59 protein-coding genes and 1 other RNA gene (2 of these 60 running past the window's edge) are annotated in these 56,617 nt (G+C 43.3%); 39 read left to right on the top strand and 21 right to left on the bottom strand.

Going from position 1 to position 56,617, the window contains the following annotated elements; translation table 11 throughout:
* Positions 1–1,520, bottom strand: the beginning of a protein-coding gene (locus C1X04_RS14430) for an NAD-glutamate dehydrogenase (protein ID WP_110577282.1). It extends 3,298 nt beyond the left edge of the window; the window shows 1,520 of its 4,818 coding nt (coding positions 1–1,520); the start codon lies at positions 1,518–1,520; its stop codon lies off the left edge, out of view.
* Between the two features lie 295 nt (positions 1,521–1,815).
* Between C1X04_RS14430 and C1X04_RS14425 the strand changes: the two genes are divergently transcribed.
* The 5 genes from C1X04_RS14425 to C1X04_RS14405 all read left to right on the top strand — a co-directional run bounded on the left by C1X04_RS14425 (position 1,816) and on the right by C1X04_RS14405 (position 6,128).
* A complete protein-coding gene (locus C1X04_RS14425) occupies positions 1,816–2,835 on the top strand; it encodes a GlxA family transcriptional regulator (RefSeq protein WP_110577283.1) in 1,020 nt (339 codons plus the stop codon).
* Between the two features lie 153 nt (positions 2,836–2,988).
* A complete protein-coding gene (locus C1X04_RS14420; RefSeq protein WP_110577284.1) occupies positions 2,989–3,756 on the top strand; it encodes an ABC transporter ATP-binding protein in 768 nt (255 codons plus the stop codon).
* 78 nt (positions 3,757–3,834) lie between these two features.
* Entirely contained in the window at positions 3,835–4,593 is a 759-nt protein-coding gene (locus tag C1X04_RS14415) for a transporter substrate-binding domain-containing protein (RefSeq protein ID WP_110577285.1), read from the top strand.
* Positions 4,594–4,724: 131 nt separating this feature from the next.
* Complete coding sequence (locus C1X04_RS14410) at positions 4,725–5,414, top strand: ABC transporter permease (RefSeq protein WP_110577286.1); 690 nt, start codon at positions 4,725–4,727, stop codon at positions 5,412–5,414.
* 3 nt (positions 5,415–5,417) lie between these two features.
* Positions 5,418–6,128 (top strand): ABC transporter permease, encoded by a 711-nt coding sequence (locus tag C1X04_RS14405; RefSeq protein ID WP_110577287.1) that lies wholly within the window; start codon positions 5,418–5,420, stop codon positions 6,126–6,128.
* 60 nt (positions 6,129–6,188) lie between these two features.
* Here the strand turns inward: C1X04_RS14405 and C1X04_RS14400 are convergent, their stop codons facing one another.
* Positions 6,189–6,527 (bottom strand): P-II family nitrogen regulator, encoded by a 339-nt coding sequence (locus tag C1X04_RS14400; protein WP_110577288.1) that lies wholly within the window; start codon positions 6,525–6,527, stop codon positions 6,189–6,191.
* Between the two features lie 128 nt (positions 6,528–6,655).
* Here C1X04_RS14400 and C1X04_RS14395 point away from each other — a divergent pair, with 128 nt between their 5' ends.
* On the top strand, positions 6,656–7,024 hold the full coding sequence (locus C1X04_RS14395) for a hypothetical protein (protein WP_137170312.1): 369 nt from the start codon (positions 6,656–6,658) through the stop codon (positions 7,022–7,024).
* Positions 7,025–7,066: 42 nt separating this feature from the next.
* Here the strand turns inward: C1X04_RS14395 and hemE are convergent, their stop codons facing one another.
* The 3 genes from hemE to C1X04_RS14380 form a co-directional block, all read right to left on the bottom strand.
* A complete protein-coding gene (gene hemE, locus C1X04_RS14390; protein ID WP_110577290.1) occupies positions 7,067–8,167 on the bottom strand; it encodes a uroporphyrinogen decarboxylase in 1,101 nt (366 codons plus the stop codon).
* Positions 8,168–8,332: 165 nt separating this feature from the next.
* Positions 8,333–9,115: a DUF2927 domain-containing protein gene (locus tag C1X04_RS14385; protein WP_110577291.1), complete on the bottom strand. Its 783-nt coding sequence runs from the start codon at positions 9,113–9,115 to the stop codon at positions 8,333–8,335.
* Positions 9,102–9,638, bottom strand: coding sequence for an NUDIX hydrolase (locus tag C1X04_RS14380; RefSeq protein WP_110577292.1), 537 nt, complete (start codon positions 9,636–9,638; stop codon positions 9,102–9,104). The genes C1X04_RS14385 and C1X04_RS14380 overlap by 14 nt, the downstream gene beginning before the upstream one ends.
* 250 nt (positions 9,639–9,888) lie before the next feature.
* On the opposite strand from C1X04_RS14380, the gene astE reads away from it, so the two are divergent.
* The 8 genes from astE (at position 9,889) to traF (C1X04_RS14340) (ending at position 18,355) form a co-directional block, all read left to right on the top strand.
* Positions 9,889–10,905, top strand: a complete 1,017-nt coding sequence (astE, locus tag C1X04_RS14375; protein WP_137170311.1) for a succinylglutamate desuccinylase — start codon at positions 9,889–9,891, stop codon at positions 10,903–10,905.
* A gap of 105 nt (positions 10,906–11,010) precedes the next feature.
* Positions 11,011–12,117: a zinc ABC transporter substrate-binding protein gene (locus C1X04_RS14370; protein ID WP_137170310.1), complete on the top strand. Its 1,107-nt coding sequence runs from the start codon at positions 11,011–11,013 to the stop codon at positions 12,115–12,117.
* A gap of 116 nt (positions 12,118–12,233) precedes the next feature.
* The gene (locus C1X04_RS14365) at positions 12,234–13,220 is read left to right on the top strand and encodes an SIS domain-containing protein (protein ID WP_110577295.1); all 987 of its coding nucleotides are present in this window, start codon (positions 12,234–12,236) and stop codon (positions 13,218–13,220) included.
* Between the two features lie 66 nt (positions 13,221–13,286).
* A complete protein-coding gene (gene kdsA / locus C1X04_RS14360; protein WP_110577296.1) occupies positions 13,287–14,144 on the top strand; it encodes a 3-deoxy-8-phosphooctulonate synthase in 858 nt (285 codons plus the stop codon).
* 2 nt (positions 14,145–14,146) lie between these two features.
* Complete coding sequence (locus C1X04_RS14355; RefSeq protein WP_110577297.1) at positions 14,147–14,728, top strand: HAD family hydrolase; 582 nt, start codon at positions 14,147–14,149, stop codon at positions 14,726–14,728.
* Positions 14,728–15,522 carry a 3-deoxy-manno-octulosonate cytidylyltransferase gene (gene kdsB / locus C1X04_RS14350; RefSeq protein WP_110577298.1) on the top strand — a complete coding sequence of 265 codons (795 nt, stop codon included), beginning with the start codon at positions 14,728–14,730 and terminating at the stop codon, positions 15,520–15,522. The genes C1X04_RS14355 and kdsB overlap by 1 nt, the downstream gene beginning before the upstream one ends.
* A 203-nt stretch (positions 15,523–15,725) precedes the next feature.
* Positions 15,726–16,973 carry a conjugal transfer protein TraF gene (gene traF, locus C1X04_RS14345; protein WP_110577299.1) on the top strand — a complete coding sequence of 416 codons (1,248 nt, stop codon included), beginning with the start codon at positions 15,726–15,728 and terminating at the stop codon, positions 16,971–16,973.
* 107 nt (positions 16,974–17,080) lie between these two features.
* Positions 17,081–18,355, top strand: a complete 1,275-nt coding sequence (gene traF / locus C1X04_RS14340) for a conjugal transfer protein TraF (protein ID WP_175404956.1) — start codon at positions 17,081–17,083, stop codon at positions 18,353–18,355.
* An 11-nt stretch (positions 18,356–18,366) separates the two neighbouring features.
* Here the strand turns inward: traF (C1X04_RS14340) and C1X04_RS14335 are convergent, their stop codons facing one another.
* From C1X04_RS14335 to C1X04_RS14325, 3 genes are all read right to left on the bottom strand, one after another.
* Entirely contained in the window at positions 18,367–18,951 is a 585-nt protein-coding gene (locus tag C1X04_RS14335; protein WP_110577301.1) for a 5-formyltetrahydrofolate cyclo-ligase, read from the bottom strand.
* Positions 18,952–18,955: 4 nt separating this feature from the next.
* A non-coding RNA gene (gene ssrS, locus C1X04_RS14330) (6S RNA) lies at positions 18,956–19,133 on the bottom strand.
* Positions 19,134–19,262: 129 nt separating this feature from the next.
* Positions 19,263–19,562 (bottom strand): cell division protein ZapA, encoded by a 300-nt coding sequence (locus C1X04_RS14325; protein WP_110577302.1) that lies wholly within the window; start codon positions 19,560–19,562, stop codon positions 19,263–19,265.
* 144 nt (positions 19,563–19,706) lie between these two features.
* On the opposite strand from C1X04_RS14325, the gene prfB reads away from it, so the two are divergent.
* The 8 genes from prfB (at position 19,707) to C1X04_RS14285 (ending at position 26,371) form a co-directional block, all read left to right on the top strand.
* A protein-coding gene (gene prfB / locus C1X04_RS14320; protein ID WP_110577303.1) for a peptide chain release factor 2 occupies positions 19,707–20,802 on the top strand; the annotation gives its coding sequence in 2 pieces (ribosomal slippage) (positions 19,707–19,778 and positions 19,780–20,802; 1,095 coding nt in all).
* A 48-nt stretch (positions 20,803–20,850) separates the two neighbouring features.
* Positions 20,851–22,353 (top strand): lysine--tRNA ligase, encoded by a 1,503-nt coding sequence (lysS, locus tag C1X04_RS14315; RefSeq protein WP_110577304.1) that lies wholly within the window; start codon positions 20,851–20,853, stop codon positions 22,351–22,353.
* A gap of 176 nt (positions 22,354–22,529) precedes the next feature.
* Positions 22,530–23,591 carry a histidinol-phosphate transaminase gene (gene hisC, locus C1X04_RS14310; RefSeq protein ID WP_110577305.1) on the top strand — a complete coding sequence of 354 codons (1,062 nt, stop codon included), beginning with the start codon at positions 22,530–22,532 and terminating at the stop codon, positions 23,589–23,591.
* 236 nt (positions 23,592–23,827) lie between these two features.
* Positions 23,828–24,397, top strand: coding sequence for a sigma-70 family RNA polymerase sigma factor (locus C1X04_RS14305; protein WP_110577306.1), 570 nt, complete (start codon positions 23,828–23,830; stop codon positions 24,395–24,397).
* Entirely contained in the window at positions 24,394–25,158 is a 765-nt protein-coding gene (locus C1X04_RS14300) for an anti-sigma factor (RefSeq protein WP_110577307.1), read from the top strand. The genes C1X04_RS14305 and C1X04_RS14300 overlap by 4 nt, the downstream gene beginning before the upstream one ends.
* 187 nt (positions 25,159–25,345) lie before the next feature.
* Positions 25,346–25,771, top strand: coding sequence for a hypothetical protein (locus tag C1X04_RS14295; protein ID WP_110577308.1), 426 nt, complete (start codon positions 25,346–25,348; stop codon positions 25,769–25,771).
* A gap of 101 nt (positions 25,772–25,872) precedes the next feature.
* The gene (locus C1X04_RS18800) at positions 25,873–26,013 is read left to right on the top strand and encodes a GNAT family N-acetyltransferase (RefSeq protein ID WP_368073959.1); all 141 of its coding nucleotides are present in this window, start codon (positions 25,873–25,875) and stop codon (positions 26,011–26,013) included.
* Between the two features lie 25 nt (positions 26,014–26,038).
* On the top strand, positions 26,039–26,371 hold the full coding sequence (locus C1X04_RS14285) for a YnfA family protein (RefSeq protein ID WP_110577309.1): 333 nt from the start codon (positions 26,039–26,041) through the stop codon (positions 26,369–26,371).
* 36 nt (positions 26,372–26,407) lie between these two features.
* On the opposite strand, the gene dxs is transcribed toward C1X04_RS14285, so the two are convergent.
* Genes dxs through C1X04_RS14270 form a run of 3 tightly spaced genes read right to left on the bottom strand, consistent with a single transcriptional unit; the run spans position 26,408 to position 29,456 of the window.
* Positions 26,408–28,285, bottom strand: a complete 1,878-nt coding sequence (gene dxs / locus C1X04_RS14280) for a 1-deoxy-D-xylulose-5-phosphate synthase (RefSeq protein WP_137170782.1) — start codon at positions 28,283–28,285, stop codon at positions 26,408–26,410.
* Positions 28,286–28,335: 50 nt separating this feature from the next.
* Entirely contained in the window at positions 28,336–29,217 is an 882-nt protein-coding gene (gene ispA, locus C1X04_RS14275; protein ID WP_137170308.1) for a (2E,6E)-farnesyl diphosphate synthase, read from the bottom strand.
* 5 nt (positions 29,218–29,222) lie between these two features.
* Entirely contained in the window at positions 29,223–29,456 is a 234-nt protein-coding gene (locus tag C1X04_RS14270; protein ID WP_110577311.1) for an exodeoxyribonuclease VII small subunit, read from the bottom strand.
* Positions 29,457–29,630: 174 nt separating this feature from the next.
* Here C1X04_RS14270 and pomA point away from each other — a divergent pair, with 174 nt between their 5' ends.
* The 3 genes from pomA to dapB all read left to right on the top strand — a co-directional run bounded on the left by pomA (position 29,631) and on the right by dapB (position 32,358).
* Positions 29,631–30,386: a flagellar motor protein PomA gene (gene pomA / locus C1X04_RS14265; protein WP_110577312.1), complete on the top strand. Its 756-nt coding sequence runs from the start codon at positions 29,631–29,633 to the stop codon at positions 30,384–30,386.
* A 27-nt stretch (positions 30,387–30,413) separates the two neighbouring features.
* Positions 30,414–31,406: a flagellar motor protein MotB gene (locus tag C1X04_RS14260; protein WP_137170307.1), complete on the top strand. Its 993-nt coding sequence runs from the start codon at positions 30,414–30,416 to the stop codon at positions 31,404–31,406.
* A 151-nt stretch (positions 31,407–31,557) separates the two neighbouring features.
* Positions 31,558–32,358 carry a 4-hydroxy-tetrahydrodipicolinate reductase gene (gene dapB, locus C1X04_RS14255; RefSeq protein WP_137170306.1) on the top strand — a complete coding sequence of 267 codons (801 nt, stop codon included), beginning with the start codon at positions 31,558–31,560 and terminating at the stop codon, positions 32,356–32,358.
* A gap of 93 nt (positions 32,359–32,451) precedes the next feature.
* On the opposite strand, the gene C1X04_RS14250 is transcribed toward dapB, so the two are convergent.
* The 4 genes from C1X04_RS14250 to C1X04_RS14235 form a co-directional block, all read right to left on the bottom strand.
* Entirely contained in the window at positions 32,452–32,934 is a 483-nt protein-coding gene (locus C1X04_RS14250) for a MarR family winged helix-turn-helix transcriptional regulator (protein WP_110577315.1), read from the bottom strand.
* A 147-nt stretch (positions 32,935–33,081) separates the two neighbouring features.
* Positions 33,082–34,494 (bottom strand): deoxyribodipyrimidine photo-lyase, encoded by a 1,413-nt coding sequence (phrB, locus tag C1X04_RS14245; protein ID WP_137170305.1) that lies wholly within the window; start codon positions 34,492–34,494, stop codon positions 33,082–33,084.
* Between the two features lie 14 nt (positions 34,495–34,508).
* On the bottom strand, positions 34,509–35,489 hold the full coding sequence (locus C1X04_RS14240) for a DUF523 and DUF1722 domain-containing protein (protein ID WP_137170304.1): 981 nt from the start codon (positions 35,487–35,489) through the stop codon (positions 34,509–34,511).
* Positions 35,490–35,519: 30 nt separating this feature from the next.
* Complete coding sequence (locus C1X04_RS14235; protein ID WP_137170303.1) at positions 35,520–36,533, bottom strand: NAD(P)/FAD-dependent oxidoreductase; 1,014 nt, start codon at positions 36,531–36,533, stop codon at positions 35,520–35,522.
* A 169-nt stretch (positions 36,534–36,702) separates the two neighbouring features.
* On the opposite strand from C1X04_RS14235, the gene C1X04_RS14230 reads away from it, so the two are divergent.
* Both C1X04_RS14230 and C1X04_RS14225 read left to right on the top strand, forming a co-directional pair.
* A complete protein-coding gene (locus C1X04_RS14230; protein WP_175404955.1) occupies positions 36,703–37,653 on the top strand; it encodes a MerR family transcriptional regulator in 951 nt (316 codons plus the stop codon).
* Between the two features lie 94 nt (positions 37,654–37,747).
* Positions 37,748–37,987, top strand: coding sequence for a DUF2061 domain-containing protein (locus C1X04_RS14225; protein ID WP_110577319.1), 240 nt, complete (start codon positions 37,748–37,750; stop codon positions 37,985–37,987).
* 74 nt (positions 37,988–38,061) lie between these two features.
* Here C1X04_RS14225 and C1X04_RS14220 read toward each other — a convergent pair whose 3' ends face one another.
* The gene (locus C1X04_RS14220; protein WP_110577320.1) at positions 38,062–39,420 is read right to left on the bottom strand and encodes a sodium-dependent transporter; all 1,359 of its coding nucleotides are present in this window, start codon (positions 39,418–39,420) and stop codon (positions 38,062–38,064) included.
* Positions 39,421–39,845: 425 nt separating this feature from the next.
* On the opposite strand from C1X04_RS14220, the gene ectA reads away from it, so the two are divergent.
* From ectA to C1X04_RS14200, 4 genes are all read left to right on the top strand, one after another.
* Complete coding sequence (gene ectA, locus C1X04_RS14215; RefSeq protein ID WP_245927092.1) at positions 39,846–40,343, top strand: diaminobutyrate acetyltransferase; 498 nt, start codon at positions 39,846–39,848, stop codon at positions 40,341–40,343.
* Positions 40,344–40,431: 88 nt separating this feature from the next.
* Positions 40,432–41,745 carry a diaminobutyrate--2-oxoglutarate transaminase gene (ectB, locus tag C1X04_RS14210; protein ID WP_137170302.1) on the top strand — a complete coding sequence of 438 codons (1,314 nt, stop codon included), beginning with the start codon at positions 40,432–40,434 and terminating at the stop codon, positions 41,743–41,745.
* A 165-nt stretch (positions 41,746–41,910) separates the two neighbouring features.
* Positions 41,911–42,300, top strand: coding sequence for an ectoine synthase (locus tag C1X04_RS14205; RefSeq protein ID WP_067013657.1), 390 nt, complete (start codon positions 41,911–41,913; stop codon positions 42,298–42,300).
* 317 nt (positions 42,301–42,617) lie between these two features.
* Positions 42,618–44,060, top strand: coding sequence for an aspartate kinase (locus C1X04_RS14200; RefSeq protein ID WP_110577323.1), 1,443 nt, complete (start codon positions 42,618–42,620; stop codon positions 44,058–44,060).
* Positions 44,061–44,171: 111 nt separating this feature from the next.
* On the opposite strand, the gene C1X04_RS14195 is transcribed toward C1X04_RS14200, so the two are convergent.
* Both C1X04_RS14195 and C1X04_RS14190 read right to left on the bottom strand, forming a co-directional pair.
* A complete protein-coding gene (locus C1X04_RS14195) occupies positions 44,172–46,370 on the bottom strand; it encodes an EAL domain-containing protein (protein WP_137170301.1) in 2,199 nt (732 codons plus the stop codon).
* Between the two features lie 221 nt (positions 46,371–46,591).
* On the bottom strand, positions 46,592–47,176 hold the full coding sequence (locus C1X04_RS14190; RefSeq protein WP_110577325.1) for a HupE/UreJ family protein: 585 nt from the start codon (positions 47,174–47,176) through the stop codon (positions 46,592–46,594).
* A gap of 316 nt (positions 47,177–47,492) precedes the next feature.
* Here C1X04_RS14190 and C1X04_RS14185 point away from each other — a divergent pair, with 316 nt between their 5' ends.
* Complete coding sequence (locus C1X04_RS14185; RefSeq protein ID WP_110577326.1) at positions 47,493–47,756, top strand: DksA/TraR family C4-type zinc finger protein; 264 nt, start codon at positions 47,493–47,495, stop codon at positions 47,754–47,756.
* 187 nt (positions 47,757–47,943) lie between these two features.
* Positions 47,944–48,528 (top strand): hypothetical protein, encoded by a 585-nt coding sequence (locus C1X04_RS14180; protein ID WP_110577327.1) that lies wholly within the window; start codon positions 47,944–47,946, stop codon positions 48,526–48,528.
* Between the two features lie 76 nt (positions 48,529–48,604).
* On the opposite strand, the gene C1X04_RS14175 is transcribed toward C1X04_RS14180, so the two are convergent.
* The gene (locus C1X04_RS14175) at positions 48,605–49,816 is read right to left on the bottom strand and encodes a phosphoribosyltransferase family protein (protein WP_110577328.1); all 1,212 of its coding nucleotides are present in this window, start codon (positions 49,814–49,816) and stop codon (positions 48,605–48,607) included.
* Between the two features lie 183 nt (positions 49,817–49,999).
* The gene (locus C1X04_RS14170; protein WP_137170300.1) at positions 50,000–51,052 is read right to left on the bottom strand and encodes a LacI family DNA-binding transcriptional regulator; all 1,053 of its coding nucleotides are present in this window, start codon (positions 51,050–51,052) and stop codon (positions 50,000–50,002) included.
* Positions 51,053–51,258: 206 nt separating this feature from the next.
* On the opposite strand from C1X04_RS14170, the gene C1X04_RS14165 reads away from it, so the two are divergent.
* From C1X04_RS14165 to C1X04_RS14145, 5 genes are all read left to right on the top strand, one after another.
* The gene (locus C1X04_RS14165; RefSeq protein ID WP_175404954.1) at positions 51,259–52,593 is read left to right on the top strand and encodes a dienelactone hydrolase; all 1,335 of its coding nucleotides are present in this window, start codon (positions 51,259–51,261) and stop codon (positions 52,591–52,593) included.
* Positions 52,594–52,780: 187 nt separating this feature from the next.
* Positions 52,781–53,947, top strand: a complete 1,167-nt coding sequence (locus C1X04_RS14160; protein ID WP_137170299.1) for a sugar MFS transporter — start codon at positions 52,781–52,783, stop codon at positions 53,945–53,947.
* Positions 53,907–54,140 carry a DeoR family transcriptional regulator gene (locus C1X04_RS18900; RefSeq protein ID WP_137170780.1) on the top strand — a complete coding sequence of 78 codons (234 nt, stop codon included), beginning with the start codon at positions 53,907–53,909 and terminating at the stop codon, positions 54,138–54,140. Before C1X04_RS14160 ends, C1X04_RS18900 begins: the two co-directional genes overlap by 41 nt.
* A gap of 102 nt (positions 54,141–54,242) precedes the next feature.
* Complete coding sequence (locus C1X04_RS14150; protein WP_137170298.1) at positions 54,243–54,491, top strand: CopG family ribbon-helix-helix protein; 249 nt, start codon at positions 54,243–54,245, stop codon at positions 54,489–54,491.
* Complete coding sequence (locus tag C1X04_RS14145; protein ID WP_137170297.1) at positions 54,472–54,768, top strand: type II toxin-antitoxin system RelE/ParE family toxin; 297 nt, start codon at positions 54,472–54,474, stop codon at positions 54,766–54,768. The genes C1X04_RS14150 and C1X04_RS14145 overlap by 20 nt, the downstream gene beginning before the upstream one ends.
* A 103-nt stretch (positions 54,769–54,871) precedes the next feature.
* On the opposite strand, the gene C1X04_RS14140 is transcribed toward C1X04_RS14145, so the two are convergent.
* The gene (locus tag C1X04_RS14140; RefSeq protein WP_254682275.1) at positions 54,872–56,359 is read right to left on the bottom strand and encodes a DUF3612 domain-containing protein; all 1,488 of its coding nucleotides are present in this window, start codon (positions 56,357–56,359) and stop codon (positions 54,872–54,874) included.
* Between the two features lie 182 nt (positions 56,360–56,541).
* Between C1X04_RS14140 and C1X04_RS14135 the strand changes: the two genes are divergently transcribed.
* Positions 56,542–56,617, top strand: partial view of a malate synthase G gene (locus C1X04_RS14135; protein ID WP_137170295.1) — the beginning only. It continues 2,096 nt past the right edge of the window; the window shows 76 of its 2,172 coding nt (coding positions 1–76); the start codon lies at positions 56,542–56,544; its stop codon lies off the right edge, out of view.

Raw genomic sequence — 56,617 nt, 5'->3', positions numbered from 1 at the left:
TTGCCGCTTTCTTCACCATGGCTTTTATGGAGCGCGGTTAGTAGCTTGTCTTCCCATGAGCTCATTGCATCTTGCATCTTACGCTGAATGTCTTCTGCGTCGATGGTTGGGCTTTGTTTTGGATCGGCTATCTGAATAGTGAAGTTAACGCGCGCTAAGACCAATTGCGAGAATTGCACGTTGAATTCAGAGCTGGTTCCGTTACAGGCGCTCATCAAGATGTCTTGCATTTTGATACGCAGTTCTGTGTTGTAACGATCTCGTGGCACATACACTAAGGCGTTTAGGAAGCGACCGTAAATGTCTTTGCGTAGGAAGACTCGTAATTGACGTCGTTCCTGTATCGCCAAAATGCTTTCGATCGTACCAAATAGCTCTTCCACTGGCGCTTGCAGCATTTCGTCACGAGGGTAGCTGTTTAGAATGTGCTTAAGGTTTTTACCTTTGTGGCTGTTCGGGTCCACATTGGCTTTTTCAACGATGACATTGAGTTTCTTGCGCAACAATGGAATATCTTGCAGACGAGCAATATAAGCGGCAGAAGAGTAAAGCCCGAAGAAGCGCCATTCGCCGACCACATTGCCTTTTTTGTCGAAACGTTTAATGCCAAGGTAATCCAAATGAACAGGGCGGTGAATAGTAGAAACCGCAGTTGATTTGGTAAGTACTAATATGTTGCTGGTATCAACGGCAAGCTTGGCTAAGTGATCTTGCAAGATAATGTCGCGTTTCACTTTTTTGTCATTAATGTCGCGGAATGTACCAAGGCCAGAACCATCAACTAGCTTAAGGTGAGTTTCTTCGCCTTCAACAGATAAGTCATAAGCGCGGAAACCGATAAAGGTAAAGTGATCATTTGCTACCCAGCGTAAGAAATCAAGAACCTCTAAGTGTTCTTCATTGTCTTTCAGGTGTGGCAGTTGCTCAGATTCTTTAATAACGTCATTTAGCTTGGCTTTCATTGTTGGCCAATCAGAGACGGTTTTTTTCACATCGACTAAACTGCTCAGCAGTTCTTCTTTTATTTCGTCAAGCAAGTTGATGTCTGAAAGACGATCTATCTCGAAGCGCATCATGGCTTCATGAGATTTAGATGAAAGGTTGATGCTTTGTAGCTCGCCTTTTTTGTTGCGCTCTACAGGCACAACAGGGTGTGCTGTTAGGTGAATAGTGTGGCCAAGACGAACCAATGCCATATTGAAAGACGATACAAGGAAAGGCATGTCATCCGTTAGAATTTCGATAACGGTATGGGTGGATTGCCAGCTGTGCTCCTCGTAGTTCGGATTGTAGACACGAACTTTAGGTTGGTTGCTTGGACGTTGTTGGATGAAATCCCATAAGCAAAGTACTGTGCCATATAGGTTTTCGATTGATTCATTAACCAAGTCTTCAGTTAGAGAGTCCTGAAAGTAAAGACGGGTAAGTTGAACCAAGTTGTTTGCTTCTGCGGCGCTAAAGTTCTCGTTTATTTCGACTTCAACGCGTTCGATCAATTCGTTTTTTTTGTAATCAGTCATTAGAACTCATCCCTCATGAGTGGTGTTCTTAATAAAACTAGTTGTAAATGCAATTTTTCGAAAGTATGGGGTTAGGACTCTGTATTAGATTATTATGAAAATTCGCCTCCTTTGATAGCGGGTAACTTTTCAAATTGCGACACTTTGTTGTGTAGTCTGGTTAATTGGGCTAGAAAAGTCTTGCCCAACACGAAAAAAACCTTTGTTATCCATTTTAAACGAAATAAACTCCTTATTTGTCTATAGTTCGCAGGATAATATTTTGTACAAGACTGAATTCGCATCAAGAGAAATCATGCAGGCGAGCAAAAAGCCATTAAAATACGGTTTTTTGCTCTTGCCACATTATTCTATGTTGGGTTTTTCATCTGCTATTGAAACATTGCATATGGCGAACTGGGTGGCAGGAAAAGAGCTCTATTCTTTTTGTACGATTAGCCATGAAGATAAGAATATCCCTTCAAATACAGGCGTCTCAACGGTTTCAGACTACCTTACCAGTGATGCACCAGGGGATTTGGACGCTGTTTTCGTATGTGGCTCATCACCAGGTATAAAAAACGAAAGTCCGACTTTAGAAAATTGGATAAAAAAACAAGCGAAAAAAGGCATAGGTTTAGGTGGTGTCTGCACTGGAAGTTATTTGCTGGCAAAAGCAGGCTTACTGGACGGATATCGGGCGACGATTCATTGGCGCAGTTTGGCAAATTTACGTGATGAATTTGTACAGACGATTGTGTCAAATCATCTTTTTGAAGTGGATCGAGACCGTTATACTTGTAGTGGTGGCACAGCGGCAATGGATATGATGTTGTTTTTGATAGGCAAACAACATGGCATGTCGTTGGCAAGTGGAATTTCTGAGCAGTTTGTTTGTGAGCGTATTCGTACACACGAAGACCCGCAGCGCATTCCTCTTCAGGCGCGTATAGGTACTGGCCAACCTAAGTTAGTTGAAGCGGTTCAATTAATGGAAGCCAATATTCAAGAACCCTTGTCATCGGATGATATTGCCTATCATGTGGGGGTTTCTCGGAGACATTTGGAGCGGCTATTTAAAAGTAATTTGGATATTGTGCCATCTCGTTACTATCTAGAATTGCGTCTTCAACATGCAAAACAGCTCATTACTCAAACGGATAAGACGATTACGGAAATAGGTACGGAGTGCGGATTTGGTTCAGCGCCCCATTTTAGTACAACCTATAAGGGCTTCTTTGGGATTACACCAAGAGAAGAACGTAATAAAATCCACAATAAGAGTACAGTGCCTGTCCTAATGGACAAGAAAAAGAGGCGGCTATGGAAAAAGTAACTTAAAATACAGGGTGAATTGCTCTTGGCGTGATTCTTGTATTCTAGGTGAGAGAGATTGGGAGGGATTCTGATAGATTTGGTGCAGTTGAATGACTACACATATACTAGATAAAAAGTAATAAGTTCAAATAAAATAAAGAAGGTAGAAAACATGTCGAAAGTCCCGGCGTTAGAGCTCATTGATATTCACAAAACGTTTGGTGATGTCGAGGTGTTAAAGGGTATTTCTTTAAAAGCCTACGATGGCGATGTCATTTCTATTTTGGGATCAAGTGGTTCAGGTAAAAGTACATTTTTACGCTGTGTGAATTTACTTGAAAACCCAACCCGCGGTGAAATTCTTTTTAACGGCAATAAGCTTGATTTGATTCAAGGTGAATCCGATTTAGTGGCGAGTAATATGAAGCAGCTTACTCAAATGCGTCAGCAAATTGGGTTTGTTTTTCAAAGCTTTAACTTATGGCCTCATATGACCATTCTTCAGAACGTGATGGAAGGCCCTCTGCATGTTCTAAAGCGTCCTAAGCATGAAGTAGCAGAGTACGCTGAGCATTTATTGCGTAAGGTTGGTATCGCCGAGAAAAAGAATATGTATCCCAACCAGCTTTCGGGTGGGCAACAACAGCGTGTTGCAATCGCCAGAACATTGGCAATGGACCCGCAGGTCATATTGTTCGATGAACCGACCTCAGCGTTAGATCCTGAATTAGTGGGGGAAGTGCTTGGCGTGATGCGCAATTTGGCGGAAGAAGGCCGAACCATGCTGATTGTGACTCATGAAATGAATTTTGCTCGTGACGTTTCGAGTGAAGTTGTTTTCTTGCATCAGGGTGTGGTGGAAGAAAAGGGCACTCCAGATCAAGTATTTGGGGCGCCAAAATCAGAACGCTGTAAGGCATTCTTATCCAGTGTGTTTTAAGTTAACAGCACATTTAAGTGAACGAAAATATAACATCAAAAATGATTATATAAGCAAATATACTAAGGGGATATTGCAATGAAATTTAAAAAAATAGCATTGGGTTCGGCGTTACTGTTAGGTGCAGCCTTATCATCCGTTTCTGCACAAGCAGCTGACAAAGTTCGCTTTGTGACAGAAGGGGCTTGGGCACCTTTTAACTTCATTGATTCTGAGGGTAAGCCTCAGGGTTTTGACGTGGATATTGCTCGTGCTTTGTGTGCAAAAATGGCAGCGGATTGCGAAATCCTAACGCAAGATTGGGACGGTCTTATTCCAGGCCTAAAAGTACGTAAGTTCGATGCTATCATCGCGTCCATGTCAATCACTGAAGATCGATTGAAAGTCGTTGATTTCACAAACAAATATTACTCTGGTGGTTTGCGCTTCATGGGTCGTGTTGGCGAAACATTTGACTTAGCTGACCTATCTGGCAAAACGATCGGTGCTCAGCGTGCGACTTTAGGTGCGCAATATTTAGAGGATAACTTTGCAGGTAAAGCTGACCTTAAATTCTACGATAACCAAGATAATGTATATTTGGACTTGGTTTCTGGTCGTCTAGACATCGTATTGTCTGATGAATTGCCTACTTACAACTGGTTGAAAACCTCTGAAAGTGGTTCTAAATTTGAGTTTAAAGGCGATGCGTTCATGAAGACGGACAACATTGCAATTGCCGTTCGTAAGAGCGACAAGGAACTGAAAGAGAAGCTGAACAAAGCGCTTGATGCGATTCTTGCTGATGGCACTTATCAGAAAATTAACGCTAAGTACTTCCCTTTCTCTATCTACTAAGTGGGTATTTCAAAGGGCTTTCATTTTAGTTTGTGATGGCCCTTTGATGTGTTCGAGAGTTGATATTTCTTAGAGTTTCTTGGTGCTCTTGCTCCAAGAAACTTACTTTAAGCTTACTCTGAGAAAAAACTATGATTGATCTTCATGGGTTCGGTGATCAGCTGTTACAAGGTGCTGTTGTTACCTTAGAGCTAGCCTTGTGTTCGTTGTTCGTCGGTCTTATTTTAGGATTGCTAGGCGCGTCGGCAAAATTGTCTTCAGTACGTGTTCTTCGGTGGATAGCCAATGGCTATACAACCATTATTCGCGGCATTCCTGAACTCCTAACGGTTCTTATTATTTATTTTGGTGCGACCAGTGTTTTGATGGCCATAGCTGGGCTATTTGGTTATGACGAGTACATTGAAGTTGGGGCCTTTGCTGCAGGTGTCACTGCGTTGGGACTAACGTTTGGAGCCTATGCCACTGAGGTATTTCGTGGTGCGTTACAATCCATTCCAAAGGGGCAGCATGAAGCCGCCACAGCATTAGGAATGGGGCCTATTAGAAAGCTTTACCGTATTATTTTGCCGCAGGTATGGCGAATTGCTTTACCTGGGCTTGGAAACTTGTTTTTGGTTCTGCTAAAAGACACGGCGTTGGTTTCCGTCGTTGGGTTGGACGATATTATGCGCAAAGCGAATATCGCAGTGAGCAGTACTAAAGAAGCATTTTTGTTTTATTTGGTGGCAGCATTTATGTATTTGGCTTTAACCATTATCTCTATGGTGTTCGTTTCTTTTATGGAAAAGCGTGCCAATCGCGGATTAACAAGGGGATAAGGTATGGACTTTTCTGTTGTCGTTGAATATTTTCCGCGTTTGTTAGAAGGGGCTTGGGTTAGCCTTCAGTTAGTATTGATTTCTATCATATTGGGTGGGATTTTTGCTTTACCTATTGCGCTGGCGAGGATTTCTCCGGTCGGATGGATTCGAGCTATCCCTTTTGCGTATATCTTTTTCTTTCGTGGCACGCCGCTGCTGGTGCAAATATTTTTGGTGTACTACGGAGCGTCACAATTTGATGCAGTACGGGAAAGCATCTTATGGCCAATACTGAAGGAACCATTTTGGTGTGCCATTATTGCCTTTACGTTGAACACCTCTGCTTACACGGCTGAAATCTTCCGTGGTGCTATTCAGGCGATTCCGCATGGTGAAGTTGAGGCATGTAAAGTCATTGGTATGACGAAGACTCAGATGTATCGACGTGTTTTACTGCCTCGCGCTTTTGGTATCGTATTGCCCGCTTACGGTAATGAGATTATCTTGATGTTAAAAGGCAGTGCTTTGGCGAGTACCATTACGATTTTGGATCTTACTGGTATGGCGCGAACCATCATTGCTAGAACTTATACGCCGATGGAGATTTTTATCGCGGCAGGCGCAATTTATTTGGTAATCAGCATTGTGATCATTGCGATTTTTCGACAGATTGAATTGCGTCAAAATCGCTATTTAGGAACCTTATCTATTAAGGTGCCAGACAAAGGCTGATGGATTATCACTCATAAAAAAAGAGGCTAAGGCCTCTTTTTTTATGAGTGTGCATGATGACTAGATTGCTTCAGCGCCTGTTTCACCAGTACGAATACGGATGATTTGCTCAAGAGCCGTTACAAAAATTTTGCCATCGCCAATTTTTCCTGTGTTGGCGCTGTGCTGAATCGCTTCAATAGCACGCTCTACTTGGTCCGTTTCTACTGCAAGTTCTAATTTAACTTTCGGTAGAAAATCGACGACATATTCTGCGCCGCGATAAAGCTCAGTATGGCCTCGTTGGCGACCAAACCCCTTCACTTCTGTGACGGTGATGCCGTTAATCCCAATTTCAGAAAGCGCTTCGCGCACTTCGTCTAGTTTGAAAGGCTTAACAATGGCCGTGATTAATTTCATTTCTTTTCTCCATACGAATAAAGCGTTAATTAGTCTAAAAATACCACTCTATTGTAAAAGTCGCCACAGGCTCGATGAATATGATCTACATTTAGTGAACCTATGTTCCTTAATAAAAGGTGCTGAAAATGGAAACGATAGCATCAAGCGATCATTTTATGTCTGCTTCAAAGTCGTTCTTTGCCGATGTTGCTGCTTTGCTCTTTCGAAAAGAGGGGGTGCGGCTCGCGAATGTGTCGGCACCGCAAAGTGTGGCTTGCTACCAGACGAAAGGCTTGAAAAAAAAGTATTGGTTGCGATTGGTATTAATTCCACTGGCAAATGGTCGCTTACTAGGCCGACTGTCTTGGTTGGATGTACGAGGGGTTGATCATGTTTGTTGTTACGTAAATGAGAGGTTTGATTGCGTAACAAGAGAATCAAATGATGTTTGGGTTAAGCAAGCGAAAAGTGCGGAAAAGGTATGTTTACAGAGTTTTGATAATTTAAACGAATGAACGGTGAGCCTTATTGTAAGACTCACAGTAATGACATCAATCTTAAAGACCGTTTAATGAATCCAAGTCGTCGAATATAGGTTCGTGGTACTTTCTACCTAGCTCATGTACAGCATCGATCAAATACTTTGGATGTTCTGGGTTTACGAATTGGTGAATGCCATGGCCAAGGTTGAACACATGTCCGCTGCCGTGACCGAAGCCAGACAAGACGTTTTCGACTTCGCGCTCAATAACCTCTTTATCAGCATAAAGAACACAAGGATCAATATTACCTTGTAGGGCAACACTGTGGCCAACGCGAGCGCGGGCTTCTGCAATGTCTGTTGTCCAATCCAAACCTAGCGCATCGGCGCCAGTTGCAGCAATGTTTTCTAGCCATTGGCCGCCATTCTTAGTGAATAGAATAACGGGGATTTTCCTGCCTTCATGTTCTCGAATTAAGCCATCAAGAATCTCTTTCATGTAGAGTAATGAAAACTGTTGGTACATAGGCCCACTTAATACACCGCCCCATGTATCGAAAATCTGCAAAGCTTGAGCACCCGCTAAGACTTGACCGTTAAGGTAAGCGGTAACCGATTTTGCTATTTTGCTCAGTAGGGCGTGTAAGACTTCTGGTGAACGGTACATCATGGCTTTGATATGACGGAAATCTTTGCTAGAGCCTCCTTCTACCATGTAGGTTGCCAGTGTCCAAGGGCTGCCAGAAAAACCAATTAATGGAACGTCACCATTTAAGGCATGACGAATCGTTGTCACGGCTTTCATGACGTAATCTAGATCATTAGCAGTGGTCACAGGAATTGCGTCAACATCTGCCTGGCTGCGGATAGTGTGCTTGAACTTTGGGCCTTCGCCAGTTTCAAAATACAGACCCAAGCCCATTGCATCAGGGATGGTAAGAATATCCGAGAATAAAATAGCCGCGTCTAAATCGTATCGTTTTAATGGTTGAAGCGTCACTTCGCACGCGAATGCGTCGTTTTTGCAAAGGCTTAAGAAGTCTCCAGCTGTTGCACGACTCGCTCGGTATTCTGGTAAGTAACGTCCTGCCTGTCTCATCATCCATACAGGTGTTGTATCGACAGGTTGTTTGAGTAATGCGCGCAAAAAGCGGTCATTTTTTAGCTCAGGAAACATTAGGACTCTCCAGTATGAATTTTCAGTTGGCGCATTTTACCTAAGTTGAACAGGAAAAGCAGAGTGAATAAGCACAATTTATGAGAAGGCGGCTGAAAAGGCCAATAATATTGATCTATGGCAGGGTTTGTTTTTGTCCATGAGATTGGCAAATTATAAGACACGTTAATCACCTAAATAGGTTTTTAGGCTGTGCTTCTGAACTCGCTGAGCTGCATTTTCTATGTCTTTGTTGGCGTGTAGCTCTGCTAATACTTTAGGGAATGCCGCTCTTGTTTGTGTCACATCCATTCCCGGTTGAAGGTGAGGGGAGTAGAGTGCTTTAAGCAGTAAATAGTCTAACGGACTGAGATAAGAGTCGATGCTGACATCATTGAAAATAGAGGGGAAAACCTCATTTGAATCATTAGGAAGCCCCAGCAGTTGGGTGATTTCTTCGACAATACAATCTAAAAAGCGCGCTTTTGCACGAGCATAATCAACTGGAATAATGATACTTCCTTTGGTTATCTCGTAGTTTCTATTATGGCGAAAATTACCTAAACAAATTGCCTCATTCAGAGCTGTACGGATTTTCTCGGGGTCGCCTATGTATTGCCTTACCTTATTTTCCAAATTATCGTATTTGGTGAAGATAACAAACATATTGGCTTGTTTAGGGTCATTAGTGAAGTCAATGGGCAACCCTGTTATATGGGTAAGATGCTGAGCATGAACGCTGAGCAGTTCTTTTTGTAGGCTGGCATCACCTGTGTCACTTTCAAAAAAGAGCTTTACGGGTGTCGTCCAGCGGATGAGCATAGGGTATTTGGTTTCTTTGTATTCTCGCTCTAAGGCGATTTTTACAAAGCTTTCTTGTATGTAAGCGTCGTTTTGCCAACGTTCTTCGCCCAGAGCGAACGAAGAAGCAAATATAGTAAGGAAGCAAAGGATGCTAGAGCGGATCATCAGACTTAGGCTGGGTTAATTTGTTCGCATAGTGTTCTAGCGCGCTAAGGGAGTCAGGGGTAAAGGGCAATTTATCGGTATTGCTGAGAATACTATCAATGCTCATTTCATGTACTGAAGCGACTTCTTTAGGCTGCAAAATAAGCTCGCCATGAATCGTTGCGTCATAGTGGCAAGTATAGATTTTCCCCCATATTTTGAAGCCTTCACCTTCTGTGAAAAAGACTCCTTGGCTTTCAAGTGGGGCATCGAAGCCTAGCTCTTCTTGCAGTTCTCTGTGCGCAGAATCAATATACGATTCCCCTTTCTCGACAACGCCACCTGTGGTTACACCGAAGAACCCCGGACAAAACGCCTTATTATCCGTTCTTTTTTGAACGAGCAAATTACCTGCTTGGTTAAATACCAAGATATAAGTAACACGATGGTAGTCTCTGCCAAAGTTCATTAGGTGTCTTGGTACATCACCAATGACCTTGTTACTTCTGTCGACTAAGGTAATGACTTCGTCATTTACAGGCATAAAATACTCTATTTATAAGTGAATCTAGTAGAAAGCGAAAGGGTATCGGCATTTGTCTTGAAAGAAAAGCCTTCTTACATCTTAAGAAAGTAAACCATTCAATGTCGAGTGAGTATAAAAAAAGCGACTTGTTTTTATATATTTCACGCGACGTAAAAAATTACGGGTGATCATGCGTGGAAAAACGGTATGATCAAAGCGTATTTTAGGCTTGTTTTGTAAAAAAAATGATAGGGAAAGTTGGTAAAAAATGTCCATTTTGAATAATGACTTTTTAGCTTTAACGCTCGACAACCAAGAAGCTTTAGCACCGTTTGAGTTCGCTTTTCCAAGTGGTACTGGGTTTGTTGAAGATACCGGTATTTTACGTCTTGAGCCTAAGCAATCAAGTCGCATTAGTCTGGTGTTATCCGTTGGTGTTCATGGTAATGAGACTGGCCCTATTGAGCTGGTTAACCAGTTGGTGGCCGCTATTTTAGATGGCCGAATATTATTGAACATCAGGTTGTTGGTATTAATTGGTAACCCGGTAGCGGCCAACTTGGCAAAGCGCTTTTGTGATGTAAATCTTAATCGTCTTTTTAATGGTGCATGGAAGAAGTTCGAAGGCTTTGAGGCACTGCGAGCTCAGCGTTTAGAGCAGGCAGTTAGCGATTTTTATGCTGAGTCTAGTTATAAAGCAGAGTCTGTGAAGCTGCATTATGATCTGCATACTGCGATTCGTGGCTCAATGCATGAAAAGTTTGTTGTTTATCCTTATGTTGAAAACTCGGTATATAACAAAGAGCAGCTCGCTTTCTTGGCGGCCTGCGGTATTAACGCGGTGCTGCTGTCACATCAACCGACGACAACCTTTTCCTACTATAGTTATCTAGTTCATAGGGCTCATGCTTTTACCGTAGAGCTTGGAACGGTGTATCGATTTGGTGAAAATGATTTATCGCGCTTCGCGGATCTTAAGGCCAGCTTAATATTATTATTAGAAAAGGGCGCTTTTGCGGAGTCTTCCTTGGCTTATTTGCAGGTGTTCCGTGTGGTGGATAGTTTGGTGAAAGACGATGACAGCTATGAACTGTCCATCGACAATGAGGTTAAGAACTTTACTCAGTTCGAACAAGGTTATCCTTTAGCTCATTCGAAGAAAAGTGATTACTACATAAAGCAAACAGGTGATGCGATTGTGTTTCCTAATACGAATTTGCCTGTTGGGCAGCGCGCTGGTTTGATGGTGCGACCAATTGCGTTGGATGATTTGCAGCTTACTTAAGCTAAGTTCACGACTTGTAAAAAGAGATTTAAGCCAAACCGCTTGAATCTCTTTTTTTTATATCGTATTGTTACGTTATAACGTTAACTAATTGGTAGTAAATTAATGAATAAACTTCTTCTTGCCTTAGGTGTGTCTGCGCTATCTCCCTTAGCATTAGCTAAACCTGTTATTACCACCAGTATTAAGCCTGTTTCTATGGTAGTAGCGGCAATCGCTGGTGATAAAGCGGATATTCAGCAGATCGTATCTAGTACGGCATCGCCGCATGACTTTGCCATGCGTCCTTCGGATCTTAAGAAAATACTGGAAGCCGATACTGTCGTTTGGGTTGGCGAATCGCTAGAGCGTTTTTTAGAAAAGCCATTAGAAAATGCTGGTAAAGAGGAGTCATCAATAGAGTGGTTGGCTTTACAAGGAATGGCTCTGCATAATTTTGCTGATGATCATGGCGGTCATGAAGATCATGATGACCATCACGAAAATGATGGGCATGATGACCACCACGAGCATGAAGGCCACGGCCACGATGATCATGATGACCACCACGAGCATGAAGGCCACGGCCATGATGATCATGATGACCACCACGAGCATGAAGGCCACGGCCATGATTATCACGATGACCACCACGAGCATGAAGGTCACGGCCATGATGATCACCACGAGCATGAGGGCCACGAAGGGCATCACCATGATGGTGTTGATCCACATGTTTGGTTGTCGCCAGATAATGTACGCGTGTTGGCAAAAGCAGTGACCGCTCGTCTAGTTTCTTTAGACGCGGCGAATGCTGAGTATTACAAAGGCAATTTGGCGTCCTTTGAAAAAGGCCTTAGTGCGAAAGACGCAGAAATACGCAAAGCGCTGAATAAAGTGAATACAGTCCCTTACATTGTGTTCCATGATGGCTATAGCTATTTTGAGCAACATTACGGCTTGAGTCATGCCGGTGAAATTACCGTCAGTCCAGAACGTAAGCCAGGCGCGAAAAAAGTTGCTGAAATTCGTCGTGAAATTGAAGAGCATAATATTCAGTGTGTCTTCAGTGAGCCACAGTTTAGCCCAGCTATTGTTAAAACATTGCTGGAGGGCTCAGACGTGAAAACGGCTCCTTTAGATCCATTGGGGGAAAATGTGAAAATGGGCCAAAATGCTTATTTCTCATTTCTGGATAGTTTAAGTGGTCAATTTCTTAACTGCTTAGGGTAATTCCTCTCTGTTTATCAAAGAGTAAGTGTTGAATGCTTGCTCTTTGATAGTCCTCCCGCTTCCTCCTCTGTATAATGATCTCACTTTACGATTATTACATTTAGCAGCGAGGCTTTATGAGCGATCTATTTAATTTGAGTGGCGATTCGAGTACCCATTCCGATACCCTTATTGAAAGTGCTCGACGTACTTTATCGATACAAGCTCAAGCCTTAGCCAATCTCGCCAATCAGGTGAGCGAAGAATTTCCCAAAGCCGTTCGAATGATTCTTGCCAGCAAAGGGCGTACGATTATTTGTGGTATGGGCAAGTCTGGTTTAATAGGTAAAAAAATTGCTGCTACTTTGGCATCAACAGGTACGCCGAGCTTCTTCCTTCATCCGGGCGAAGCGTTCCATGGCGATTTAGGTATGATCCAGCCTGAAGATGTTTTGGTCTTGATTAGTTTTTCTGGTGAAACAGAAGAGCTGATGCGCTTACTGCCTTCTTTAAAAAGCTTTGGTAACCCAAGTATTGCGATGGTTGGGAATACTCATTCTACTCTAGCGAAACATTGTGATTGTGTGCTTGATCTTTCCATCGACAAAGAAACTTGCCCAAACAATTTAGCGCCTACAACATCGACAACTATGACAACGGCCATGGGTGATGCGTTGGCAGTCGCTTTAATGGAATGTCGTAATTTTCAGCCGCAAGATTTTGCTCGCTTTCATCCTGGTGGCAGCTTAGGTCGTAAATTGTTAACTCGTGTTAAAGACCTAATGCACAAAGATAACCTTCCTGTTTGTTCGCCTGAGACGACATTAAAAGACGCTATAACGGTGATGACTTATGGCAGAATGGGCGTTGTATTGATTCAACAAGAAGGTAAGTTGTTGGGCATTTTTACCGATGGTGACTTACGCCGCGCTATGCTGAAAGAAAGCGAAGGTATGATACATAAGCCCATGGCCAGTTTGATGACACCGAATCCAAAAACCATTAATGAGAATGTCATGATAGTACAAGCAGAAGAGCAAATGCTACGAGATAAAATCACCTTATTAGTGGTGACCAATGACGACAATGCTTTGGTTGGCGTATTAGAAATTTACGATAGATAAGCAATATTGACTAAGCACTTTGCCATTTTGCAATAGGCTTAACCCGAATTTAGATTGGAGCGAGAGATGTCTCAGGAAAGTAAGATTATTAAAATTGGCAATAAGATTGAAGTAGCTAACCACCTTCCTTTTGTTTTATTCAGTGGTGTGAACGTATTGGAGTCTCGCGACTTGGCGATGCGTGTTGCTGAAGAGCATGTAAAAGTAACGGAAGCGCTGGGTATCCCTTATGTGTTTAAAGGCTCTTTTGATAAAGCAAACCGCTCATCTATTAACTCTTTCCGTGGCCCGGGCATGGAAGAAGGGCTGAAAATTCTGCAAGAAATAAAAGACACTTTTGGCGTGCCTGTCATTACTGATGTCCATGAAGGTTATCAATGTGCGCCAGTTGCTGAAGTGGCTGATGTCATTCAATTGCCAGCGTTCCTTTCTCGTCAAACAGACTTAGTTGTGGCAATGGCGAAAACAGGTGCTGTGATTAATATCAAGAAAGCACAGTTTCTAGCACCCCACGAAATGAAGCATATCCTGACAAAATGCCAAGAAGCTGGAAATGATCAACTTATGCTTTGTGAGCGTGGCACCATGATGGGCTACAACAATTTGGTTGTTGATATGCTTGGCTTTGGTGAAATGAAAAAGTTTGGTTTCCCTGTTATGTTTGACGTAACCCATTCTTTACAGCGTCCAGGTGGTCGCGAAGATTCTGCCGATGGCCGCCGTGCACAGGTAACAGAATTGGCTCGTGCCGGTATGTCACTTGGTTTGTCTAGCTTGTTTTTAGAAACTCACCCTGACCCAGATAATGCTAAATGTGATGGTCCATGTGCTTTGCCTTTAGGTAAGCTTGCGCCATTCCTAAAGCAGATGAAGCAGCTTGATGAGTTGGTGAAAACGTTTGAAGAATTAGATACGAGCGCATAAAAATGGACGCGGCTTTTCTTTCTTCTTATCCAGCGTTAGATAGTGACCAAACTTTGTTGGCCAAGCTGCAAGCTCTGAAATTAGTCGTGTTTGACGTGGATGGCGTACTAACTGATGGCCGTTTACTTTATACAGAGCAAGGCGAAACCATAAAACGCTTCAATGTAAAAGATGGTGTGGCCATGAAGCTGTTGCCAAAGTGGGGCGTTCAAGTTGCGGTTATTACAGCAAAAGATTCTGCGCCATTAAGGCAAAGGATGAAAGACCTAAAAGTTGAACATTTTTATCCTGGTTGTCATAACAAAGCCGAAGCCTTTGCAGAGTTGATTGAGCGTTTGGATATTACGCCAGAAGAGGCCGCTTACGTTGGGGATGATGTAATCGATCTTCAAGTTATGCCCAAAGTTGGGGTGCCTTTGTGCCCAGCAGATGCTCATGAGTTACTGCAACGTCATTGTCCCATTATACTTAGTAAAGCTGCCGGTGACGGTGTGGCTAGAGAAGTCGCGGATATGGTGCTGGCATCTCGTATGTCACTGGAACAAGCTTATGAATTGGCTCAAAAGCCGGAGTTTGAAAAATAATGACTACTCAAATCTTACCTGATTTTCACATCGTCATTCCCGCTCGCTATGCTTCTCAACGTTTTCCACAGAAGCTAATGGCCGATTTGGGTGGTAAGCCAGTATTACGCTGGGTTTATGAGCTGGCTTTGAAAGCTGGCGCAAAGTCTGTGACGATTGCCACAGACCATAAAATTATTGAAGAAGCTGCGATTGCTTTTGGTGCGCCTGTCGTTATGACGCGTGATGACCATGAAAATGGCACTGAGCGTCTTGCAGAAGTGGCGGCCAAAATGGCTTGGCTAGGTGATGAGATTGTCGTCAATGTGCAAGGTGATGAGCCTTTTTTACCTGTTAGCTTGATCCATTCCAGTGTGATCGCATTAAACCAAGACAAAGAAGCTGAAATGGCTACGGTGGCTTGTGCTATTGATAAAGCAGAAGATTTCTTTAACCCAAATGTGGTGAAAGTAGTTTGCGATGAAAAGCAGCGTGCGCTCTACTTTAGTCGCTCACCCATGCCGTGGGATAGAGATGGTTTTGCCAGTAATTTAGAACGAACAGGATCGTTGCCTGCTGATTTTCCAGCGCTTCGTCATATCGGTTTGTATGTGTATCGTGCGAGTTTATTGGCAAGATACGCGGATTTACCTATGTCGCCTTTAGAGCGTTGGGAAAAACTGGAACAGCTACGCTTCTTGCATCAAGGTATTAAGGTGCAAGTGGCTATGGCAGATGGTTTACCGACTCATGGGGTCGATACGCCAGAAGATTTAGAGAAGCTTCGACATCAGCTATCTTTAAATTGTATGTAGCTTTTTAGTTCAAAGAAAAGGTCGAATAGGCCAGAAAGCGGCAAATCAATACAAGGTTTGCCGTTTTTTTTTATTTCATGTGTTTTACCGTGTTTTTTTGCCTTATTTAGGGTAGGAAAAATGTAAGAAATGCGTATACAATTAGCTTAAAGGTAATTATTTATTGCTATTTACTTACGTTTTCTTTCGCAAAGGGATAAACCATGAAAAAACTCATACTTGTATCAAGCAGCTTATTAAGCACCGCAGTATTCGCTGCGATGCCTGTTAATCAGCCGGTGGGCTCTAGTTTTACCTTGAGTAATGCTCCGAACCAACGTGCATTGGCTACTGCTCTTGCGAACCCCGCTGCACCATTTCTAATGGTTAACCAAGAAGACGAAGACAATTTCCGCTTTGGTATTGTTGGTCCTCTTAGTGTGGGGATCGAAATGGGTGATGTGAGTGACCTAGGCGATCAAATTGAAGAGATAGAAGATCTTGTTGATAATGCTAATGCTGGTAATGCAGTAGCTAATCGAAATCGTGCAAATGATATCTTGGACGAAATTGGTAATACCGCGTATGTAAAAACATCCCTAGGTTTGCAAGTCCCTTTTATGCCGGTTATTTACAGAACCGACAACAATGCTGCGTTCATTTTGGATGCAAGTGTGTCTGCAGTTGCTAAAGGCAGTTTATTGGCCGATGATGTAAATGTAAATGGCACCAATGACGGGCTAGTTACTGATACTTCATTCTATGCGCAAACTGCCGTTGACCTTCAGATTGGGCTTGGCTACAGCCAGTCTATGTGGGAAAACTCCCATGGTATGTTAGTGGGTGGTGTTAAGGCTAATCTTCATAATCTTTCTATGGGTCGTGCCTTGGTGAAATTGGATGATGAAGACGTTGAAGCAGGCGATGCAATTTCGGATTCTATTTCAGATGATGCGGTTAGCAGCACTGGTGTTGGTATCGATCTAGGTGCGGTTTGGGTGTCTAATTACTACCAAGTTGGTGTGACTGTTGCGAATATTAATGAGCCTGAATTTGATGGTGCTCCTATTACAACGAATGCTGCTTCAGATAAGTACGGTATTACCGCGTCAGATAAATACGTGATGGAAATGCAAACCACAATCGATGCGGCTGTTTCTACTAAAGGTAAGCAAGTTACTTTAGGTATGTCTTACGACACTAATGCTGTAAAAGACGCTGTGGGTGATGAATATCAATGGGCTGCCGCTTCTTTGTCCTACTATGGTGACTCACACTTCCTTCCAGGTCTTCGCGTTGGCTACCGTCAGAATATGGCCGGTACAGAGCTAAGCTACGCGACTTTTGGCCTAACCTTCCTTAAGCGTCTAAATATTGATCTTGCGGTTGGTTTGGACACAGTTAAAGATGAAGACGGTGATGAAATGCCTCGTAGTGCTTTCTTCTCTATCGGTTATGATACTGCGTTCTAAAACTGTAAAGATTTAACAAATAAAGCCGATAACCTTTGTAAGGTTATCGGCTTTTTTGTTTGAAGTGCAGATAGATACAATATTTTCCCTAAATGGATAATGGATTGATGCGGTATTTAGTTTTATTTTTGATTGTTATTAGCGCGAATGTCGCGGCATCCGTGCCTGTTTATGTGCCGATTGGTTCCAATACTTCTCTAGGGGGTTACGCAAATAGACAATCATTAGAGACATCTTTATCAAACCCGGCAGCCTCCTATTTGATGACACCAATTAATGACTTTCGCGTCGGCTTTTTGGGACCTTTAGATTTTGGGTTAGAGATTGGCGATATAAAAGGGATAGAGGACAAGGTTGGCGATCTAGGCGATAAACTGGAAGCAGACTACAGTAGCGAGGCTGAAATTAATGCTGCTCTAGCTGAAGTAAACGCCTCTCTTGCGTCGTTAGAAGGGGATGCTTACGTAAAGGTCTATGGTTCCTTACAAGCCCCATTTGCTCCAATTATTTACAAGACTCATAATCGAGGCGCTTTCTCTATTGATGCGAGTGCTTCTTTCGTCGCTCGCTTAGGGTTATTAGCGGACGATATTTCAGTTGTTAATACTGGCAGTGATTTTAACTTTGAATCTAACTCTTCTGTCATTATAAAGCGGGCAACTGACTATCGTTTTGGCGTTGGTTACAGTCAATTGGTGGGCAGGCCAGTCAGCGGTGCGCTCATTGTGGGGGGAAAAGTAAATCTTCATCGAATGGCACTGGGTCAAAAAATATCAGTGCTATCTGATGGTGACAGTGATGACAGCTTGTCGATGAGCTACATATTTGACCGTGATTATGTTGATTCTGGGATAGGAATTGATCTTGGTGCGATCTGGGCTGCGCCGAATTATCAATTAGGTGCGACGGTAGCTAACATTAATGAGCCTGAGTTTAAGTTTAAAAAACTGGGTAATTGTACAGGGTTGTCGGGCTCTGAATTGAACGCTTGTAATGTCGCTATTGACCTAGCAGATAAAGATAAGCTGACATTAAATGAAACATATAAAAAGAAGGCGCAGTTGACCGTTGATGCAGCGATCATGAGCGTAAATCAAAATTGGTCCTTAGCAGGGTCATTTGATGTGAATTCAATTGCGGGGCCTTTGGGTGATAAGTATCAATGGAGTACCTTCTCAATCTCCCATTTTAGCGATAATGTCTTCTTTCCTGGTATTCGTATTGGTTACAGAAAGAACCATGTTGGTAGTCAATTAAGCTATCTAACAGGTGGTCTGACCTTAAGTAGACGCTTCAACTTAGATTTAGCTTATGGCTTGGAAAGTGTCGATAGCACACCAAGAAGTATTAGCTTTTCACTCGGGTATGCGTTCGCATTTTAGGTTTTTCTTACTTATACATTGATAATACGGCTTGGTGTTATTATCGCCTGCAAAGGCACATCCCAACCTTCAACAGGCAGGTTTTTTACTTCTTGGCAGTCATGGGCCAAGCCAATTAACAGTGGTTTTTCGTTGGCTTTTTTGTCGGCAAATGTTCTGTCGTAGAAGCCACCTCCCATACCAAGACGTCCACCCTGTGAATCAAACCCCACCAAGGGCAGCAAAACCACATCCAGTTCATCGCCAGACAGATATTCGGTAGTGACGGGCTCTTTTATGCCAAACACATTTTCTTGCCAAACAGTGTTAGGAGTATAGCGTGCAAAGGTTAGTTGTTTCCCTTGAATAACAGGAAGATAAGTCTGGATTCCTTGCTGCCAATAGTAGTCGCATAAAAGGTGTGGGGAAATTTCGCCATCATTTGTAAGGTACAAGGCGATGCGCTTAGCGTTCTCTACTTCTGGGAGATTAAGATGATTCTTAAGACAAAAAACGAGTTGAGTTGCAGCTGCTAGCTGTTCCTCTGCCGATAGGCTTCTTCTAGTTTGGCGTAATTGTCGACGTAGTGTTTGTCTAGGGTCTAGATGAGAGGTCATAAAAGAGTTTCCCAAGTTGCCGTTTCGGCTATTGGCCTTGAACCCAGTGGTTCAAGGTGGAGAGAGCTGTGATTCTTTAGGCTTTCCGACGCACGGACATGCACACCAAACCAGCAGGCTCTTTCCGGGGTATTACTCATAGGCTCAAGGGCGTTAAGCCGCTTCGAACAACCCAGGAAACGAAGTGCAGTATAGAGTATGTTGATAGAGAAATCACTCAATCGGCCCATTCGTTTTCTGTGCTCTATGAAGAAAATTCGTGTTCTACGCTTGCAATCAAAAAAGTAGATCAAGAAATAAACCACGGATGTTTATTCGTTAACCAACTTTGTTTCATGCGCTAATGCTGCATCAAGCTGCGATGTCAGTTCTCGCAACTGTTGCTCGTTAGAGCGTGCGTATTTTCTGTTATTTAGCATATCGTGAGTAATATTCAATGCAGCAAGTACAGCGATTTTTTCAAGACCGATGATTTTCCCACTGGCTTTGATCTCACGCATTTGATTGTTCAAATATTCAGCCGCTTCTTTTAAATCGGCTTCATGCCCTTTAGGGCAATTTATCTTATAATTTTGTCCCAGTATGGCGACTGACACAGTTGGCTTATCCATATTGACTCCATTTGATAGCAAGGCCCACAAAAAATGGTCTGTTTTTCCATCATTGGGTAGCGAATGGCATTTTATGCTGCGACTAAATTCGTTACAATTCCGAATTACATTTATCCACACTGTTTATAGCAAATTGACGCCAATATGGAAATAAACCCGATACTTTCTAAGATAAAAGACCTTTCTGCCCGTTCTGTAACCCTACGGGGGTATCTTTGACTACGAGTCAAAGAAAGAACGCTTAGAGGAAGTTAACCGTGAACTGGAAGATCCCGCTATTTGGAATGATCCAGAGTACGCCCAAAAACTTGGCAAAGAACGCTCTGCGCTTGAAGCTGTAGTTGAAACCCTAGACAGCATGGAATCCGGTCTGAACGATTCTAAAGAGCTGCTAGATATCGCTGTAGAAGAAAACGACGAAGATTCTGTAGAAGCGGTTGAGCTCGAGCTGCAAGAGCTAGAAGCCCTACTAGGGAAACTAGAATTCCGTCGCATGTTCTCCAAGGAAATGGATGAAAACAGTGCCTTCTTAGACATTCAGTCAGGCTCTGGTGGTACAGAGGCTCAAGATTGGGCCAACATCCTGTTACGTATGTATTTGCGCTGGGGTGAAGATAAAGGTTTTAAAGTTGAGCTAATGGAAGTTTCCGCAGGCGATGTTGCTGGGATTAAATCTGCAACAATTCGATTTGAAGGGGAATACGCTTTTGGCTGGCTACGTACCGAAACAGGCGTACATCGCTTGGTGCGCAAGTCACCGTTTGACTCAGGTAATCGTCGTCATACGTCATTTGCGTCCGTCTTCGTATCACCTGAGATTGATGACAACGTTGATATTGAAATTAATCCAGCGGATCTACGCACGGATACTTACCGTTCATCTGGTGCGGGTGGTCAGCACGTAAACACCACCGACTCAGCGGTACGTATTACCCACGTTCCTTCTGGTATAGTAGTGCAATGTCAAAACCAGCGTTCTCAACATGCTAACCGTGATTTCGCGATGAAGCAGTTGCGTGCAAAATTGTATGAGTTGGAAATGATGAAACGTTCTGAAGCGGCGCAAGCTTTGGAAGATAGCAAATCTGATATTGGGTGGGGCAGTCAAATTCGTTCTTACGTTTTGGATGCATCACGTATTAAAGATTTACGTACTGGCGTGGAAAGCTCGAATACTGGTGCGGTACTGGATGGCAACTTGGACCAGTTTATTGTTGCAAGCTTAAAGCAAGGCCTATAAAGCGGCGTTTCTTATTTAGAACATTTAAAAAGAGTAGATAGCAAAATCATGGCTAACGAAAAAAACATAGAATCCACAGCACAATCAGACGACAACCGTTTAGTAGCGGAACGTCGTGGTAAATTGGCGGCGATCCGCGCTGAGCGCAATGCTTACCCGAACACGTTTCGTCCAAATGCATACGCAGCCGACCTTCAGGCCGAATTCGGCGAATTTGAAAAAGCCGAGCTAGAAGAGAAAGACCATAAAGTCAGTATTGCTGGTCGCATTGTTCGTAATCGCGGCGCTTTCATGTTGCTACAAGACATGACTGGACAAATCCAAGCTTATGTAAATCGTAAAGCCTTGAGCCCAGAGTTATTGGCTGATCAAAAAACGTGGGACTTGGGCGATATCATTGGTATTTCTGGCCCTGTGCACAAATCTGGCAAAGGCGACTTGTACATTGATATGCAAGAAGCGCAATTGCTCACCAAATCGTTGCGTCCTTTGCCAGACAAGCATCATGGTTTGTCTGACATGGAAATGCGTTACCGTCAGCGTTATGTTGATTTGATTGTAAACGAAGAGTCCCGCGAGACGTTCCAAATGCGTTCAAAAATCATCTCTACGATTCGTCGCTTCCTAGAAGATCGTCGTTTCATGGAAGTTGAAACGCCAATGCTACAAACCATTCCTGGTGGTGCGACGGCTCGTCCGTTCGTAACGCATCATAATGCCATGGACATGAGTATGTACTTGCGTATCGCACCAGAGCTTTACTTAAAGCGTTTGGTCGTCGGTGGTTTTGAGCGTGTATTTGAGATTAACCGCAACTTCCGTAATGAAGGTACATCGACTCGTCACAATCCAGAATTCACTATGATCGAATTCTACCAAGCCTACGCGGACTACAAAGATCTAATGGATCTTACAGAAGACATGTTGCGCACTGTCGCGGAAAAAGTCTTGGGTACGACCAAAGTGACCTATCAAGGTTCTGAATACGACTTTGGTGCGCCTTTTGTACGTATGACCATGCTTGAGTCTATTTTGCACTACAACCCAGAGTTAACGGCTGCGGATCTAGAAACGGTTGAGAAGGCAACAGAGGTTGCGAAGAAACTAAAAATCGATGTGAAACCGATTTGGGGTCTTGGCAAACTTTGGACAGAAATCTTCGAAGAAACCGCAGAACACAAATTGGATCAACCGACATTCATTACTGAATACCCAGCGGAAGTGTCTCCACTTGCGCGTCGTAATGATGATAATGATTTCATTACAGACCGTTTTGAATTCTTCGTTGGTGGTCGTGAAATTGCTAACGGTTTCTCGGAGCTTAATGATCCAGAAGACCAAGCCGAGCGCTTCATGCGTCAGGTTGCTGAAAAAGACGCAGGTGATGACGAAGCCATGCATTACGATGCAGACTACATCAATGCGTTAGAATATGGCCTACCTCCAACCGCTGGTGAAGGTATTGGTATCGACCGTTTGGTGATGTTGTTCACCAATGCGCCTTCGATCCGTGACGTATTATTGTTCCCACATATGAAGCCTCAGGACTGATCCTAGGCCGGATAGTCACTGATAAAAAATTCTAATGTATTTATAAGGCCTCAATTGAGGCCTTATTTTGTTTCTATTAAAGGGGCCAGATCCCATTAATTTTAACAAAATTTGCCTTATCTAATATCTACTTTTAAAGGGCTCTGACCCCTTTATAAAAAGTAATGGAGAGTTATATGAGTCGTTTTTGGACAGATAAAATTGCTTCTCTTGACCCTTATGTGCCAGGCGAACAACCGCAAGACAAAAAGTACATCAAGCTAAATACTAACGAAAGTCCCTATTCGCCATCACCTAAGGCGTTAGAGGCTATGGCCCTTGAAGTCAGTGAGCGTTTACGTCTTTATCCAGATCCAAACTGCGTGACGCTGAAAAACGCTTTAGCAAATAGTTATCAGTTGGACGCTAATCAAGTGTTTGTTGGTAATGGCTCGGATGAAGTCTTGGCTTTGGCTTTTATGGGGTATTTTGCTGGCGGTAAACCATTGGCATTCGCGGACATCACTTATAGCTTTTATAAGGTCTATGCTGGCTTATACAGCATCGAACCAAAACTGATCCCATTAAGTGATGATTTCGACATTGTTCCCGCGGATTACCAAAACTTGGATGTATCAGGCGTTGTTGTTACCAATCCAAACGCACCAACGGGTAAGGCTTTGCCTTTGACGGATATTGAGACGATTCTAAAAGCAAACCCAGATGTGGTCGTGTTGGTTGATGAGGCCTATGTGGATTTTGGTGCGCAAAGTGCGGCGTCTTTGATCAACCAATACCCAAACCTTTTGGTTGTACAGACTTTGTCTAAATCCCGTGCCTTAGCAGGTATTCGTGTGGGTTACGCATTGGGTCACCCAGATTTGATTGAAGGTTTGGAGCGTTTGAAGAACTCTTTCAACTCCTATCCAATCGATCGCATTGCTTTAGCAGGTGCGACAGCAGCGGTGGAAGATGAAGCGTATTTAAAAGAGATTTGTGATAAAACCATCGCCACTCGAGAGCAGTCCGTCAAAGACCTTGAAGCGTTAGGGTTCCACATCATTCCATCAGCAACAAACTTTGTTTTCGCAACACACCCAGAAAAAAATGCCGAACAAATTTACTTGGCTCTAAAAGAGCGGGGCATCCTTGTGCGCTTCTTTGGTAGCAACAAACCTCGCATCGGTAACTACCTTCGCATCACTATTGGTACTGACGAAGAAATGGCGGCGCTTACGGCTGCTTTGAAAACCTTGTAACTGCCTATTTATAGCCTTTATTAAAAGATATATCTTAAAAACCGCTCGTAAATGAGCGGTTTTTTTATTGGTTTTAGGTGAGGATTACTTTGATATAAAGTGAAACGCTGCGAGTGTAATTAAATCAAACGCAGCCAAAATGGTTTATTAAGGTTATGATTTCTTGAATTGGGTTTAACTAAAAATAGTGTAATACTGACATCTTACGAAGTGGGCACCTAATCGATGCGAGTCTTATGAATCAATCTTTATTATCGGAACAGCACACCACGGAATCCTTAGCAAATTTGCTGCTTAGAGTTGCTCAAGAAGATCGTCTTGCCTTTTCTGAGTTGTATGATGCTACTCATCGGAAACTTTTTGGCATAGTTTCTCGTATCTTAAAGAATCAGGCGGCGTCTGAAGAGGTGCTGCAAGAAGTTTATCTTAAGATATGGGAGAAGGCAGAGAGTTTTGATGCACGTGTTGCTTCCCCCATTACTTGGATGGCGACGATTGCACGTAATCGTACGATTGATGAGGTTCGAAAAAATAAGCTGCCAGACAGTGAAGCCGATGTAGATTTTGATTTAATCGCAGACGATTCTATGGCACCAGATGACATTTTTACTAAGAGCCAAGATTTATTAAAACTGGAAACGTGTTTGGATGGCCTTGAACCGCCTCGTGCACAAATGATTAAAGCAGCTTATCTAGACGGACTTTCTCGTCAAGAGCTTGCTGAACGTTTCAAACAGCCGCTAGGCACCATTAAAACTTGGCTTCATCGCAGCATTAAGCAGCTGCAAGGTTGTATGAAATTATGATTAACGACGAAGAGACATCCATTCAAACATTGGCGGCAGAGTATGTGCTTGGTACGTTGGACAAGGACGAGCGCGAGACGGTAGAAGCTCGACGTGTGAATGAGCCTATGCTTGAGCAAGCCATTGTAAACTGGCAAGCCCACTTTGCTGGTTTGAACGATTATGCGCAGGATGCAGAGCCAAGAGAAGGCTTGTTTGAAGAGATTTTGGCTAAACTCGACCAACGAACGAATAAAAATCCTGTCAGTAATAATTCACTAAATTCTGCCGCTTCCGCTGTTGTTGTCGAAATGGAAGCGATGCGGATTAAAATGAAGCGTTGGCGTTTAGGGGCATTTGGTGCATCAGCTATTGCGGCTTGTCTTGCCATCTTTATGGTCGTTAAACCGCCAATAGCGCCAGCCGTTCAGGCTAACGCGCCTTTTGTTGCAGTGTTTCAAGCAGATGATAAGCAGCCAGCTTTTATTATGTCGCTGGATATAGAAACTCGACAACTTACTGTTCGACCAGTTACCGCACAAGGACAAGAAGCAGGTAAAACCTATCAGTTATGGATTAAAGCCGATGAAATTGGCCCAGCGCCGCGCTCTTTAGGTTTATTGGCGAATGTTGCTGCACCCATTCAAAAGCAAATCAATTATGACCCTGCGGTGATTCGCCACGCGACGTTTGGTATCAGTGTGGAACCTGCGGGGGGATCTCCAACTGGCGTGCCAACAGGCCCTGCCATTCATGGCAGACTGTACCCGACGTCTTTATAATCTAGACATAATAGTTATGGAAGCCAACCTAAATAGGTTGGCTTTTTTTATGTTGTGCCTTTACTTTGAGGTTTTTGAAAAATAATTCAAAAAAACATGTAGTGACTGAAACCTTTTTAAATTGTGCTCGTAGCTATGAGTGTAAAAGGAAAATACTACTCAATAAGACACAATGTAGAGGTATATTATGAAAAATACATTTTCACGTATTGCGCTTGGTTTAGGTGTTTTGACAATGACTGGTGCTGCGTTAGCGGGTGGAATGAACGGCAAGCTTTCGGTAAAAGGCAGCGATCAAGATGTATCTGGTGGCACCGTAAGTGCGGATGTCGTTACCGCGGATAGTAATGGTTGGTTAGTTGTTCATCGCACAGATAAGGCAATGAAACCAGGCCCTGTGGTGGCGTATGCACCACTTAGAAAAGGTATGAATCATGACGTATCGGCGATTTTAACAGAGCCAGTTAAATCCGGTGAAATGCTGATGCTGATGTTGCATGGCGAAGCTGGTGGCATGAAAACCGGTATTTTCGAATACACTTTAGGTGCGAAAGAAGACGGCCCAATCAAGGTGAACGGCAAGCTAGTGATGGATGTGATCACAGCCAAGTAAAATGCCAAAAATACGCAATTAAAAAGGGGCGGATAAAACTTATCTGCCCCTTTTTTTATCGGTTATTTTTGCTTTTACCTGTACACTCATTTTTTGGCTAACTGGCTAGGTTCAGAGTTAGAATCAGTCTGCGTTCGTCAGTGAATGTGGTTGGCTTTTATGAATCTTATGGGTTTGAAGTAACAAGGAGCGAGGCCGATTTCAATGGTATTCGCTTTGTGCCTATGTGTTTGGTGCGTTGATTAGATTATTAGAAGGAAAGTTCTTTTGCCTGAGTTAAAAACAATAGGTCTTTTTATTCTGACCGCACTGGCAGAAATTGTCGGCTGTTACCTGCCTTACCTTTGGCTTCGTGAAGGGAAAACGATTTGGTTATTAGTACCGGCGGCGTTAAGTTTGGCGGCATTTGCTTGGTTGCTAACGCTGCATCCGACAGCATCAGGCCGGGTCTATGCGGCTTACGGCGGTGTGTATATCTTCATGGCTGTTTTATGGTTGTGGGTGGTAGACGGTATTCGTCCAACCACTTGGGATATTATTGGGTCTAGTGTGGCGCTATTAGGAATGGCCATTATTATGTTTGCGCCACGGTCTGCATAACGACAGACCGTGGTTTGGATTTAGCCTTGGAAGCTTTTATAGCGAGTTCAGCTTCCTTTCAATGGCTTTTTTAATTCCTTCAGCATCCAGTCCCACGCGTTTTAGCATAGAAGCATGGCTAGCATGTTCTTCATATTGGTCTGGCAGGCCAAGATGAAGTGTTGGAATATTGATGTTGTGAGCAAGTAAGAACTCACTTACTGCCGATCCCGCTCCGCCCATGATGGCATTCTCTTCAACGGTGACGATAAGTTTTGCCTCGCGATTGGCAAGGAGTGCTTCCTCATCGATCGGTTTAACAAAGCGCATATCGAGCAAGGTGGCGTCTAACTTATCCGCGGCTTGTAGGGCATCGTAAGTAGGACGACCGAAACCGCAAATAACAATACCTGATTGGCCTGTTCTCAATGTACGAGACTTACCAATTTCAAGGGTTTTCAATGTTGCTTCAATATCAACACCTTGACCAGTTCCACGCGGATAACGCACGGCGGCTGGGCCTCTGTATTCGTAACCAGTTTGTAGCATCTTACGGCATTCGTCTTCATCAGAAGGCGCCATAACAACCATGTTTGGAATGCAACGAAGATAACTTAAATCGTAAACACCAGCATGAGTTGGACCGTCTTCACCAACTAATCCAGCACGATCAATGGCAAACAGCACATCAAGGTTTTGCAAAGCGACATCGTGGATTAGCTGGTCATAAGCTCGTTGTAGGAATGTCGAGTATATCGCGACAACAGGTTTTATGCCGTCACAGGCCATCCCCGCTGCTAATGTCACTGCGTGTTGCTCTGCAATGGCAACATCAAAGTATCTTTCTGGAAAGCGATCGGCAAATTCAATGAGATCGGAGCCTTCTTTCATTGCCGGAGTAATGGCTACAAGCTTTTCGTCTTGTTCGGCAGCATCGCATACCCATTTCCCAAATACATTACAGTATTTTGGTAATTTGCTTTTCTCTGCGTTAGGTTTCGGGTCTGGTTCTATCTTGTTGATAGCGTGGTAGCCGATAGGATCGCCTTCAGCGGGTTCAAACCCTTTGCCTTTCTTTGTTATGACATGCAGGAACTGAGGGCCTTTTCGGTCTTTTAGGTTGGCTATCGTTGTCAGTAAATGATCCATATCGTGGCCATCAATCGGTCCGATATAGTTAAAACCAAGCTCTTCAAACATCATGCCTGGCGATACCATGCCTTTCATATGTTCTTCGGCTTTACGAGCCAGCTCTAATGCGGAAGGTAAACCAGAAAAGACTTTTCTGCCGCCTTCGCGAATATGGTCGTACGTTTTACTAGCCCAAATGCGAGCAAAATAGCTAGACAGTGCGCCGACTGGCTTAGAAATGGACATTTCGTTGTCGTTTAGAATAACCAGCATATCGGCTTTGACATCACCGGCATGATTAAGTGCTTCAAACGCCATACCTGCAGACATAGCACCATCACCAATGATGGCAACCGCTTTGCGGCCTGTTTTTAATTGACGCGCAGCAAGAGACATACCTAATGCAGCGCCAATAGAAGTACTTGAGTGACCAACACCAAACGTATCGTATTCACTTTCATCGCGTTTTGGAAAACCGGATATACCGTTTTCTTGGCGAATATTAAGCAAAGCGTCGCGACGCCCCGTTAGAATTTTGTGTGGGTAGGCTTGATGGCCTACATCCCAAACAATTCGATCTTCTGGTGTGTTGTATAGATAGTGAAGGGCAACGGTAAGCTCTACGACGCCAAGTCCTGCGCCAAAGTGACCGCCGGTTTGTCCGACACTGTACAGCATGAACTCTCGTAATTCGCGGACAAGAGAAGGCAATTGCTCTTTTTTAAAGGCACGCAAGTCAGCAGGTGAGTTGACTTGATCAAGTAGCGGCGTGTCAGGTCGCGCAGTAGGTATCTCTTCGAACATCGGCACAGGTTTGGTCACATTTAATTAATCTAAAAAAGCGGGTAAGTATATCAGTGGTTGCGGTCAATAATATAGTTCGCGAGCTCAACTAACGGTTTGGCTTTCTCTCCAAATGGAGAAATCGCGACAATTGCCTGCTTATGTAGGTTTTGAGCAAGTGTTTGGGCACCCTCTAATCCTAGTAGCTTTGGGTACGTTGGTTTGTTCGCATCTTCATCTGAAAACTGTGTTTTTCCAAGCGTTGCAGTATCACTGGTGATATCAATAATATCGTCTTGAACCTGAAAAGCTAAACCAATAGCGGCCGAGTAAGCATCAAGTGCGGCTAGGTCTTGCTCGCTATGACCTCCAGTACTAATCGCACCCATGCGCACGCTGGCTCGAATTAATGCACCTGTTTTGTGTTGGTGCATTTGTTCTAGCGCTTTAACGTCAATGGTTTTTCCGACATTGGCTAAGTCGATCATTTGACCTGTCACCATGCCGTGACGCCCAGACGCGTAAACAAGCTCTTGAATCAATTGTAGCTGTATACCATTATTTTGGTGTTTTTTATTACTTAATAGTTCAAAGGCAAAGGTCTGTAAGGCATCGCCAGCTAGAATGGCGGTGGCTTCATCGTATTGAATATGGCAAGTGGGTTTACCGCGACGCAGATCATCATCGTCCATTGCGGGTAGATCGTCATGAATCAATGAGTAAGCATGGATAGATTCAATCGCAGCGGCACTTGCATCTGTTAACTCTCCAGCGGTCCCAAACAAAGAGGCTGCCGCGTAGGTCAGCATTGGTCGAACTCGCTTTCCACCATTGAATAAGCTGTACATCATGGCATCTTGCAGATGTGCTGCGGGCGCGTATTGATTTAGATTTTGCGTTAAATAATCATCAACTCGACGGCGAGCATAGTCAGAAAAATCTTCTAAGGTCACGAGTTTTATTCCGGGTCAAAAGTTTCTAGATGTTCGCCATCTTGTTTTTCAAGCAGGATTTGAACTTTTTGTTCCGCTTGGGTAAGAACAGATTGGCAATCTTGGCTAAGTTTAACGCCTTTCTCGAAAGCCTTTAATGCTTCCTCTAGAGAAAGTTGATTAGACTCAAGTTGAGTGACAAGCGTATCTAATTCGCTGAGGTTTTCTTCAAAATGACGTACAGTTGTTTTTCGAGACATGATGACTACTCTTATTTTAACCCACGTTTTGTAACAGAAAATGACTTACTGTTCGAGGGAGTGTTAATGAAAATTACAAAAATCATGTAAGAAGATGTCATTCTTAGTCTTACTTTCGTATAGAATTGCAGAAACGTAGTAGTCGTATTATAGCTTTTTTGTCAGGAGACGTGTGTGGATATCGCAACGTTAATAGGACTCATAGGGTCTTTTATAGTAATTATTTCAGCTATTTTTGTTGGTGGGTCGGCAGGGATGTTCGTCAACGTACCATCAATATTGATTGTGCTGATTGGTTCATTATTTGTTGTATTAATGCAATATCCACTAAGCCAGTTTCTAAGTGCTGGTAAAGTCGCAGCGAAAGCCTTTATGTTTAAAAGTGTTCCCTTGGATACTTTGATTGACGAAATTTACGGTCTGGCTGATGAGGCACGTAAAGGTGGCCTGCTTTCCTTAGAGGGAAGAGAGGTGAGTCATCCTTTCTTATCAAAGGGGATTCAAATGCTGGTGGATGGCCATGACAGTAACGTTGTCAAAAGTCAGTTAACCAAGGATATGAATCAGGCTTATGTGCGGCATAATGCCGGCGCTAAGGTATTTAAAGCCTTTGGCGATGTTGGTCCGGCCATGGGGATGATAGGGACGTTGGTTGGCTTGGTACAGATGTTGGCAAACATGTCTGATCCAAAGGCAATTGGCCCTGCTATGGCGGTTGCTTTGTTAACAACGCTTTATGGTGCCATGATGGCGAATATGGTGTTTTTACCTATGCAAGTAAAACTCAATGTTCGTGCCGATGAAGAGTTAATCTGTCAGAAGTTAATCTTAGACGCTTTGCTTGCCATTCAATCCGGTCAGAATCCACGTATTTTGGATGGCGCGCTGAAAGCTTACATGGCGGAAGGCAAGCGAGTAGAGCGTGAATAGTATGTCAGTTTTTAATGGAATATTTGAATGAGCGATGAAGAAGAGTCAGATTGCCCTGAATGTGTAGAGGGCTTACCTGCTTACATGGGGACCTTTGCGGATCTCATGTCCTTGTTGATGTGTTTCTTTGTGCTGTTACTTTCATTTTCTGAAATGGATGTTATTAAGTTCAAGCAAATAGCAGGTTCATTAAAATTAGCATTTGGTGTTCAGCGTGATGTTGAGGCGGACTCTATTCCTATGGGGACGTCTGTAATAGCCCAAGAATTTAGTCCTGGTCGACCTGAGCCAACCCCCATTAATGAGGTCAAGCAAAAGGTAGACACGACGCCAGAGAATACGCTTGAGGTGATTTGTAAGCCGGGCGATGCAGAGTTAAAAGAGCAAAGCGATTCAGGCTCACCCTCACCTGTGACTTTTGTTGATAAATCAAAAGCGGACCTTGATCGAGAGAAAAAAATTCAGGAAACGGAAGGTGATGCTCAAATGATCGCTTCGATCATGCGTGAAGAGATCTCTAAAGGTTTGGTGGAAATTGAAACCCAAGAACAAACCATCACAATTCGAATTAAAGACCAAGGCTCCTTTGAATCTGGTTCTGCCGAGCTGAATTACGACTTTATTCCTGTTATCGATGTGATTCGTGATGTTCTTGTTGGTATACAAGGGACCATTTCTGTAGAAGGGAACACGGATAACGTACCTATTGTCAGTGGCCGTTTCCGTTCTAATTGGCAATTGTCTTCGGCACGAGCGATTTCAGTCGCTGAAGAGTTGTTTTCAACGGGGCAGCTTGACCAAAGTCGGTTCGCTGTAACGGGTTATGCAGACACTCGCCCATTAGTGCCAAATGATACGGCTGCTAATAGAGCAACAAATCGACGAGTAGAGATTGTGATTAAGCAAAATGACACGTCACGGCCGAAAATGCGTAATACCATAGATGAAATTCCGACAGATGGTGTTCTAGAATTTGACCTTGATATGGTCGAAGAATTGAGACCAGACGAGATCTTCTAGTCACCTTAGTTTGATGTTTGTGGTTGTGATTCTATAAAGGAGCTTTGGCTCCTTTTTTTTATGGCCTGTAAAGACCTTGTTGATTTTTAATGCTGAGATTTAGACGGTTTTTTGTTATGGTTTACGCAGACAAAATTGAGGAAGCAGAGAAATGCGAGTAGCAGTTATTGGCGCATCAGGGCGCATGGGAAAAAATCTAATTACAGCCATTCATGATGCCAGCGATGTTACTTTAGGCGCTGCTATTTTGAAGCCTGGCAGTAGCTTAGTTGGTGCGGACGCTGGCGAAATAGCTGGCCTAGGAAAGTTGGGAGTTGCTGCTGTTGAGTCATTAGCGGATTGTGTGAACGATTTCGATGTATTAATTGATTTCACTACACCAAGTTTAACGTTAGAAAACGCGGCGTTTTGCGCTAAGCATAAAAAAGCCATAGTGGTTGGCACAACGGGCTTAAACGATGAAGAAAAAGCGGCATTAAATGAATGTGCTCAACAATCACCTATGGTGTTCGCGCCAAATATGAGCGTTGGTTTGAATTTGACGCTTAAGTTGCTGGCAACCGCCGCACAAATTTTGGGTGATGATTATGATGTGGAAATTGTGGAAGCACACCATCGTCATAAAGTAGATTCTCCTTCAGGTACGGCTTTGCGAATGGGCGAAGTGGTCGCTGAAGCATTAGGTCGAGATTTAAAAGAGTGTGCTGTTTACGGTCGCGAAGGCCAAATTGGCGCTCGTACCCAAAAAGAAATTGGTTTTGAAACCATTCGTGCTGGCGATGTGGTTGGTGAACACAGTGTTTGGTTTGCAACGGAAGGTGAACGTATTGAGATTGTTCACAAAGCCAGTAGCCGTATGACTTTTGCCAAAGGCGCTGTTCGCGCAGCAAGCTGGTTAGAAGGCAAGTCTTCTGGTATGTATGACATGCAGGATGTTCTGAATCTAAAGTGATTATTCATTCCTAGACACAAAAATGGCCGCAAACATGCGGCCATTTTTTGTGTCTAGCATTTGGTTAGCTTAGCGCTTAACGGTTAGTGCAGGTTAGGCGTCTGGCGAGTTGATATCAAGCAGAGGTGCTGCGTCTAGAGTTTCAGCGTCCATCATCATCGCTATGCGTTGTAGAGAGGCCAGTACCTGAGTTTGCTCCCAGCCTTCTAGGGAATCAAATTCATCGATGAATTTTTCATGCAAAAGAGGCGGAGTGGTTTTCAATATTTCGATACCTAAGCTGGTTAAACGCGCATTGACGATACGTTTATCCTTTTGACCTCTAACTCTTTCAACGTATTTTCTATCTTCTAAGCGATTCAAAATAGTGGTGACCGTTGCCTGGCTCAATGACACACTGTCTGAAATTTTTCGCACAGTAACATCGCCTAGTTCTTCAATAGAACGAAGCACCATGATTTGAGGAATGGTTAAACCGCAGGCTTTTACTACACGCTTGGATTGTAGGTCAGTGGCGCGGATGATGCGTCGCAAGTGGACTAGAACATCATGTAAGTGTTGTGGAGAGTTAGACATAGCTGTAATCGATCCAAAAAATTTCCCGAATTATAAGACTTTGTTTGAGTCTGTAAAGACGAAGTGCAAAAAAAATATTACAGCTCAAACTATAGAGGTATTTTTCGGAGAAAGCATAGTAAACGCGAAAAATACCTCTAAATAGGCTTATCCAGCTTTTAACTCATCAAATGCGTTAATGGCATTCTGTCTAGCGGTTTTATAATCAATGATAGGGTCTGGGTAACCGCATTGCTTCCTTTGGCTCGGTTTCGGGTCATGTATAGATTTCGCATCTAGGTTTGCCAGTTCTGGAACAAAGCGGCGAATAAAGTCACCGTTTTTGTCATAGGTTTGAGATTGTCTAGTGGGGTTGAAAACACGAAAGTAAGGCGCGGCATCGCAGCCAGTCGAAGCGCTCCATTGCCAACCACCATTATTTGCGGCGAACTCACCATCAATCAGTTTGCTCATAAAGTACGCTTCACCTTTTCGCCAGTCTGCAAACATAAGTTTGGTGAAGAAGCTCGCTGTTACCATTCTTAGCCGATTGTGCATCCAGCCTGTTTGGTTTAATTGTCTCATGGCGGCATCGACAATGGGAAAACCTGTTTTGCCTTCGCACCAGGCTTGGAATTCTGCGTCATTGTTTCGCCAAATCAAGGCGTTAGTTTCCGCTTTGAACGGTTGGTGTTTAGACAAAAATGGAAAGTGCATCATTAACTGACGATAGAAATCTCGCCATGCGAGTTCTTTTAGCCACGTGCTGTCTTGCCAGCGTTTTTCTTCTTGGTTACAGGTATAGAAGATGGCTTCTAAGCATTGTCTTGGTCCCAAGGCACCCAGCGCTAAATAGGGCGATAAGGTGCTGGTGGCTGGTTCAATGGGATAATCTCTTGCTTCTTGGTAGTGGCGCTCTTTATGGTGACAAAACTGCCAAAGCTTTTGTTTAGCTGTGTCCTGATCTGCAGGCCATAAATCGTCTCTGAAAGGTTTCTCCCAAGCGAACTCGACATCAGGTTCTGGTAATGGATCAGCCTGTGGTTCTGGTGACTCAAGGGGAGTTGTGTCTTGTAGAGCTAACATGGCCACCCAACGGTTAAAAAAGGGGGTGAATACTTTAAATGGTGTTCCTTGTTGGCTCAGTACATCCTCTGGAACGATAAGATCAGCAGCTTGAACATGAGCGTGAATCTGATGTTTAGCGAGTTGTTCACAGACAGCGTGATCACGTTGTTGTTCGTGAACCGGCAGGTCGCGATTAAACCAAAGATGTTTTATTTGCTGACTGAGGCAAAATTGAGTGATGGCCTCTGGCAGCTGATTGAAACTATCTACCTCAAGAAAGTGCACGGGAATGCCAAGCTGTGCCAATGTTTTCGCTAGAGTTTTGATTAAACCAGCGCGTAAACCTGTTTTTGCATCCGACTCATTATGCTCTGCCCACTGTGCAGGTGTTGGTGTAATGACTACGGCAAGCTGCGTATTTTGTGCACGAGCTTCCTTGGCGGCAAAGTGAAGTGCTGGATTGTCTAAGTGGCGCAAATCATTGCGCAACCATACTAGGTGTTCAACTTTCATGCTATTAGGTCACCTTAAACCGTATTACGGATGCCGAGAGGGGAAGGGTATGGGATGAAGTAACTCTGTTGGTTTATATAGTCACTGCCGTAATGCTTTAAGTAATGATGAAGTAGGGTGACAGGCGTGGCTAGATTAACTTCTCCACGGCGATATTGTTCCACTACTTCTAAAATGTCTTTGCGTACAGAGACATCCACGGCATGTTTTAGATAGCCAACTAAGTGCATCAATACGTTGCAATGATTTTTACGTGCCGCCGGTTTTGACAGGGTTGTCATGAGTATTTCAAAGTAAGCGGTTTTTAATTGCTCGATGGGGCGTGGATCATTGCCTGAAAGCATGCGGCCGAGTTTACGATAAATTGGCTGAGAATGAGCCATTACCATGTATTTATAGCGGCTATGAAAAGCGATAAGGTCTTTCATTTTTGCCTGTTCGCCCATGCTGTGACGGAAGTCGTGATGAGTGAACACACGCAACAAAAAGTTCTCCCGCAAAACAGGGTCATTCAAGCGACCGTCTTCTTCGACAGGCAATAATGGATAGCGTTGCTGAAGGGCTTTGGTAAAAAGTCCTGCACTGCGTTGCATATGAGGATGACCATTTTCTTGATAAACCTTAATACGCTCCATGCCGCAACTAGGGGATTTTTTCATCAAAATATAACCATCTAGATGAGACAGGTTTTCCAGATACTTATTCGACGCGGTCATAAATACCTCGGAAACATCTTCTTCCGAGTTCTTACTAAATACCATTCTTGGTGAATCAGGATCACCTTCTAGGCGAAGTGTTGGGCGTGGTGTGCCAAATCCAGCAGCGACCTCAGGGCAAAACTTTTGATAGTCAAAATAATGACTGAGGATTTTGTCGCAATAGTCCGAATGACTGTGCCCACCGTTGTAGCGGACATTATCTCCCAATAAGCAGGCACTGATGCCAACGGGAATCTTGTGTGTTAGCTGATCTGGTGATGGTTGAGAGTGTGGCATAGGTTAATCCTCCAATAGACATCGTAGTGTCTATTCAGCATCTGTGATGTGGTGAATAAGAGACAATGCACTGAGTAATGCGCCTTCAGCATCACCTTGGCACAACCAGTCTCCAACAAGTCCGATGTTATTTTCTGGCGACCAAGCAAAGGGTTTATTGCCCTTATGTTCGCTAAATCGGCTTAAGAACCAGCGGTGTGGTGCTCCGTGCTTTAATACTCTGTGCTCCGTGATTTCTGCGAAAGCTTTCAGCAAGGTTTGAGTGATCCATTCCTTATCTGAGTCTAGGTGTTGTTTACTCCATTCGGCCGTTGTTTGAATGACCCATCGATCCATCTTTTCACTATGGCGCATGGGCTTGTAATTGTCTTTTATCATGCGTTTGATTAAAGAATCTTTAGGTTCAATTAAGGCATTTAGATCGCATGGTTCTGTTTCTAGCCACATGGCCCACTGAGATTGATAAGAAGCGCTCGCTTGATTTGCTCTGAGTAACAATACAGCCAGTTGTTCATGGGTAGCCAATATGGATGCCGTTTGAGGGGCTGGTGCCGCAATGATGACCTTTTTAGCTATAACAACAGGTTGGTATTTATCGTCTCTTAATAGCCAGCTTGCCTGTTTATCGCCGTTTTGCGTTACTTGATCAAGATGATGAATACGAGTGCTTGCGATAAAGTGAGCCTGTTGAATCCAGTGTCGAGTGATAGCGCTCATTTTAGGTGTGCCAACAAAGGCTTGTGCGTCACCTTGATTTAATTGTTTCCATGGCGCTGCAACTTGCTCCTTAGTGAGCTGTTGCAAGAGAGTAATAACATCAGAATGCTGGGCTAGGATAAAAGGAGTGCCTAGGTCACAGCTAGTATCATCTTCCAATCTTTTACTGCTGGCTCGACCGCCACTGCCACGGCTTTTGTCTATGATGCAGACGCTATGGCCTGATTGGGCTAACAAATGCGCACATAGACTGCCTGCTAAGCCTGCGCCAATGATGGCGATGTCGAAGGCAGGTGTGTGTATTTGGTTAGCGGTTAATGTGCTCATAGTGTTTTTTCCAGTTAGTGCATTGCTTTCTTATACAATATAGAATCTTGTACAATAAAAGCAATTAAATTGTACAAAAAAATATTTGTATAGTTTTTTAAGTCTATATTAAGTTTAGGTCACAATGAGTAAATCACCTTGGGTGAACGATGATTTATTGGAAAAATGTATGAGTCAGTCAAAACAAAATGTGGAAGTGGAAAGTCTCAAACGATCTGAGCCTTTGGATGACGCTGTGCCGTTAGGCAGCGAGGCGTTTTTTCCTATTCGCGAATTATCACTAAAAACAGGTGTTAACTCTGTCACGCTGAGAGCTTGGGAGCGTCGTTATGGTTTACTAAAGCCAAAGCGAACCAACAAAGGACATCGATTGTATGACCAAGGTGACGTACAGCGTGTTGAAGGGATTTTGCGTTGGATTCAGCAAGGGGTTGCCGTTAGTAAAGTGCGCGCCTTATTAGATCAAGGGGCTATGTTTGATGCTGTATCACCTTCGAATGAATGGCTGGCGTCTCAGGCGGCACTGGTGAAGGCGGCAGGCGCTTTTCAAGGTGAGAAAATTGAGCAAATGTATCAGCAAATATTTTCTCAGTACCCAGCCGATATTGCTGTACGAGACTGGCTGTTGCCTAGCTTCGAGCAGTTGGGAAAAGGGGCTGCCTTAGCGTTTTGTGAGTCGATTGTGCTGTCATGCTTAATGACTCGTCTAAATAGCTTTAAGGGGCAGCAGAAGAGCGCGCATAAAGTGCTGATTACAGGGCTATCGTCCCAGCGTAGCTTATGGTGCTACATGGCAGCAGCCATGTTATTGGATAAAGGGTTGTCATGTTGCGTAGTGCCCAATGTACTGCAAAGTAATGACTGGTTTAGTTTAGTGGAAGGTGTTCAGGCTGCGTCAGTGTTGGTTTTTTGTGAAAGTGAATTGAATAACAAAGCAGCAGACTTGGTGTATCAAATGCAGCAATGGCAGCGCCCTGTTGCGGTAATTGGGGCGAGTTTTTGGTTAGCAGCCAATGAAAGCAATTTAAAGGATTCGCAGGATGTGAAGATCTATTCTGAGGCGTTTGAAGGCGTGAATGACTTCATAGAGCGGATCATCATTCCTGCTCCCAATGATTAAATGTAAAAAGCTATTAGATAGATATTAATAATATATTTTAATAATGAGTCTGGTTTCACTACTCTTTCTGTAATCGAAAAGAAGGAGATTCACCATGGCTAAAACAATGACTTTTGCAGTAATGCATTTTTCTATCGCGTTCTCTGTTGCTTACCTTATTACTGGGAGTTTGTTAGTGGGTGGCTTGGTCGCTATTGTAGAGCCTGCGATCAATACAGTTGCATTCTATTTCCATGAACTTGTGTGGAACAAACTTCAACAAGCAGACGTGGCTGCTGAGTTAAGTCAGACAATTCAGTCGGCGGGAGAAAATTATGCGCTTAGATCAATGTGATGTTTGGCGTATAGAAAAAGAAACCCCATTGGCACAGAGTACCAATGGGGTTATGACAACGAATGTTGTGATGGTTATTTCATTGGGTTGATCAAGAAATACAACACAATGGCTACAGCGATTGGCGCTGTAAATTTCATCGAGATATTCCACAATTTGAAAACAGCACTTGGAAGTTGCAGCTCATCTTGTGCGAACTTATCTTTTACGACCCAACCAGCAAACAATGCAATGAAGATACCGCCCAATGGAAGCATAATGTTTGCAGTGATGTAGTCGAAGAAGTCAAACGTGTTCTTGCCGAAGAAAGTCACATCAGACATAAAGCTAAATGAACCTAAACATGCGATGCCTAGAGCCCAAACAGTAATGCCTAAGCCAATTGCTGCTGTCATACGTTTTATCTTGAGGCGCTCGATCAAGAAGGCAACGGTTGGTTCCAGCAGGGAAATAGCGGAGGTCCATGCAGCTACGGCGATCAGGATAAAGAACAAAACACCAAATAATTGACCAAAAGCCATTTGACCAAAGGCAACAGGCAAAGAGATAAACATCAAACCTGGGCCAGCAGCAGGGTCCATTCCGTTCGAGAAAATAATCGGGAAGATGGCTAAGCCAGCGACCAAAGCAACGAGTGTATCCAAGCCACCGATAGCCAATACCGTTTTACCGATTGACGCATCCTTTGTCATATAAGAACCATACGCCATGATGGTGCCCATGCCCAAAGATAGGGTAAAGAATGAATGACCAAGTGCAACTAGCGCAGCATTCCAAGTCAATTTGCTGAAATCAAACTCGAACATGAAGTTCCAGCCTTGTGCAAAACCACCGGTTGTCATGGCATAGCCAAGCAAGATGATCAGTAGCACGAACAACGCTGGCATCATGATGCGAGTAGCTGTCTCTATACCTTTGTTAATGCCTGCTGCAACAACAGCAATAGACATAATGCTGAATAGAGTGTGCCAGCCAAGTAAAGTAGCAGGATCGGCAAGTAGTGCACCAAATGCAGAACCCGCTGCATCAGAAGTAACACCGATCATTTCACCTGTAAGCATTACTTTTATGTAATGAAGGACCCAACCACCCACAACAGAGTAAAAAGAGAAAATCAGTACGCCAGATAGCATGCCCATAAGGCCGATAATGCCCCATTTCTTTGTGCTTCCTGACTCTTCTGCGACATCCGCTAAAGCGTTGATAGGGTTCTTACGAGCACGACGGCCAATAAATACTTCTGCCATCATGATCGGAATACCAACCATCAATATGCAAGCTAAATAGACAAGAACAAATGCCCCGCCACCGTTTTCACCTGTGATGTAAGGGAATTTCCAAATATTACCTAAACCAACGGCAGAGCCTGTCGCCGCTAAAATGAAAATCCATCGGCTCGCCCACGAGCCTTGGATCGATGTTTTATTTTTCATAGTTATCTCTAAGTTATTGATATAAGTATATAAACAGCGTTCAGAGTCGGTTTTATTGCCAAGCCTTTGCTTCACTCTTTCGCTAGTTAATAGAAAGAGAATAATCAGCAGAACTCCGAATAGGGGCAGGATTTTCCGAATTTCAGTGCATTTATGCAACAAAAAAGATGTTTTTATTCTATTTTCACCTAATTTCGTGGAGTGACTGGGGCTTGCTTGAGCCATCGTCGGCGGCATAAATGTAACAAATGTTAGTTATGTAATGATTAGTTCTCTAAATAAAATGTAGCCAAGCACTTCATTTTAGGTATAATGATTAGACATCAAACTATTTTTGCAGTCTAAAAATGCTCAACGAATCTGCAAATCGCCTATATATCGTTTGTATTCGATATTTAATACTTTGATTTCTAATGGATGTAGTTATGGATTCAAAAAAAATAGTGTTATCAAAACCAACGGCAAAAGATGGAATGGCTGTGAATCTGCTGGTGGCGTCTTGCCCACCGCTGGATACCAACTCCGTTTATTGTAATTTGTTGCAAGCCAGTCACTTTAGCGAGACCTCGGTTGCTGCAAGTTTGGAGGATGGCGAACTGGTTGGTTTTGTCTCCGGTTATATCATTCCCAACCAATCGGATACTTTGTTTGTTTGGCAGGTTGCAGTTAGTGAGAAAGCTCGTGGTCAAGGGCTTGCTAAAAGAATGGTTTCATCACTACTTGAACGGTCCAGTTGTTCGGGTGTGCGTTACATCGAAACCAGTATTACAGCAGCGAATGACGGATCTTGGGCTCTGTTTCGCCGTCTTGCTGATCAGCTCAACGCGCCATTAGAAGAGTCAGTCATGTTTGATAAACAGACTCATTTTAACGGCTTGCATGATACCGAACACCTCGTTCGGATTGGTCCAATAGTCTTGTGATTTAAAAAGGTGTGACGCTTGAAAGCCAAGCTTTCGCTCTCAGCTTTTTGATCAAAAACAGTAATAAACTTAAAAGGATAATAGAACTATGAAAATTTTTGACGAAATCGAATCAGAAGTACAATCTTATGCTCGCTCTTTTCCTCGCGTTTTTAATCGCGCACTTGGTGCTCATTTGTTTGATGAAGAAGGCAATAAATACCTAGATTTCTTGGCTGGTGCCGGCACATTGAATTATGGTCATAACAACCCTGTCTTTAAAGAAAAGCTTGTTGAATACATCATGGAAGACGGTATTACACATGGCCTTGATTTACACACCAAAGCAAAAGGTGAATTTTTAGAGACCTTCAAAAAATATATTTTAGAGCCCCGTGGCTTGGAATATATGATGCAGTTTACGGGACCGACAGGGACTAACGCGGTCGAAGCAGCCCTTAAGCTGGCTCGTAATGTGACAGGTCGAGAAAATATTATTAGTTTCACTAACGGTTTCCACGGTTGTAGTTTGGGAGCCTTATCTGTAACAGGTAATTCTCATCACCGTGGCGCAGCGGGAACGACATTGGGTGGCGGTGTTTCTACCGTTCCTTTTGATGGCTATTTGGGGGATGGTATTGAAACAACAGAGTACCTAGACAAAGTATTGTCAGACTCTAGTAGTGGTGTAGACACGCCAGCCGCAGTTATCGTGGAAACGGTTCAAGGTGAGGGTGGTATTAATGTGGCAGGTTTTGAATGGCTACAGAATCTTGAAGCGGTTTGTAAGAAGCACGGTGTTTTATTGATTGTCGATGACATTCAAGCGGGTTGTGGTCGTACTGGTACTTTCTTTAGTTTTGAAGACGCTGGAATTAAACCTGACATTGTGACTATGTCGAAATCATTGAGCGGCTATGGTTTGCCATTCGCAGTGGTTCTTATGCGTCCCGAACTTGATGAATGGAAACCAGGCGAGCACAACGGTACTTTCCGTGGTAATAATTTGGCCTTCGTAACGGCTAAAGTAGCGATTGAAACCTATTGGAAAGACGACGCGTTTGAGAAAGAAATCAAACGAAAAGGTGAATACATTCACCAGCGCACACAAGATATTATTAATGAATTCGGCGAAGGTAATTTCGTTGTTCAAGGCCGAGGTATGATGCGTGGCATCAACTGCGTTAGCGGCGAATTGGCTGGCAAGATTACCAAGAAATGTTTCCAGAATGGTCTGATGATCGAAACATCCGGTGCCGATGACCAAGTAGTGAAGTTTCTTTGTCCTCTAATTATTAGTGATGAAGATCTAAAACAAGGTATCGATATTCTAGAGCGTGCAATTCGTGATGTGTGTGCCAAGGAAGACGATATGCCAGAAGCAAAAAGCTACTTTGATGAGAACTATGACATTGCTGTTTAGTTCCCATTTGCTAAGAAAGGTAACCCAAAGAACTGCGGCCTAATTTTTGCGGTGGTTCTTATTACATGCTTGAGTGACGTAAATTGTAAGTTCAAAACCTCAAGCGTTATTCGATATTCGTTATCGAGATGTTAATCGATCTAACAAGATCATAAGGAGAAAAGAATGTTTGCACGTGATTTAGCCGAATGCGAAAAAACTGAGCGCCGAGTAGTGTCACCTGATGGTAACTGGGAAAGCACTCGTCTTTTATTAAAAGAAGACAATATGGGTTTTTCTTTTCACATTACGACTATCTATGAAGGCAAAGACTTTGATATGCATTATCAAAATCACCTCGAGTCTGTGTACTGCATTTCTGGAGAGGGTGAAGTTGAGAGCCGTGAAACAGGCCAAAAACACCATATAAAACCAGGTGTTGTTTATGTACTAGATAAACATGATGCACATACTTTGCGTGCTTTTAAAGAATTGAAATTGGCGTGTGTTTTTAATCCACCCATTACTGGTAAAGAAGTACATAACTCAGAAGGTGCTTACGAACTTCTAGATTGATGTGTCGAGCTTCTTCTTATGTAGCGTAACTTAATTTTAGTGGTTACGTTATAGGAGTCGGTGCTGTTCTGCTCTTGGTGGTAGACGGCACCCAAACTTCTTTATATACAGCCGCATCTTATTGTCCTCCGATGTATTTTTCCTTAGGGCTAAATACAGAATCAATATAGCCTCAACAAAGAATATTCTGTCTGCGGTTTTATGCATTGAAAAATACGATTAATGCTTAAAATTTCCGCAACCTTATGACAATATAGCGGCAGTTTTAGACTCTGGTCGAAAATTTGCTTTCGGCCCATTGATGAATTGGGTAAATAATGGGACAACATACAGTTGAAAAAATTGGCGGCACGTCCATGAGTGACTACCGTTCAGTTAGAGACAATATCATTTTCAAGCCTACTCAAGTAAACAGCATGTATCAGCGTATTTTTGTTGTTTCCGCTTATGCAGGTATGACCGATAAGTTGCTAGAGCATAAGAAAACAGGTGATGCAGGTGTTTTCGCATTATTTGCTCAAGAGCGTAAGCAAAATAACTGGTTCCCAGCATTGCAAGATGTTCGCACCGCCATGTTAGAGGTCAATCATGCTTTGTTTGAAGAGGGTGAGCTGCGTGAAAAAGCAGATGCTTTTTTAAACAGCCGCTTGAAAGAAGCACAAGAATGCTTGGAAGATTTACACCGCCTTTGTCAGCACGGTCATTTCTCGATTAGTGAGCACCTTGCTACCGTACGAGAAATGCTTGCAAGTCTTGGCGAAGCGCACAGTGCTTGGAATACTGCGCATTTATTAAAACGCGATGGTGTAAATGCTGTTTTTGTTGACTTAACTGGCTGGAACAGCCCAAGTCACATGTCTCTTGATGAACGCATTGTTGACGCTTTTAAAGACATTGATTTGAGCAAAGAACTTCCGATTGCAACGGGTTACGCTCACAGTGAAACAGGTCTAATGTCTACGTTTGACCGTGGTTACAGTGAAATGACTTTTAGTCGAATTGCGGTTTTAACAAAAGCACATGAAGCTGTTATTCATAAAGAATTCCACTTGAGTAGTGCAGACCCGCGTTTAGTTGGTGAGAAAAATGCCGTGCCTATTGGCCGTACTAACTACGATGTTGCAGACCAGCTTGCGAACCTTGGTATGGAAGCGATCCATCCAAAAGCAGCGAAAGGCTTGCGCCAGAGCGGTATTTCATTACGCGTGAAAAACACCTTTGAGCCAGACCATACAGGTACATTGATTACAGGTGATTATGTCAGTGATGCGCCATGTGTAGAGATCATTGCGGGTTGTCGTGGTGTCTTTGCTGTGGAACTATTTGATCAAGATATGGCTGGTGATATCGATAAATTCGACGTGGACATTCTTAAAGTATTAAGACAGTTCCATGCTCACATTATCGCAAAAGACATTAACGCCAATACGATTACGCATTATTTGGCTATTAACCTGAAAACCTTGAAGCGAGTGATGAGAGTTCTGCACGAACGTTTTGCAGATGCTGAAATTACTCAGCGTAAGGTTGCTATTGTGTCTGCGATTGGTAGTGATATGAAAACCACAGGTATGTTGGCAAAAGCGGTTAAAGCGATCGCTGAGCAAGACGTTAACGTATTGGCTATGCACCAATCTATGCGTCAGGTAGATATGCAGTTTGTGGTTGATGAAGAAGATTACGAAAAAGCGATTTGCAGCCTGCACAAAGAATTGGTTGAAGTACATAACCACGGTAGTGCAATTTGCTTAGCGTCTTAGTTCGATAAGCTCAGACTTATCTATCTAGCCTATACCGAAAGCCCAAGTGTGAATTTTCACATTTGGGCTTTTTTATTGGCTAACTTTTGCTTTCTTATCGATGATTTTTAATCAAGAATCATTGTGAACTATGGGCTTGCCATTATTGAATTCGTCCATAGTGACTGCTTTGCTCACATAATAGCCTTGGCCATAATCGCACTGGAAGTTTGCTAACATTTTCCATTGTTCTCTGGTTTCGATGCCTTCTGCCAGCACTTTTATATTAAGCTTGTGTGCCATGGCAATAATCGCCTCAACAATTTTTCGGTCGTCTGGGTCGGATTCTAAATCCATAACAAAACTGCGATCAATTTTAAGTAGATTAACCGGAAGGTTTTTAAGCTGAGAAAGCGAAGAGTAGCCTGTTCCAAAGTCGTCTATGGCGATGCATATTCCCATATTTTTGAAGGTCTGCAGCAACTTTCTTGTTAAATGAACGTCCTCAAGAATAGATGTTTCAGTAATCTCGAAGCCAATAAGGTGTGCTGGTACTTGGTATTTTTCTAACAGGTCCTGCACCAAAACAACAAGGTGAGGGTCCGATAACTGGCGAGAGGCAAGGTTAATATGCAGCAGAATATCTGCTCTTTTTTCTATTCTCCGCTTTGCGATATAAGCGATGCTGTTTTCTAGTATCCAGTAGCCTAATTCAATAATTTTCCCTGTGCTTTCAGCCAAAGGTATAAAGTCATTGGGAAAGATGAGGCCTTTTTCCGGATGATTCCAGCGAATAAGCGCTTCGGCTCCCAAAATATGATTCGTATGCAAGTCAAATTGAGGTTGATAATACATTTCGAATTCATTTCTGAGTAGGGCAAGAGATAAGTCATTTTCTGCTTTCATGAGATTGTGCGTATTAACTTTCATGTTCTCGCTATAGAAGGAGAACTGATTTTTCCCCAGCAACTTGGCTTGATACAACGCCATGTCAGCATTTTGCATGATACTAACTAAGTCATCACCGTGTTCAGGAATCTTTGCAATGCCTAAAGAGGTACTTAATAGGTATTCTCGATTATCCATTTTTATGGGAGCGCGGATGCTTTGTAGGATGCGGTTGGCATGTTCTTCAATTTGATGCTCGCTACTTACTTCACCTAAGAATATTCCGAACTCATCTCCCCCTAAACGGGCTACTAGATCGGATTGTCCTTTCAGCTTAGTTAATCTTTCACCAACAATAATGAGAACTTGGTCCCCAACATCATGACCTATCGTATCGTTAATGCGTTTGAAATTATCAAGGTCAAAATATATAAACGCAGAAGTCCTTTTATGCTTTTGATTGTGCTGTAAAACGTTAGGTAAATTGTTTTGTAAAAAACGTCGGTTTGGAAGTCCTGTTAAGGGGTCTTTATTCGCGAGGTCTTGAAGCTCTGCTGTTTTTTCTTTAACAAGCGTTCTAAGTTTTAAGGGCTGGATTAATATCGCGTACAGTGCGATGGCCAGCAATAGTGAAACGATAAGGCTCACTGCATAGCCTGTTACTCTTCTTTGATCTAGATCCTTATCAAGTGCTTTGCTAATTTTTAATGTCCATGTTCCGACTGGGAGAACAAGCTCGGTGGATGCTTGGATGTCAGAAAGGGGGGCAAGGGAGCTTGATAGGGTTATCGTATCCTTTGTTGCCGCATGTTTTCTTGATAAGTTGTATTGGTAGCCTTCGCTTTCAAGGCGTTTTAATTGTGTTGCTTCGAGTAAATCGTCTAAATAAATGACCGCAGAGGCGAAGCCCCAAAAAAGCTCTCGTTGCGTGCCTTTATTAAGAAAAATTGGCGCACGGCTGATAACGGCAACACCACCTTGCACTAATGCTACTGGACCTATGACGAACATCCGATGATTCTGAATAGATAGCATCGCTTCTTTTTCAAAACCTGGTGTTGATATGATGTTAAAACCTATGGCGCTTTCATTGCCTTCTATAGGATAGATGTCTGAAATAATGCCGTCTGGTGCAAGCTGGAGGTTTGCAATACCGCCAATAGAATCGATCAGCTTATGTGCATAATTAGGAAACCATTCTCCATCGCCACCATTTTGTTCTACTTCATAAGCGAGAATTTGTGCCGAAGTAAAGGCTGCAGACAGGCGTCTTTCCAGAACGGATGCTTGGGTACGAGACAGTCCGCTTAGAAGTGACTGCTGTTGATTGATAATGGATTTATTTGTTGATTGAGTCCAATAAGCCCCAAAAGACGCAATGGCGAAGAAAGCAATCAGGGAGAAAAATAAGGCGGAAGGTTGCTTAAACTCTGCTTTTTTCAAGGATTGATCCTTTCTTGGCAAATTACTGAATATGCAAAAATCATACACATAAACTTTTACAGGGTATTTAATCTTTTTGTAAAAGAATGCGCTGTTGGGTAACTATGTAAAAAATGAATCGATTTATAGACACCATAGGTTAGGGGGAAATAGCGTTAAAGAATAAAAAAAGCCACGCTATTTCTGCAAAATAACGTGGCTTCAATTAATGCTTCATGTATTTATGCTAGTGCTAAAAATACGCCAGCAATAGCAATGATACTGCCAGTTAGGCGCGTCACGATAGGCGCTTGAAAACGCGCAACACCCATACCAAAGCCGATACCTGCAACATGTAACAATGCCGTAGCAGCAGCAAAGCCCAAAGCATATTCTGCACCATTAGCGTTTAGAGGCATTTCTAAGCCATGCGCAGCGCCATGAAATAGTGCAAACAATCCGGCAATACCAGCACAAGTCGCAACAGAGAAGCGCGCCGCACCGACTAACAATGCACCCATTAGGATGACAGATAAGACAATACCTTGCTCAATGAAAGGGACTTGCACACCAGCAACGGCTAGACCGCCACCAACCAACATAGTACCAACAAAAGCCGCAGGCACAGCCCACAACGCACGACCGCCAAGGCTAGCTGCCCAAAGACCAATAGCTAACATAGCCAATAAATGATCCAAACCACCCATAGGGTGCATGAAGCCGGTCATAAAACTGGTTGTGTGTTCATGTCCTGGGTGAGCAGATGCAAGAGCTGGTATTGCGGCAACAAGTGCGGCTAATGCCATTTTAAGCGAAGATAAACGCATGGTGTCGTCTCCAAAATAGATAAATATGAATAAGACCTTACGAAATGGTCTTCTCGAAACCACCGCTCTTGCGGCTGGAAGCGGAGATTCTAACATACCCACAGAGAGGGTAAATTGAATGATGTTGCCAATAGGTAACGAAATATTCAGCTTCTAACAAAATATGGTGGTAAATTAACCGATATTTTTGTCATTGCTCAGTTAGGAAAACGCTTGTCATTGAAACACTTGGAAATTACAGTCATTGGCAGCTTGTTTCTTACCATGTGTGGTGGGAGATTGCAGAGTAATCAATAAAAATAATAGGGGCGTATGTATGGCGAGTGGTTGGGCGCAAGATGGCGCGGTGCAAGATCAAATAGACGCAACAGTTGACTCCGAAGTTGAGCGTGCAAAAAACAGTATGCCAAAAGGTGAGAGTCTGACTCATTGTGAAGAATGTGATGCGGCAATTCCTGAGCCTCGTCGCAAAGCCATTCAGGGAGTACGTTTGTGCATTCAATGCCAGTCCGAGCAAGAGAAGAAAGGCCGTTCTGCTTTGTATAATAGAGCGGGCAGTAAAGACAGTCAGCTAAGATAGGGTTCATAAGGTATTTTCTTTTGTTTCATTGATCTAAATACCAGTGTTATTCACTGAATCTGCGTATTTGCCGTCGAATTTTTCCTGCTTGATCTTCCTCAATATGATAAGGTTTCGCCTATCAAAAAGGGTGGTTTGACCATGGGTCTGACGCTCTGTTTCTTTTAGAATAAATAAGGATGAGCTTGTGGCAGACACTTACTCAACAGAAGTAAATAAATTAGAGAAACTACGTGCAGCTTGGTTGCCAGCGGTAGAGTTTCTTTTTGGCGAAGCCGTTGAAGAAGCCAAGTTTGATGGTTTCGAAGTCAATGATGACATTGCCAAACCAAATGCTGTATTTGAACATGCCGATGAGCCGTATCGTTACAAAATCCAAATGCCAGCTCGAGTATTCAGCAACGATGTGATGTTGCTGGCGGATGTAATTCAAGAAATGGTTCGTGGTCAATATCCTGTTGGCTTTGAAGGCGCGCAAACCCCAGCTCTATGTGAGGGTGTTGCCGTGTTTGGCGCTGTTACCGCTATTAAACAAGTCTTTGGAGAAGAGTCCGTTGACTCTTATTTGAATGCACTCAAAGAGCAGGCATTCCCTTACTATGATGCGTTTTCTTATGTGGCAGTTTTGTTGGCGGAAGACCCACAAGCGATCAAGAAACTGCGTGGTGTTCAGCCTTACTTGTACAAGGTGGAAAGAGCCGATTTTGAGGCTGCGCAAGTAGAAATAGATCGTAAAATCAAAGATATTCTCTTGCTGGCGTTTCGCGCTTAATAAATGCATGACTTCGAATAGAAACAAAAATGCCGCTTTTAAGCGGCATTTTTATGGCTGTTCTAAACGAATAACATTAGCCTTTTAATTCAGACAGCTCTTCACTGAACCAAATTTTGCGTTTAAAACGAGGATTTTTAGACGACATATCAATTTTGTAAGGGTTTGGTTCGTGAGTTTGTGGCAAGTCAAGAATATTGCAAAGCTCTTGAGCTAGCCATTTTTCGACTTTTAATACGACCATTTTCTTACGTAAGCGACCTTGCTCATCACGGTTCAAAATCGTTGGTAAGGTATTTAGTGTCAGAATCTCGCCAATCGCTGGATGCGCCATACGTTCACGACCTTCATCGCTGGCATAAAAATGCGATACCGCAAACACCATGCGTTCAGGGTTGATTTGCTGTAAGAACTGGCAAGATTTCACAACAGTCGAGCCCGTGCGAACCATGTCATCAAACAACACAATACTCGCGCCGTCTAGACCGTCAAAAGTGTGCTCGCTTTCTTTGTGAAGGGTAATTTCTACTTTGCGTTCAGCGGTGCGATCTTTATCAAGCATGATGAATTTTGCTTTGCTAAGGCCCAGTGTTCTGAACATTTCTTTAACAAAATCGCGAGCGCCTTTATCTGGAGCACAAAGGACAAGCCCTTCGCCGTCTTCGCCATAGTTTAAGATGTTTGAGTTTAGTAAGTAGTGGGCGTATATCTCATAAGGGATTAGGTTGTGGAAATCGCCTTCGAATACATCATTAAAGATTTTTTGCACAGAGTCAGAGTGGTTGTGGATGGTCATTACCGTATCCACACCAGACAGTTTTAGCAGTTGAGCGTAAAGCTTGGCAGTGAATGGTTGGCCGTCGAATTTTTTAATATCGTTGATATCTCTATCAAAACTGGTTTCACCTAAGCTTTTATGAGGGCCACGGTCTTGTGCACTATAGAATAGATCTGGCTCAACCAGAATAACGCGATCAGCACCGTTTTCTTTCGCAGCACGGGCGATTATTAAATTTGACATAGCCAATTCTTGGCGGCTTTTTACATGACTGCCAGTACTGACGATAACGACAGCTTTACCCTTAAGTTTGCGGCCAATGTTTTCAAAATCCGCTTCGTCAGAAATAAAACGAGGGCAAAATTCAGAGTTCATGAATTGCTTCATACTGATCAGATCAGCGATGTCTTCATGCTGGCCCATTGCATAGGCAACATCAATAGCAAAGGGATTATCAGAAGAGTTACTAACAACTACGACATTAGTTGACTGACTGGTCGACAAAGTCATGAGGTTTCCTTAACTAAGGGTATGGGAATTTGCGCTGATTTTAATACTTGTGGGCGTATTTCGATAGGGCAGATTGAGGAAAAAGGCATTTTTATGTCGATCTAATCAAGTCTTGCTTTTTCTTTAACCAAAAATGAGAGGAAATTTTCGATATATTACCAGTGGTGATAATTGTTCTCAGTTCTACTTAACCTCTGTAAATGCCTTATTTAAGCGAAATTTGTGGGGTAAATAAGTTGGTGTAGTTGGTGGTGAATGGTTCCAGATAGCTTTTAAGGTCGCCACCGTGGCAGGGCCATATAACTCCGCAGGGACACCCACAGAATTCAGCCAATTAGCAATCCAAGGATTAAGTGGATTATCATCGAAACCGAAAAAAGTCATATCATCCGTCGCACTCAATTCTGTTTCTTGCACTCGCCTGTAGGCACCGAACGCAAGCATATCGCTCAGGCATAAAATGACTTCTGGTCTTTCAGCCATGTTCAATATGTTTCCCATGCACTGATAGCCAACCTCAAGATGATTTAAGCCTTCTGCGTGAGCATGGGGGATTTGATCAGAGTGAATACCTGCCTTTGCTAGGCGATCGAGTAAGCCTCTGCGCCTTTCTTCCGCGGCGGTTTGATCAAGTGAGGCATGAATAATAGCGATGTTTTTTTTGCCATGTTGAAGCAACAATTCAGCAACGTCCACACCTGCTTGATAATTATCGATGCCAACATAAAGTGCACTTTCTTGGTCTGGTGCGGGGCGATTAACAAAAACAAAGGTCATGTCACTGTTGCGATAATCCGTTAATAGCGGGCTTTGAACCGCGCCGACAATGACCACCGCTCGAGCGAGCTGAGCACGCATTTCCAGAAGATATTCATCTTGTATGTCCGCCTCTTGATGGGTGTCGCACAATGACATTATGTAGCCTTCGTCTCTTAGTGCCCATTCGATCGATGACGCGATAGCCGACATGGTAGGGTTAGCCAAACTGGCGGCCAAGACGCCAACCATACGGCTTTCCTGGCACCTTAATGCTCTACCAATACTTGCAGGTCGGTAACCAAGCTCAGCCACAGATTTTTTGACTTGAAGGATCGTTTGTTCTGACGCCTTGTTGGTAATTCCGTTGATAATTCGAGAGGCGGTTGCCGTCGAAACATTGGCATGAGCAGCGACCATTGCTAAAGACACTCTTTTATTCGATGTGTTTTTTTGCTTTCTGCGCGGAGCTGATGGCATGTCTCTTCCTTGGGATAAAGGCATTAAAGAGCCAAGATTTTAGCCTTGATTGATAGTTGCAACAAGCAAGTTACTGATCTTGCTGTTATTAGGTGTGCTTTCGCTCTTGAGCGAAGTGTAATGACGTGGTTATACTTATTTGGTTAATCGATTAACCCAATAATGTTTAAACATTCAATACAATAAAGATAATAAGGACTGTTGTTATGAAAAATAAGCAAATGACACGTTACGCTGCTGCGTTACTTGTGGCGTCTTGTGTTCCATTTTCTGCGGTACAAGCTGAAAATAGAATTGATATTATCCGAGCGGATGCCCCTGAATTAGCGGCTTATGGCGAGCAGACCGTTGGTGTTAGGCAAATAGATTTCATTCATAAAAACCAAATTGATGTTTTAAACACCCCAAGAGACAGAAAAGAAAGTGATGCATTCCCTTACTATGATCGCCCTTTAACGGTTGAGGCTTGGTATCCAGCACAAGCTAATTCGAAAGGCTCTCAGGTGTTAAAGGTTTTTGCACGAGACGGTAAAACAGAAATTGAGCTACATGGCCAAGCGATTCTAGATGCTGAGCCAGCTAAGGTAAAAACCGCCTTTCCGCTGGTTATACTTTCCCATGGTTACCCAGGTAATCGCTTCTTAATGGCTCCGATAGCTGAGAATATTGCCTCAAAAGGTTATGTGGTTGTTGCTATTGATCATACAGAGTCAACTTATAGAACCGTATCAGACATTAGTTCAAGCATTGTTAACAGAACCAAAGATCAGTTGTTTATTTTGGATCAAATTAGTCAATTGGCGAAAGACAAATCTTCCTTCTTATATAACCTAGTGGATACCAATAATACTGGCATTATCGGCTATTCAATGGGCGGTTATGGAACCGTTGTGACGGTTGGCGGTGGTTTAACCTCATATGGTGTTAAGAAAAACGAAGGTTTTTTTTCCACGCCTAGTGGCACGCTAGATCAGTATTTAAGTGGCAGTGATGAATACCTCGCTTTGGCTGATGAGCGTATTAAAACGGCTGTCACCTTTGCTCCAGCTGGTATGAATAATGGTTTTATGGATGCTGAAACGGCTAAGGGAATTCGTGTTCCTATGCTGTATATAGCAGGGTCGGTAGACGACGTTGTTGGTTACGAAGACGGAGTGCGGGCTTTATGGAAAGCGTCAACCAGCGTTGATCGTGCTTTATTGACGTTTGACTACGCTAACCACAACGCGGGGGCACCGATGGCGCCGCCAGCTGAAATGTATAAAGTGGACCCAGAGTTAGGCTTCAACTTGTCTATGCATTACCTTGACCCTGTTTGGGATAATGTGCGAATGAACAATGTATCTACCCATTTCATTACGGCATGGTTAGGTCAGTATTTGAAGCACGATGATGCAATGTCAGGCTATTTAGATTTAGTGCCGCATTCTAATGAAGGCACTTGGGGTGATGGTGAGGATAGCGCCAACCACACTTACTGGAAGGGCTTTCCTAATAGAACAGCCAGCGGTCTAAGGTTTGAAACGCTAAAAGCACAATAGCATGAATAAATGAGGCAAAAGCCCGAAAGCCAATTACTGACTTTCGGGCTTTTTAATTTACGTGCTTTTGCCATAACGCGACAGGCATGTTTTTAGAAATTAGGCTGTTTTTAAGTATGTGTCTGCCTATATTTAACGCGCATTAAGCGGTATTGTTCTACCAAATTAAATATGGGTAAGTCTTTTTATGCTATTGCTTTTTATCATTTATATTGCCTTCATCAGTTTGGGGCTACCTGATGCAGTACTGGGCTCATCGTGGCCTGTGATGAGTAAAGACTTAAACGCCTCAACGGAATTTGCGGGTGTTATTTCTCTCATTATTAGTGCGGGGACCGTTCTTTCTAGTCTTTATGTGACAAAAGCAATCAACTTTTTTGGTATTGGAAAAGTTGTCGCAATCAGCGTTTTGCTGACAGCCATCGCATTATTGGGTTTTAGTTTGTCCAATGTAGCGCTGGCTCTGGCATTTTTGGCCATTCCTTTGGGGCTTGGGGCTGGCGCAGTCGATGCTGCATTAAATAACTTCGTGGCACTGCACTATAAAGCCAAACATATGAATTATCTGCATTCATTCTGGGGCGTGGGTGCGACAGCGGGCCCGCTTTTGATGGCGAATTACTTGACCCTAAAAGAAGGCTGGCGAGATGGTTATGTCACCATCGCCGTGGTGCAATTTTCACTGGTTATTTTGCTCTTTTTATCTCTGCCACTGTGGAAAAAGTTTGTTGTTAAGTCTGCTGAACGCAATAGCACAAGTGTGGCGGTCGTTTCGAATGTCACTGCCTTAAAAATTCAAGGCGTTCCACTGCAAATGGCGGTGTTCTTTTGCTATTGCTCAATAGAAATGAGTACCGGATTGTGGGCGGCAAGTTATCTCACCACACAAAGAGATGTTTTGGCTTCGGATGCTGCATTTTGGGCGGCAATGTATTATTTAGGCATTACAGTAGGGCGCTTTGCTTGTGGCGTCATAGCGGAAAAAATTACCGAAGAAGCTCTAATCCGAGCAGGCGTGTTCATTATCTTATTGGGTTGTATATTACTGGCTCTGCCGTTCTTTGATGGGTTTGCAAAAATAGGCTTGATATTGATTGGGCTTGGTTGCGCGCCTATCTTTCCCAATACCCTTCAAATGACACCAAAACGCTTTGGGTCGGCTGCATCGCAAACCATTATTGGCTTATCTATGGCCTCTGCGTATATCGGCATCATGATCGTTCCGCCCTTGCTAGGCGGTGCCGCTACAGTCTTCACTTTCGCGTCATTGCCGTTGATATTAGTCTTTCTTTCTGTCGTTATATTAGTGACAACTGAGCGGCTACGACGTTACAGCAATACTTCCTCTCGTTAATAACCAAGAGCGAAGTAAATTATCAGCATCGAGAATAGGGCAAGTATTCTCTGAGACACTGAAGCAGCGATTTAATGTGTCGGATAACATCATTTTCAACGATATAATTTATTTAGAAAAAGCGGGGGTTCTAAAGCGTATTGACGCTGGGGCTGGTGCTGTAGAAGCGTGTTCGGAAACAGAGCGAAAGTAGTTATTATCTTGTCTTATTCACTGTCAAATTTTAAGACTGATGAAGACAAAGAAACATGCATGGACTATGATTTAGATTCTTAGAGAACCTCGGAGAATGTCAATGTCTTTAAAAGCAACCTCAGTCAGACTAGACGAAGAAACACTGCAGCGTGTTGGACAAATGGCTGAAGCAATGGATAGGCCTCGTGCGTGGCTAATGGCGGAAGCGATTAAGCAATATGTTGCTCGCGAAGATTGGTTTATTCATGAAGTAGAAAAAGGCATTGAGTCAGCGGACAAAGGGCAATTGATCGACCATTCTGATATTAAAGCGAAATGGGATGCAAAGCGTGCTGCTCAAATGGACTGACTTAGCAGAACTTGATTTAGAAAAAATCGAAGCCTACATCGTAGAAGATAATAGCCAAATTGTTGCTATTGATGTGGTAATAAAGGTCATTGATAACGTAAATCTTATTCTGTCTGAACACCCGAGAGCTGGACGCTATGGCAGAGTGAAAAACACACGAGAACTTGTTATTGCAGGTTTGCCTTTTGTCGTCGTTTATCGAGAAAATTTGTCTGTAAACTGCCTAGAAATCTTACGTGTGCTCCATGAATCGCAGCATTGGGCAATGAGTGAATGATTGTCAAAAGCCAAGCCGTGTGGTGTTTGGCGCTGACGACGTCAGTGACGCAAGCAAAACACCACACGGCTTGGTATCCAAAGATAAACTCTCCTAAAACAAACTAACGTGCTTCACACTGTTGATAACAGCTCGGTTTCCTTGGACAAACGGCACCACGGGAACAAATCAATCTGGCATCGTTGTCTATGCCGCGTTCGACCCAGTTGATGTTTAAAATCTTCGCCACGCTCATTAAGTCTTTTTTGATGCTTCTTGGGATTTGTGAGGAGCCGCCTTTGGTCACGCAGGCTTCCCGTAAATCGGAGGCGATGGATAGGGCGTCTTTGCCTTGGGCATCAATGGCGGGGTTCAAATCGATGCCGGAGCAAAGTACGTGATTGTTACCGGCAAGGTCCTGCACTTTTATTGATTCACACGCGTAAATCCGTGGTTCGTCGCCGACATTAAGAATCGATATTTGTGCTGAGGTGCCAGTGCTTGGTTCGCTGATTTTGCGAAATACAGACCAGTGCTGACAAGGGTCTTCCACCATGCTCATGTTGCCCCAAGGTAGTGGAATACCATTACCTCGATACACGGCTTTGAGTTTGCCCGGTGCATAAGCATCAAAATAGTGCCAATGGGGATAAGGCGACGCTGCGGTCATGCGGCGCATGGTGACGGATTCAGAAACACCTGCTAATTGTGCAGTATTAATTTCGTAGCCATTACGATCCAGCATTTGTCGAAACGGCACTTTTGGACAAAGCAAAGCCCCAGCAAAGAAGCTGCATTCGAAGTCTCGCCAAGCGTACAAAATATCCTGAGCATCCATACCTGACGATTGTATTTTCGCATTCTGCGCTTGTAAGGGTGATATCTCATTTCGCCCTGTGACCAAGACATTTTTCATGCCGTCTTTATCGTGTAAAACCGTGTGACCAATATGCACCGCAAGATTGTATTTCAACCTTTGTGGTTGGGCTTTCATGATTTGGTTGATGTAAATCGTACTTGGTGGATCAAAGAAAGATGTTACTACATGGCTTTCACTGATGCCCATTTCTTGTAAAACCGCTAAAGGCGTTTTTCTAAACCACTTGATTTGCAAACCCATTTGCTTGGTGATGGCAACAATCTCATCAAGGCTTAATGGTAAGCGTTTAAGTCCGACTTCTTCTGCCGCGCGTTCTAAATCAGGGAAATGATTTTGATGATGCTCTTGGTGGGCGCGAATCAACAAATGCGCAAATTGACGACCGCTAGTCCCTGTTTGAGAAAGCATCTCAGGAATGGCGATTTGGAGTATTTCTTTCGAGAACAAAAAGTTTGGCTCTAACGCCATACCATTAATGCCACCGCCAGACCCTTTTGTTGGAGTAATGGCTTCTTCTTCCGGAATATCATCCAAAAACCATTCGACATCTTTTTGAAAAACGCTGGCGATGACTTCCAATACGTCTTCACTGGGGATGCGTTTTCCCCTTTCTATCATGGATAAATAAGACACTGATGGGGCCGATTCTGCGTCCACTTTTATACATCGTGCCGACAGGTCTTCCATGGTCAAACGGTTGCGTTTACGCAGGTTGCGGATTTTTGTTCCCAAAAAATGGGCCTTGCGATTGAGGCTATTTTTATTTTTCATTTTTGTAAAATTTACACTGTGTAATTCTTATTGTGAAATTTTATCTTAGTTGGACATAGACTATAAATCAAGCAATCGAAAGAGAGATCAAGCGAATTGCTAACCCTAAGAATCAGAGTGATAAGAGAAAGAAGGAAAGCGAGATGAATATGCCCCAAGCTAAAAATAACAGTGTGATTCATCCAGGGTTTTGCCACTTCATTAATGAAGAAGTGCTGC

The organism is Marinomonas sp. FW-1 (assembly GCF_005222245.1).
Classification (GTDB): Bacteria; Pseudomonadota; Gammaproteobacteria; order Pseudomonadales; family Marinomonadaceae; genus Marinomonas; species Marinomonas alcarazii.
This window is presented reverse-complemented; position numbering and strand designations above follow the sequence as displayed.

Excerpts from the sequence above, each read along its gene's own strand:
- C1X04_RS14425 (WP_110577283.1), top strand. The coding sequence starts at position 1,816 with ATGCAGGCGAGCAAAAAGCCATTAAAATACGGTTTTTTGCTCTTGCCA.
- C1X04_RS14420 (WP_110577284.1), top strand. The coding sequence starts at position 2,989 with ATGTCGAAAGTCCCGGCGTTAGAGCTCATTGATATTCACAAAACGTTT.
- C1X04_RS14415 (WP_110577285.1), top strand. The coding sequence starts at position 3,835 with ATGAAATTTAAAAAAATAGCATTGGGTTCGGCGTTACTGTTAGGTGCA.
- C1X04_RS14410 (WP_110577286.1), top strand. The coding sequence starts at position 4,725 with ATGATTGATCTTCATGGGTTCGGTGATCAGCTGTTACAAGGTGCTGTT.
- C1X04_RS14405 (WP_110577287.1), top strand. The coding sequence starts at position 5,418 with ATGGACTTTTCTGTTGTCGTTGAATATTTTCCGCGTTTGTTAGAAGGG.
- C1X04_RS14400 (WP_110577288.1), bottom strand. The coding sequence starts at position 6,527 with ATGAAATTAATCACGGCCATTGTTAAGCCTTTCAAACTAGACGAAGTG.
- C1X04_RS14395 (WP_137170312.1), top strand. The coding sequence starts at position 6,656 with ATGGAAACGATAGCATCAAGCGATCATTTTATGTCTGCTTCAAAGTCG.
- hemE (WP_110577290.1), bottom strand. The coding sequence starts at position 8,167 with ATGTTTCCTGAGCTAAAAAATGACCGCTTTTTGCGCGCATTACTCAAA.
- C1X04_RS14385 (WP_110577291.1), bottom strand. The coding sequence starts at position 9,115 with ATGATCCGCTCTAGCATCCTTTGCTTCCTTACTATATTTGCTTCTTCG.
- C1X04_RS14380 (WP_110577292.1), bottom strand. The coding sequence starts at position 9,638 with ATGCCTGTAAATGACGAAGTCATTACCTTAGTCGACAGAAGTAACAAG.
- astE (WP_137170311.1), top strand. The coding sequence starts at position 9,889 with ATGTCCATTTTGAATAATGACTTTTTAGCTTTAACGCTCGACAACCAA.
- C1X04_RS14370 (WP_137170310.1), top strand. The coding sequence starts at position 11,011 with ATGAATAAACTTCTTCTTGCCTTAGGTGTGTCTGCGCTATCTCCCTTA.
- C1X04_RS14365 (WP_110577295.1), top strand. The coding sequence starts at position 12,234 with ATGAGCGATCTATTTAATTTGAGTGGCGATTCGAGTACCCATTCCGAT.
- kdsA (WP_110577296.1), top strand. The coding sequence starts at position 13,287 with ATGTCTCAGGAAAGTAAGATTATTAAAATTGGCAATAAGATTGAAGTA.
- C1X04_RS14355 (WP_110577297.1), top strand. The coding sequence starts at position 14,147 with ATGGACGCGGCTTTTCTTTCTTCTTATCCAGCGTTAGATAGTGACCAA.
- kdsB (WP_110577298.1), top strand. The coding sequence starts at position 14,728 with ATGACTACTCAAATCTTACCTGATTTTCACATCGTCATTCCCGCTCGC.
- traF (WP_110577299.1), top strand. The coding sequence starts at position 15,726 with ATGAAAAAACTCATACTTGTATCAAGCAGCTTATTAAGCACCGCAGTA.
- traF (WP_175404956.1), top strand. The coding sequence starts at position 17,081 with ATGCGGTATTTAGTTTTATTTTTGATTGTTATTAGCGCGAATGTCGCG.
- C1X04_RS14335 (WP_110577301.1), bottom strand. The coding sequence starts at position 18,951 with ATGACCTCTCATCTAGACCCTAGACAAACACTACGTCGACAATTACGC.
- C1X04_RS14325 (WP_110577302.1), bottom strand. The coding sequence starts at position 19,562 with ATGGATAAGCCAACTGTGTCAGTCGCCATACTGGGACAAAATTATAAG.
- lysS (WP_110577304.1), top strand. The coding sequence starts at position 20,851 with ATGGCTAACGAAAAAAACATAGAATCCACAGCACAATCAGACGACAAC.
- hisC (WP_110577305.1), top strand. The coding sequence starts at position 22,530 with ATGAGTCGTTTTTGGACAGATAAAATTGCTTCTCTTGACCCTTATGTG.
- C1X04_RS14305 (WP_110577306.1), top strand. The coding sequence starts at position 23,828 with ATGAATCAATCTTTATTATCGGAACAGCACACCACGGAATCCTTAGCA.
- C1X04_RS14300 (WP_110577307.1), top strand. The coding sequence starts at position 24,394 with ATGATTAACGACGAAGAGACATCCATTCAAACATTGGCGGCAGAGTAT.
- C1X04_RS14295 (WP_110577308.1), top strand. The coding sequence starts at position 25,346 with ATGAAAAATACATTTTCACGTATTGCGCTTGGTTTAGGTGTTTTGACA.
- dxs (WP_137170782.1), bottom strand. The coding sequence starts at position 28,285 with ATGTTCGAAGAGATACCTACTGCGCGACCTGACACGCCGCTACTTGAT.
- C1X04_RS14270 (WP_110577311.1), bottom strand. The coding sequence starts at position 29,456 with ATGTCTCGAAAAACAACTGTACGTCATTTTGAAGAAAACCTCAGCGAA.
- C1X04_RS14260 (WP_137170307.1), top strand. The coding sequence starts at position 30,414 with ATGAGCGATGAAGAAGAGTCAGATTGCCCTGAATGTGTAGAGGGCTTA.
- dapB (WP_137170306.1), top strand. The coding sequence starts at position 31,558 with ATGCGAGTAGCAGTTATTGGCGCATCAGGGCGCATGGGAAAAAATCTA.
- C1X04_RS14250 (WP_110577315.1), bottom strand. The coding sequence starts at position 32,934 with ATGTCTAACTCTCCACAACACTTACATGATGTTCTAGTCCACTTGCGA.
- phrB (WP_137170305.1), bottom strand. The coding sequence starts at position 34,494 with ATGAAAGTTGAACACCTAGTATGGTTGCGCAATGATTTGCGCCACTTA.
- C1X04_RS14240 (WP_137170304.1), bottom strand. The coding sequence starts at position 35,489 with ATGCCACACTCTCAACCATCACCAGATCAGCTAACACACAAGATTCCC.
- C1X04_RS14235 (WP_137170303.1), bottom strand. The coding sequence starts at position 36,533 with ATGAGCACATTAACCGCTAACCAAATACACACACCTGCCTTCGACATC.
- C1X04_RS14230 (WP_175404955.1), top strand. The coding sequence starts at position 36,703 with ATGAGTCAGTCAAAACAAAATGTGGAAGTGGAAAGTCTCAAACGATCT.
- C1X04_RS14225 (WP_110577319.1), top strand. The coding sequence starts at position 37,748 with ATGGCTAAAACAATGACTTTTGCAGTAATGCATTTTTCTATCGCGTTC.
- C1X04_RS14220 (WP_110577320.1), bottom strand. The coding sequence starts at position 39,420 with ATGAAAAATAAAACATCGATCCAAGGCTCGTGGGCGAGCCGATGGATT.
- ectA (WP_245927092.1), top strand. The coding sequence starts at position 39,846 with ATGGATTCAAAAAAAATAGTGTTATCAAAACCAACGGCAAAAGATGGA.
- ectB (WP_137170302.1), top strand. The coding sequence starts at position 40,432 with ATGAAAATTTTTGACGAAATCGAATCAGAAGTACAATCTTATGCTCGC.
- C1X04_RS14205 (WP_067013657.1), top strand. The coding sequence starts at position 41,911 with ATGTTTGCACGTGATTTAGCCGAATGCGAAAAAACTGAGCGCCGAGTA.
- C1X04_RS14200 (WP_110577323.1), top strand. The coding sequence starts at position 42,618 with ATGGGACAACATACAGTTGAAAAAATTGGCGGCACGTCCATGAGTGAC.
- C1X04_RS14190 (WP_110577325.1), bottom strand. The coding sequence starts at position 47,176 with ATGCGTTTATCTTCGCTTAAAATGGCATTAGCCGCACTTGTTGCCGCA.
- C1X04_RS14185 (WP_110577326.1), top strand. The coding sequence starts at position 47,493 with ATGGCGAGTGGTTGGGCGCAAGATGGCGCGGTGCAAGATCAAATAGAC.
- C1X04_RS14175 (WP_110577328.1), bottom strand. The coding sequence starts at position 49,816 with ATGACTTTGTCGACCAGTCAGTCAACTAATGTCGTAGTTGTTAGTAAC.
- C1X04_RS14170 (WP_137170300.1), bottom strand. The coding sequence starts at position 51,052 with ATGCCATCAGCTCCGCGCAGAAAGCAAAAAAACACATCGAATAAAAGA.
- C1X04_RS14165 (WP_175404954.1), top strand. The coding sequence starts at position 51,259 with ATGAAAAATAAGCAAATGACACGTTACGCTGCTGCGTTACTTGTGGCG.
- C1X04_RS14160 (WP_137170299.1), top strand. The coding sequence starts at position 52,781 with ATGCTATTGCTTTTTATCATTTATATTGCCTTCATCAGTTTGGGGCTA.
- C1X04_RS14150 (WP_137170298.1), top strand. The coding sequence starts at position 54,243 with ATGTCTTTAAAAGCAACCTCAGTCAGACTAGACGAAGAAACACTGCAG.